We start from the raw sequence: 57,671 nt of genomic DNA on the forward strand, positions 1-57,671 counted from the left end.
GAAGGGTGCTCTTAAGACGTTAGCGAACGAAGAAGGCTATGAATCATTTGTTGTTCCAGATGATGTAGGTGGTCGTTATTCCATTCTAACAGCGGTTGGATTACTTCCAATTGCCGTAAGTGGGCTTGATATTGAGAAAATGATGCAAGGTGCTGCTGATGCAAGTGCAGACTTCAATAATCCGAGCCTTGCTGAAAACGAATCCTATCAATATGCAGCTGTTCGAAATGTCCTATATAATAAAGGGAAAACGATTGAGTTAATGGTGAATTATGAGCCATCCCTACACTTTGTTTCAGAATGGTGGAAGCAATTGTACGGTGAAAGTGAAGGGAAAGATGGAAAAGGGATCTTCCCAGCTGCTGTTGATTTCTCAACAGATCTTCATTCAATGGGACAATACGTACAAGATGGTCGTCGTGATTTATTTGAAACGGTCATTTCGGTTGAAAAGTCTCGAGAAGAAGTTGTTATTGAGAAAGCAGATAGTGACTTAGATGGGTTAAATTACTTAGCAGGTCAAACGATGGACTTTGTTAATAAAAAAGCGTTTGAAGGGACGTTACTTGCTCATACAGATGGAGGAGTTCCCAACCTGATTGTCAACGTTCCTGAATTAAATGAATATTATTTCGGATATCTTGTGTACTTCTTTGAAAAAGCATGCGGAATTAGTGGCTATTTACTTGGTGTTAATCCGTTCGATCAGCCAGGTGTAGAAGCGTATAAAAAGAACATGTTTGCACTACTTGGCAAGCCAGGGTTTGAAAAGGAAAAAGCTGAGCTAGAAGCACGTTTGAAATAAGGAAGGAAAGCTGTTAGGGACAAGCCCTAACAGCTTTTTTGTGAATCCTCCTTCACCATACAAGTTATTTTTTAACTGGAACTCTTTTGACCCAGCCTCTTTCGTGTATTCTTACATCTTTATTGGACAGACTATTGTTAACGACGTGTTGAAGGGATGATCGAGATGCTTGCGATTGAATCGCCAGTTGAAGGAACACAAATAAAATTAAAGGTGTTAGAAGATAAACTAAAACCATTAGGCTACTCAATCGGTGGTGGCTGGGAGTATGATCATGGCTATTTAGATTATAAGATTGATGAAGAGGGAGGATATACTTTTCTAAGAATACCTTTTACTGCGGTTGATGGGGACCTTGATCAACGTGGTGTTTCAGTTGAACTTGGTACACCATACCTTCTTAATCATCGCTATCAACAAGGTCTTGATGATAACCCAGATGTCTTTAATGGTCTTGTGACGATCAATTTGAATAGTGCGATCAATCAGTTTAGCGAGCCCGTTGAAAAAGATGGTGACATTGATCCAAAATACTTTCCTGTAGCAAAAAGCTTAATTGATGAACTAGAGATGACAATTTTGACCTAATGAAAAGAAGGATCCACACAGAATTTGTGTGGATCACTTCTTCCATAAAGTTGATAAAAATCATAAGCCATGATCTTCAAATCTCTTCAGGTCATTTTTGTGTCCGATTAAGATCAGGACATCATTGATTAAAATCACGTCATGTGGATAAGGAGATACGTTAATATCCTCTCCACGTTTAATGGCTAATATCGTACAGCCGTATTTCGCCCGAATGTCAAGGTCAATGATCGAACGGTCTGCAATTTTGTCTGTAGCGAAAAACTCGACAATGCTGTATTCGTCCGAAAGTTCAATGTAATCAATGACCTTTTCTGATGTCAAATGCTGTGCAATACGAATCCCCATATCATATTCAGGGTGAATAATTTGATCGGCACCAATTTTTTCTAAAACCTTATGGTGGTAGTTATTTTGAGCTTTCACCCAAACTTGTGGGACGTCGAATTCCTTCAATAATAATGTGCATAAAATACTTGATTGAATATTATCACCAATGGCTACGACAACATGCTCAAAGTTGCGCACGCCGAGATTCTTTAACACTTTTTCATCGGTCGCATCTGCAATAACGGCATGAGTTGAAAAGCTTGTAAATTCATTCACTTTATCCTCATTTGTATCAATGGCCAATACCTCATGTCCCATACGGTATAGCTCCTTACAAACGGAGCTACCAAAACGTCCAAGCCCAATGACGGCAAATTGTTTTTTCATTACATTCTCCTTTTACCAGATCAAATTGTCATTAACTATGAATTAATGTACTCCTTTATCTGACGTCCGTCAACGGTTAGCTGATGATTTTTCGATAGGTCGTTTCGTCGCAAATAATGTACAGCTTAGCATCGACAGGAATAGGGTCTTGAAGACGACGAACAATACTGAAATCTTCATGATCGGCAATTAACGTAGCCCCTAGTTTTTTTAATGCACAGAAGGCATCGTCGTACACACACCAATCTAGCTTTTTAGGAATTTCCCAAATATCATCACCCTGCTTACGGTGAAGAAGCTGCATAAATAATTTCGTTGAACCGTTGTAAATCGCTGATTGAGCCATTAGGTCAGAAAAGACTTCATTTGATAAAATATATTCATCAATGTTGGCATGTTTAAAGTTTGGAATATGCTTTTCATTTAAGATTTCGGCAATGGTGTAAATTGGATGATTGCGTTCTTTTGCAAAATGTTCAATGGCAGTAGCGATCAATAATGTCTTGCCATCAGCTTCGACACTGTTATGAATCGGATCAGAGGCAAAAATGCAAACAGATGTCGCATATAATATATTGGCACGTTCTAGTGTTTCACGAGAGGTAGGATCACCTTGAATATAACTGATACGAGCGTGGCTACAAGGTGCTTGTTGTTTTGTATCAATGATGACAATATTGCTTTTATTGATAAGTAATAATTCTTCAATAGTCTTGAATGTTTTACTGGACCAACCGACGATAACAAAGTGTTTCTTCCCTTTGTAATCCAATTTACCCTCCTCCTTCATCGTTTGATAAGTACTAAATGCTTCGACGATCTTCCCAATCATGACACCAATTAAAGCAATTCCAGTTACATAGAGAAAAATCCCAAATGTTTGCCCTGCAACGGTTTTAGGAACATAATCACCGAATCCAACTGTAGTGATTGTTGTCATTACCCACCAAAATCCAATAAAGGGATTTGGGAATGTTTCAGGTTCAAGAGTATAAATAATAAAGGCACTAATAACACAAAAGCCCCCGGTAGCGGCGAAAATAATTGATTGCCGAATTCGAATGACTTTCTTCATAAGCTCAAACATCGCGCTATCCTCCTCTGTATTCCTTTGTCAGTATAGCCATCTTAGTAGCGGATCAATCATCTTTTTGATAAGATAGATGGCGTGAGGGGGAGATGCGTTTGACAGCAATCATTTTTGCGTTAGCGGTTTTTTGTGGTTGGTTTATTTTTGATTTTGTGAAGCATAAAAAAGTGACGATGGAAATGGTTATGAGCTCACTCGTCATTAGTGTGATTGCGGGTGTAGCCTGGTGGTTACTGGACTTCTTCTTTTAAAGGGAAAGTGTTTGCATGTTGTGTTGTATCCATATATAATTAATCATGTCCAATATCATGTGGGGCATTAGCTCAGCTGGGAGAGCGCTTCGCTGGCAGCGAAGAGGTCATCGGTTCGAGCCCGATATGCTCCACCAAAATGATTGATGCAGCGGCCGACTAGGCTGCTTTTTTGTACTTAGCGAACCGTTGTATGATTTATCAGACAACGTTGCTGGTGAAGAACGACCTGAGGATCTCACTCACTTCATGAGTAAGAAGCGTCGGGTCGTTTTTAGTTGAAAAAGAGTCGGAAAGTAGTATTTCATTACGAGCTTCTTATGTCTAAGGAGGCAAAAGAGAAAATACAGCTATCCGACTCATTTCCATTAAAGCACCTTATTGTCGCGAACTTTTCAAATCGCTTGGAAGAAAAATCGATATTTGAGCAAGATCGCTCGAACTTTTCGTGACAAGTATTACTCGCATAAAAAGGAGGATTCTAATATTCCTTCCTGAACGGTAGGGGGCGCAACAATACCATTGCATCATGGGGAGTTGTAGGACTTTGCACATTGTTGATATCGTGTATGTGTGTTGAGTATCTTAATCACACTTACTTTCATCTTATTATCAGCGCGGCTTGCTTTAAAATGTCATTTTCCATTTCTAATTGCTTATTTTGCTTTCTTAATTCCGCTAATTCTCTTTGTTCGTTTGTTAAGTTGTCCTTTTCCTTGAAAGAACCGGAAGTCTGACTCTCCCATTTATCTAAAGGTGAAGGAGTAAGATCATATTCACGAATAATCTCTTTCCTTAGTTAACCACTGTTATAAAGCTGCACAATCTGTTGTTTAAATTCTTCAGTAAATGTTTGACGTTCTCTTTTAGTCATCGTAGATTCTCCTCGACTTATGTTATCTGTAGTCTACTTGACTTAATTTTTCTGTCCAATTCAGTATAGTCTAATCATGTTCTATTCTATATCTTTTAAGAAGTTGAGTTAGGAAATACGCTAGGACTCCGATTATAATATCGCTCAGAAAAAGGTACAATTGCCTCATTCCGCCTCTTAGTTCAAGGAATTCCATCCTTATTTCTATACTTGCAAAGCCGAATGCAAAGACAGCAGATAAGAGTAATAAATAAAGAAAGAAATTCTTCTGATGATTTGTGCAGTATTGGTATAATAATAAAAAACTCACCGGAAGTACGGAGACTGTCATATTTAAACTAGCGGGAAGTGATGGTACTGAATAATAGTGATAAGCAAAATAACCGAGGTTGGTTAGAGCCAGTGCGGCATACGTCCATAACACATGCACCACAAATCCAAAAAACAACACTTCAAAAATCCTCTTTCTATCTACAGCGAAGAAAAGGATAACTAAAGGAATAATTAAAAATGAAGAAACCACCCAAAATTGCCACGTACCCATGTGGGAGTATTGACTCCAATAGGATTGTACTATCGTATTTAACTCCTCATGCTTATCGAAAATTTTATCTATATATTGATTTCGATTCATACTATTTCAACTCCTGTAATTGTTTATAACAAAAGTTTTTGGTTATATAGGTTTAAATATTCATCTATGTAGGTATCGTTACCAATTTTTCCATTAATGGTGGTGAGCGCTGTTTGTTGCACTAAGGGATGCTAATCGGAAGAAGGTAAACGAAAGAGAACAACAGATTATTTGCTACTCAGTACAACGATGCCGTTGAAAATATTCGGAGACAATTAAGTTTATTATGTAATCGTCTTTTTTCGTAGTTGACACATACTACGCGGAAGGAATTAACCAATTACGCAAAATTTTTTGTTATGCTTTATTTATAGAAATCATTAGATAGTGGAGGATCTCACTTAAACGAAACGAACAATTAATTAATAAGGAAGTGTTTTGTTTGCGTTTTAAAGAAAATTATAAGAAAGGCGTTAAATTTAATTAATTGATTATAGAGGGGGATGGTATTGAATAAATTAGGACTTTTTCCTTTATTGATGGCTATTGCAAGTATTATTTCACTTTTAATTTTAAGAGGACCTAATGCAAATTAAACGGTCATCATGTTGCACAAATCGAAATCGAATCGCTTAGACAACGTTTGGGCTGGCATTCTTTTAGATTATAACAAGCGAAATCTCAGCAGCTTTTTGGAATAAAAAAGGTTTTATTAGAATTAGCACATCCACTGATAACCAAATTGATATTTATGAAAAACATTAACTGTGAAAAAATGTACTTAAACAAACGAGCGCTTTACTTATTAAGAGAAAGGGTGATTAGGTGATAAAAACAACGTTCTTGTCTAGCTTAATTGGGATTACAATTTTAATGCTAATAGCACTAATTATTCCTAGATATGAACAAATGCTTGGTTTTTTCAATATTAAATGGATTTTAATTTATTCAATTTTATTAAGTGTTTTGTATTTCTTATTTGGTATTTTAATTGAGACTAAAAGGCTAATTAAAATTAATTTTAAGAAAATAAGGGTTAAGTGGCTACTGTTTAGTTTTGTAATTTTGTTAATTTTATTAGTTTTCGTTCCTGGACCCTATTGGTTCATGCTTCTTCCTAATAATTTTTTCTTTATATTCACAATTGAAGTTCAAGTTATTTTGAACGTTCTCGCAGGAATTTTACTTGTACGCTCATTTGATGTAGAGTGTTAACCTTTTTGTTAAGTTTCCAGTAAGCTTTAATAAAAAAGATATGAGCATAGTAGTTGTACTTTAGAGAAGTGATTCTGGGAGGTGGAGCATAATGTGGTGGGATTTAGCCCCAATTATAATCGCTATTTGTTCAATTATAATTAGCATTAATGTTTTTAAGGTGAAGAAGAATAAAAAGTATTTTTGGAGTTCTCTAACATTATCGGGTATTAACCTTTTAGGAGGTTGGATTCTGGTGATTTATATTAACTTTATAGCAGGTTTAATTTTATTGACTATTCCACTTTTTATTCTATTGAATGGATTTTTTTACTATAAGAAAGCGAATTAAACATAGTTTGTGAAAAGATATACTCAAAGTAACGGAGTGAGATCGTGAAAGAAGAACAGTCTCTTTTCACTAAAGGTGTAGAAAAGTTTTTAAAGCACCCCAGTCGAGACTGTACACGGTTTTGAATTAACAATTGTTGAAAGGTAGGAGAAAAATATGGATATATTTGTCCGAAACGCTAACGGAACTGCTGGTACACCCCCAAAAGAAATGGTTATGGAATATATGATTGGACGTTTTAAAAAGGGAACGGATGAATAAAACTTCACTTTAATTCGTAATGACTTTCTACAAAACATGAGGAACATATATGACCAATAAAATGATGAGTCTATCAAACAATCGGCTTTAGAATTGATTGCAACTGTTAATGACAAAAAGTACAAAAAAATATATGAATACATTATCAAGTGGTTTATAATAACGAATTAACGTGAGGTGCTTTTATGTGTGAATTGGAACATATTTTAGGTCTAGGTCCAAGTGATAAAATTAGGAAGGTACCTGGTACAACATGTACTGAAGAAAGAGAATATAGATATGTCAAATGCAGTCATAACGCAAATACAGCAACTTTATTTAAAAAGCTTATACGTAAGGTGGATCCACCATTAGCTACCAGTGGTGGTGCAATAAATGAAGGATGCATAATTACTTTGCCATCAGATGAGTGTTATTTTGCTATTTCCTATAAGGGAGATATTGAGGGGTGGCGTCAACAAATTGAGAAAGGCGCAGCCAATCTTGGATTATCTGTCGCAAGAGTCTCTGAAAATAGCCTCGTCCTTGCAGAAGGTGATGAAGTACTTCTGTCTGAATGCGCGTTTAAATTTTATTAGACTGAAATTTATAGAGTATGATTATGAACATGTATGGTAGTAGAACCATTTGCTGCGCAGCAAATAATTAAACTAACTGGACTAAACTTACGGGAAAATACACCAGGACTTCACAAAGGAAGCACAACCATTACAAAACGAGGGAGAAAGAAACTCAGAGCTCTCCTTTTTCGAGTTGTAAAGCCTTTGGTCGCTAAGGATTAAGCCTTTAAAGCCATGCATGAGTATTATACTACTCGTCCTGATAATCCATTGCATTGGGGGGAGCAGGAACCTTTATTCATCACATGGACATTGCAAACAGAACTACTAGTACGTACATACTTAATAGCAATATACTAAATGCCACAACAGTAAATATAAAAATTTGGAAAATTGGGCTATAACCTTTTTTCAAACTAAACAAATAAGTAAATATCCCATATAACCCCACGAAAACTAAAAAGACCTCTTTATTAATATTGTGGTATTCATAGAAAACATATAGCAAGATAAAGATGATATGGAACATAACTGCGGAAATAGGTAATAAATAAGCAGATTTTTTTGGAGTTCTTTTATTTTGAGCTTTTGCATTCTCGATATAGACAGTATATTGAATTGATCCCACTACAATCAATACGAAGATAACTACAATGAAAAATGATAATGAAAACACTTATTGTTTAACCCCTTCATCTAAAGATACTTTGTTATACGTTGTTATTACCTTATTCAAAATCTACCATCCATTAAAATAGTCAAATTTCCAGTCATACCATGATACCATATCATCAAAATCTCCTAATTCTTTACAGCTTAATATATACTCGAGTGCTTTTTGTGAATAATCATCATTCTTTTCGGATAAATACGCTATTGTATTTTCTAGTCCTGCTCCTATAATAAGCTGAATATCAAACGCACAATAGGTATCATAATCTATTTTTTTGCTGCCCAAAGTAAATCCACATCGTTTATATCTTTCATTCTATATACTAAAAACGCACACCAGTATAAATTCTCATAAAAACCACCTATTGTTTCATTTTATTTGAGCTTTACAGGGTATATTCCTCTAATTTCGCATTTTCCTCCTTCGTTGATAATAATTCCTTTGGAAAATAGAAGGGGCTGACCTAAGGGTGGGACAAAGTTCTTGATGTCCCACCTTGACAGAATAGTCTAACGTGAGTAAAATATGAGTATGCTCATAAATGAGTTTACTCATTTAAAGGAGGGGTTTGACATTTCTGGTCTTAGAGAAAAAAAGAAAATGTTGACTAGGAAAAAAATTCTCGATGTGTCCAAGACATTATTTGAAAAAAAGGGTTTTAAAAGCGTACGAACATCGGAAATTGCTGAACTTGCTGAGATAGGTGAAGGTACTTTATTCAACTATTTCAAATCGAAAAGTGAACTGTTCATTGCTGCTTTATTTGATGATTTGTCATTTGTACAATATGAAATGGATGTCGACGGACTAGAATCAGAAGAACAAATCGTCAATGAAATTGTCCGAATCATTGAGTATTATGTGAAAAATGCAAAACAGATTAATAAAAAACTATTAAGAGAATATTTTTCTATTATGTATGATGCGATAGACACTGATTCGCAAACAACTAGACAAAGCCAAATTGACGCAGATCAAATTATATCGAACAATCTAGAAGCTTTAATTGTTTCTCTAGTAAAATCAAAAAAGGTAAGTGCTCACTTTGATGTTCAAACGGCTGTGAAGTGTATATACGGCTGCTCAATTACAATTTTTAATGATTTTGTATATAGTGACTTAATGACATACGAATCGATGATGGAGGAAATCAGGAACCAAGTTGAATTTATTTTAGATGGGAAAGTAATATGCGGAAAAATCGGTCGATCTCGAATAAATGAAAGTCCTGGCACAGAGTAGATTGTTTAGAAAAGGAGAGTGAAAATGAAGGATAAAGTTATTATTAGTCAATGAAGGGAGGAATTTATATGTCACTAATCAATTTTATATATAGTTTCTTAATGTTCTTAAACGTATTAATGCTAGCTGTTTTGGTTCCAGGAGGCCCTATAGAAAATAGAGACTTTTCAAAAATGAGAGGAGCTTCGTTTTGGGGATTCAATATTTTTCTAATTTCTTTAGGCGTATCATCATTTATTGCTAGTTACTTGTTATTGGTGGGCAGTGCTATCGGAGTCTACATTGGTATTATACTGGGTGTACTGTACTTAGTTGTATATGCTATTGATTTAGCTGGGTTTTATCCAAAGTCGCCTACAAAAATGTCCAATCAGCTGATGTTTTTCGAAATACTAAATGCATGCTTAGCTATTTACACCGTTATCGTGTTTGTATCTATTCTTTAGTTGCAGGAAGCTTTAGAGGTGTTGAAATTATAACAACTATTGACCATATTAGGTCTTGAATTTTTTTCAGCAAATTGTTATATTACTTTTAAAATATGGAATCAATGAAGTGACTAAGTAAATAAGGATTGTGAAACAGAAAATATAGCCTTGGCTGAAAGCTATATCACCTCTTCTTATTGAACCCTACCACGGAGATGTTAGTAAAAAACTAACCGAGTCGTTTCGTTACAAACGCTTAGAGGGCTTAATATTTTATATTATGTCGAACTAAGGTGGTACCACGTCTATTAGCGTAAAGACGTCCTTAAATGAGGACTCTTTATGCTTTTTTATTTTTAAGAAGTATTTTATTTTCTCAAGGGGGAAAAGACGATGTCACAAATAACAAACGATTTTTCAAAATGGTATATTGATACTATTCAAAAAGCTGATTTAATGGATTACACACCCGTTCGTGGTTGTATTGCATTTAAGCCAGATGGGTATGAATTATGGGAACACATTCAAGAAGAAATGGATAAACGGTTTAAAGAAACAGGCCATCGCAATGCATACTTCCCCATGTTAATTCCAGAATCCTTCTTCCAAAAGGAAGAGGATCACATTGAAGGGTTCTCACCAGAGCTTCCTTGGATAACAGAAGCCGCAGGAGAGAAATTAGAAGAACGTTTAGCACTCCGTCCAACCTCAGAAACCATGATTGGACACTTGTATTCAAACTGGATTAAAAGCTATAGAGACCTCCCAGTGTTAATTAACCAATGGGCAAATGTATTTCGGTGGGAAAAGAAAACTCTTCCGTTCATCAGGACCTCTGAATTTTTGTGGCAAGAAGGTCATACTGCTCATGTGGATGAAGAAGATGCACGTAACGAAACAATGCAAATGTTAACTATTTATAAAGAAGTCGTAGAAGGATTACTTGCGATTCCAGTTTATGATGGACAAAAGACACCATTAGAACAATTTGCTGGTGCGATTGATACATTCTCTATTGAAGCAATGATGAAAGATGGAAAAGCCGTACAAGCAGGAACCTCACACTATTTAGGTACAAAATTTGCGGAAGCATTCGATATTAAATACTTAAATAAAGAAAACAAACATGAGTATGTGCATACAACTTCTTGGGGGACATCTACACGTTTAATCGGTTCCGTTATTATGGTTCATGGGGATGATCAAGGACTTGTTTTACCACCGAAAATTGCACCAACACAAGTTGTTTTAATTCCTGTTGGCCCTTGGAAGAAAAATCCATCAATTATCGCGAGGTTAGATGAAATTTTCGACGCACTGAAATCAGAAGGCATTCGTGTTCGTCTTGATAATTCTGACCAATCACCTGGATTTAAATTCAACGAGTGGGAATTAAAAGGTGTGCCAGTGCGTATTGAATTGGGACCTCGTGATTTAAACAATAACCAAGTTTTAATGAAAGCTCGGGACGAAGCTGATAAAGTATCCGTATCTTTAGAAGCTGTAGTAGAAAGCATTAAACAAGAGTTAGAAACAATGCAAACTCGATTATTTGAAAAAGCAAAGGCTTTCTATGAAGAACATTCACATACACATATTGATACGATGGAACAATTAGAGCAACATCTACAAGACTCTCATCAAAACGGAACTATCCCAGGTTGGGTTTTAGCTGGTTGGTGTGGAGAAAATTCTTGTGAAGAAAGTGTAAAAGAAAAAACAAAATTCTCAGCACGGAATATCCCATTTAACCGACCAGCTCCAAAGCAAACATGCCTTCATTGTGGTAAAAAAGCAAAATATACAGTTTGGTTTGCTCGTGCTTATTAATCTACATTTGTAAAATATTTCACTTATACGATCGGTTGGTTGAATAAGGTCTGCCACTTCACTTACTTCACTAAGAAGCAGTAGAGTTGGATAAAGAAGATGTATTTTCTAATGAAAGTAAAACATACTTTAATTAAAGGGAGTGTGTTTTATGGAAAATCCAACATGGAACGAAATATATAAATTACGTTTGGAATTAAAGGAAACAAACTTTGATTATTGGCTTAATGAAAATTTGTTTACTTTTCCATGGTGGTTTCTTTTAATAACAATGATTTTATTTTTTATTTTATGGTGGCTCCTATTAGACAAGTCTCGAATGATGGAGATACTATTGTATGGATTTGTCATAACAACAATAGTGATATTGCTTGATGTGGTTGGAGTTTCATTTATTTTATGGGGATATCCAAATAAGGTAACTCCTTTAGTTCATCCTATTGTTGCTATCGATATAGGACATTTGCCCATCATTTATATGATCATTTACCAGTATTTTTCTACATGGAAATCATTTTTTATTGTAATGACGATAACGGCTGCTATTTTTGCATATGTTTTTGAACCAATGACGATATGGCTAGGTATTTATGAATTAAACAATTGGAGACATATATTCTCATTTCTCATTTATATTTGGATAGGTGTTTTTTGTAAATGGTTCATCTCCAAAATAAAACAGATTGAAAATAAAGAACAAAAAATGTAACAGAATCGCTATATGCTTCAGAAATAACGCATGTGGTCCTAGATTGGATAAGCGCTCAAAGTCGTCATAAGTATCAGGACACCCATTTCTTCTGCAACCATAAGCGCTTTTTTAACCTTGACTACGTGCACTCTCTTCTGGATGGTACTTAGTTGAGTAAACGGTTTGAAAATTACTCCAAAAACGCCTCCACTAAACGGAAAAAGCTGTGTTGCAGCAATAGTGAATGTAAGTGCGGAGAAGACGATTAACTAGTTCCCTACATCCGAGCGTGCTTATAGCCCATTACCCCAATTGTAAAAATTGTTTCAGATGGTTGTCTATCATAAGAGAATCCTGTTCGTTTTGGCCGATCCCGAAACAGTGTCCCCACTTAGATTCAATAGGCTGGAAAATAGCATTCGGCATATGTTCTATTTCATACGCATTATCCTCAGGAGTAAAAAAAAGATCGGTTGAGCCTGGCATGACAAGTGCATGCGCTGTGATCCGGTTTAATGCCTGTTCAAAATTACCGTTGTCTGTAGGATTATTGCTAATATCCCCGTAGACCCCTGTACGGAGCATGGCAATCAGGTCGTTCGCATCGAAGGAAAAAAACACTTGATCCCAATAGTCCTTCAGATAAGATTCCAACGTCGAATATCCTTCTGCTTGGTAGAGCTTCTCCAAATAATAGGCCTGAGAAAACCCCCAAGGAGCATAAGCGCGTCCCATCGCGGAGAGTCCTGCTATAGGCTGGCTAGTATAAAAGCCTTTTTTCCAATTAGAGTCTGCTTGTAATGTCGCGATAAGCCCTTCAAAAACAACCTGAGCATGTGGCCTGGTCTTTGCTGTTCCTCCGAACGGAGCAATTCGCTCGACCATCTCGGGGTAGCTTGCTCCCCATTGAAAGGTTTGCAGTGCTCCGAGCGACCAGCCGACGACTAAAGCAAGCTTAGTAATGCCAAATTTCTCGGTTACGATTCGATGTTGAAGCCGGACATTATCATAAATCGTAATGAGCGGGAACTTGCTTCTATCCAAAGGGGCTGGTGTATTGCTAGGTGAGGAAGATAGCCCATTTCCCAACATGTTCGGTACAATAATAAAATACTTGTCGGGATCGAGAGCTTTGTCTGGTCCAATCAACCATTCATTATCGGTATGATGGCCAGCGAACCAAGTTGGATAGACAATTGCATTGCTCTTGGTAGCATTCAAAGTTCCGTAAGTTTTATAGGCAAGAAAAGCTTGAGGCAGCGTTTGCCCCGATTGCAGCACGACATCTCCAAGTGAATAAATTTCATAATCTTTCATGATCCAATTCTCCTCGCTATTATGTTTTTATTGTGAACCTTGATTTTTAGACTATGATACTGTTAGCATCAAATCAACAAAACGTTTTTGAAAGTTAAGTTCATTTTTTTTGAATAGAGAGGTGCTGACCCGATGGAAATCCGCCAGTTAAAAACATTTTGGACGCTTGCTTCCACCCGCAGTTTTAGTCGCACTGCCGAATCATTGAACTATGTTACGTCAACTGTAACCATGCAAATCAAAGCCTTGGAGGATGAATTGGGGGTTAAGCTTTTGGATCGCTTGGGCAAGAGTGTTGTGTTGACAGACGCAGGTCGCCAGTTCTTACCCTATGCTATGAAAATCTTAAATAACGTAGAAGAGGCTCGGCATATTTCAAATCAGAGTGAGGAGTTGACTGGCACTGTTATAATTGGTGCAGACGAAGTTCTCTGTACGTACCGTTTGCCCGCATTGATCCGGCTTTTTCGTGAACGCTATCCGCACGTTCGCCTTTTATTCCGGCCCCTGTCGAGCCATATTTTGAAACAGAGCCTGAGAGAAGGTAATGCGGATGTGGTCTTTATGCTAGATGAACTTGCCGTATCTGCGGATCTTCATACGGAGGTTTTACTGAACGAACCCTTTCTAATGGTAGTTTCTCCCGACCATTCGTTAGCTTCACGGGCATCATTACGCATAGAGGATTTTCATAGAGAACATATTCTATTAAGCGAAAAGGGCTGCTCTTATCGGACATACTTCTATCGCACATTGTTGAGAAGAGGGGCTGACAGCCTAACCGAACTAGAGTTTAATAGTGCAGAGGCTATTAAACAATGCGCAATGATGGGGCTAGGTATTGCCTTGCTGCCTGAGATGGCGACTAAAAGAGAGGTGGAACGGGGAGAACTGATTATCTTGCCTTGGGATTTATCTGAAATAAAATTTGCAACGCAAATGCTATGGCATCAAGAGAAGTGGATTTCACCATCAATCAGGGTCTTTATCGAATTGGCTCGAAATGTATTAAAGCGAAGCTCATGAGATGTAACAACCAGCTACATCCTTACTTATGTCTGCCACTACTACTCAAGCCATGTGGAGTGTGTGAACCACGAAAAAGATAACATTTTTCTGATGCAATCTAATAATGATTAAACGATCACATGCTAACCATTTGTTTGTTGTATTGAACTATATTAACTCTACTGTGTGTGATTGAGCCGTTTGAACCGTATTTATTAAGGTGCTTATATCTGGCAACGGTTCGGTACGCTATGCTCCATTCATGTGAAAAACGCAACCAGTTCAGGCTGCGTTTTTTGTTATGTTTTTGAAAACCCTTGGCTTCGTAAGCGTCAAAAACGCACACATTTTAGTTCAGTCGCAAAACCTGAGGCAAGAGAGCGCATCGCCGCTTTTGAAGCACCGTAAACACTCATTCTAGGGGTGCCGCCTTCATCTGCCACGGATGACGTAAATACGATTGATCCGCCATCTCGAATGAGCGGAGCAAGTTTATAGATAATCAAGAGAATTTGTTGATTGTTTTATGACAGAAGAGGGACAAGAAATATTTACTAAACATGTAAATGAACCGTAGCTTTTAGCTGTAAAGGATGTAGAACGTGACACTTCTGATTTTACTGAATTGGAAAAAAGTGTTTTGGAAGAAGTTGATAGTCTGATGGGTAGTCATCCTTTTAGGTTGTATTAGTAGCCAATTTAGGGGATTTTGGTCAAGTTGTTCAGGAGATGTTGAATGGAATTGTGTCTTAATCCTTTGCTTTGAACAGAAAATAAAGATTGAGAGAAAAATTGCAGTATCTGAGCCCTAATGTTACTCTATTTTTCTCATACACTATCGTCTGTAAAAACATTTTCACAGACGTTTTGACCTGGCATATTTCCTATTTGAAAAAGGGTATTACCAACCCTGTATGGTATGATCATACAAAAATAATGTACACTAGCAATAAAGATCAATGTTTAAGATTTAGGAAAGTGCTTGTTATGTTACTTAAGGATGTGGGATATAAATGGATAATGAAAATATGCAAGGTTCTTGCTGTGCTGGAAGTAGAGTTGATTTTGAGAGTACAGTGAAAACAGAAAAACAAACTGAGAAAATAAAACAAGGTCAACAGATTAAATATAAGGAAAAGATGATTTACCTGCCTGAAGGAGAATTTTTAATGGGTACCGAAGACAATGAAGGATTTCCTGCAGATGGAGAAGGACCAATAATACGTCCTGATGGACAGTTGGTTTACGCACGCTCCGCTGATTCAAGCCGTGCGGGATCGCGGTTTGGATGTGATCGGCATGGTGAAAGCGGATAAGAAACGTTACCTTCATGGGGGCGGCGGCTCCAATGTCATCAAGCTAAGGAACCAATAAATTACAAATGGTACCATACCATTTGATTAGAAAAAATAAATTCAATTTAATTAGGAAAAAAGGCAATAGGATGCCCGGGGCTTGTATGACATTTTTTTACAAGTCCGTGTTTTCTTCCTCTAATTTCCGTATAATAGTGTAATCGGGACCTTGATACTAAAACAAACTAGCTTACAGACATCTCTTCTTATTAAGGGAATATTTATTTGCCTTCAATACCATATTACGTTTAAAACTTCTTCCAGGTCGGATCGGTATCTTGTGTCGTGATATCTCTTGCATGATGCGATGGAATAGGGCGATACGCTTTGCTAGTTGATCTTCAAGTAACATAAGAATGAACGTTGTAAATCCGCATTTTCCTGACGGTACCCCAGGTATAATGAGGAAGCCACTTCACCTCGACTAAAAAAATCCCCTATAGGGTTTCGTCGAAATAAGCTTAGCTCATTCGATATCTACAGGGGACACTTTGCTTTACACAAAATATGGAACGGATGCAGTTATATATGGTTTATTGATTAACGTTTTCTCTCTCCATTTTCAAGGTGTCTATCAACCACTTGCCTAGCCATTGTTTTCAGACGCGCAGCAGGGCCATCAAAGCCGAAAACCGGAACGGAAGACAGTGCACCATTGATTACCAGCAGAAGCTGATCTGTCAAACTTTCGTCGTCAACAGCTAACTGCTGGCTCAGACGAGAAAGTCGTAATCGTAGTGCACGATTGTACTCTAACGCCAAACGGTGAGCAGGATGGTTTTCTTCAGAAAACTCAGCAAGGGCATTCAAAAAAGTACAACCGCGATGGTATTCAGGGTCCAATAATTCAGCAGCAGTGGCGTCAATCAGGGCCAACAACTGTGCTTTTGGTGAGCCTTCATGTTCAGCAATCGCCTCATCAAAGTGTTGCCAATGGATACGATCCTGTTCTTCAAGATAAGCAACAATTAAATCATTTTTGGTTGGGAAATGACGATAGAGAGTGGTCTTAGCCACCCCGGCTTGCTCAGCAATTGTATCTACACCAACGGCACGAATGCCTTCACGATAAAACAAACCGGAAGCCACTTCTAGAACGCGTTGACGTGCGGGTGAGCGTGATGCTGTCATATTTTTCACCTAACAATCTCAAAGTATATAGTAATTTGCTCTGGTTAAGCGGCATTTCCACAAAACTTATCACACCTAACCGCTTTGTTTTAAAGTGTATCACGAGCGTTCACCTTCAGCAAGGGAAGAGCTATGCTTATCTGGTTCGATATGAGCCTCTCCGCTAGGTCGTACATGCCGGAGCAGAACCACGGCGAAAAGCGCGGCCACAATCCCAATAACTGCACTGATGCTGACAGAAGTGTTAAACCCTATCGTAAATGCCTCACGAGCGGTCTCAAGCAACTCCATGCTGAGCCCGGAAGGTAACTGCTCGGCTACAGCAATAGCGCTGCCCAGATTATCACGGATGGCTTCAGCCGCCTCAACTGGGACACCGGCAGGTATGCTATCGCTCATTTGATTACGATACACAGCAGTACCAACACTACCTAAGACCGCGATACCTAGCGCCATACCGAATTCCATGCAAGTCTGAGATATCGCCGACGCAGAGCCAGCCTTCTTAGGAGGAACTGATCCGATAACCAGGTCAGTGCCCAACACCATCGTCGGGCTAACGCCGAAGAAGGCAATGACAAAGCCAATAATCAGCAGGGACACCCCGGAAGTTTGGTCAACCTGTGTGAGTAGCAGGAAACCGCCTGCTGAAATCATCAAGCCCAGCCCGACGATGTATCCCGGGGGTATCCGCCGTGCGATAAGCGGAGACAAGAGAGAACCAATGATCATCGCAGCAGCCGAAGGCACCATCCACAGTCCAGCCAACCACGATGATAGTCCTTCAACCATTTGCAAATACTGTGCGAAAAACATCGTATTGCCGCCCACAGTGATTAGGACGAACAGCATGGTCCCGAGAGCGATACTAAAGGAACGATAAGCGAATAAACGCAGATCAAGCAATGGGTTGGTCAATCTACGCTGTCTGAGTCCAAACAGAAGGCTAAAGACTAGACCAGCCACCATAGACAGGACGGGGAGTATCTCAAGGCCGTCCTTGGCCAGTTCCTTAATACCGTAGATGATCGGAAGGATGGCGACCAACGATAAAGCAACACTTGCCAGGTCCAGCCGTCCTGCCTTGGGGTCTCGGTATTCGGGAAGTAATATGGGTCCGGTCACAAGCAGTAATAGCATCACCGGCACACCCAATAGAAACACCGAGCCCCACCAGAAGTACTCTAATAACACTCCACCGACCACTGGGCCGATAGCTACACCGCTCAAAAAGCATGTCATCCACACGCTTACAGCAACCGCGCGCTGTTGAGGATTCCGGAACATATTGCTAATCAGGGCCAACGTGGAGGGCATTAAAGTCGCTCCGGCAATTCCGAGCAGTGCACGGGTCACGATCAACATCTCTGGGTTAATGGAGTATGCGGCTGCTACAGAGGCAATACTGAACACACCTGCACCGATCAGCAACAGCTTCCTGCGGCCAATCCGATCTCCCAGTGTACCCATTGTGATCAGAAAACCAGCGATCATGAATCCGTAGATGTCCATAATCCACAACAATTGAGCGGCAGTAGGTTGCAGGTCTGCCGCCAAGTGAGGAGCAGCCAGGAAAAGGACACTTAAATCGAGGGAGAGCAACAGTGTAGGCAAAGCAAGCACGGCAAGCCCTATCCATTCCCGCTTCCCAGCTCGAAGAGGCACGTCGGTTGCAATAGCAGAGTTCTTTTCAGTATTACTTTGATTATTTCCTGAGTTGTTCATTATCTCATCCTTTCGATGTTCTATTAACAAAGCTTGCTCCCTAACAGGAAACAATACAAAACAGTTTTGTATCGATACACCTAAAACAATACAATACAGTACTGTATTGAGTTAAGAATTACTTTTTTATTCCAATAGTTCTCACATCCTTTCGATGTTCTATTAACAAAGCTTGCTCCCTAACAGGAAACAATACAAAACAGTTTTGTATCGATACACCTGAACAATACAATACAGTATTGTATTTTGTCAAGAATTACTTTTTTATTCCAATAGTTCTCACATCGAAGTTAAGACAAACAAGGAATGTTGGCTATACCCCTGGTATTGCTCAATCTCAATAATATCTCCTAATTTTAAAACTCACATTCCGCACCCCTATGACTCTGAAAATGGCGAATTATGGTGTATGATAGAGTCATAGAAACGAGTTGGGAGCGGATGAAGGGATGAAATCGAACACGTGCATGAAATGGGCTACTTGCCGTTGGTCAGTGGAATCATGAATCAACTGGGGTTGCGTAGGAAAATCGATCAACTCGTCCCGGTTGACTCGCAATGTCAGACCACAGTGGGAGACGCAGTCCAGTTGCTGGTACTGGACATCCTGAGTGGACGCAATGCTTTAGTCCATGTCGACAAATGGGCGGAGCATCTGGATATGGAGACCCTCGTTCGTCATGGACTGCAAGCGGCCTGGTTTAACGATGATGCGCTGGGACGCCATCTGGATCGGTTGCACGCAACCGACATTCATGCGGTGTATTCAGCGTTCCAACTGCATGTGTATCAACATGAAGGGATTCCGATGGGTGTGTTCCACGGCGATACAACAAGCATGTCGGTCTACGGCGCCTACATGAAACCGAGCGAATCGCTGCAAATCGTTGAAGGGTACAGTCGCGATCGGCCCGGCGCAGAGGCGGATATCGCCGTTAATAATCATTCCTATTCTTATTTCGAGCGTTTTCAGAAAATTTTTGAACACTCTTTGAGGTGCGTGATCTATGTCACGGATTTGCTCTTACAAGATCTCAAGGAATCCTATCCGCATTTATTTGATAATCTTTTGGCTGCTCAGCATACTCGCAATAAGAATTTAGAGATTTTCTTTAAAGAAGGTATGAAGGAAGGTTATTTTAACAAGATTAATCCAGCACTTTTTATGATTCAAGATGATGCAGTACTGAGACGGATTATCGATCCGATGTTTTCAATTCAGTATGATCTTACTTTGAAACAAGCACTATTGGATTTTTATAAATTGAAAAAGTTCCAAGTGATTAAGCCAGAATATATAGATCTTATCGATGATCATGTCGCAGAAGACGAAATCGTGCGAATTCTACAAACTATTTCATGATGAGAATATGTTACCGTGAACGTCTGCGTTTTTGTAGAAGGTAAATGTATACTCATGGCGTATGTTGGTGTTTGGTATTGGATTTTATAATTTTGCTTGGTTTTTTCAGGTGCATATTTGGCTCACACAGGGAGAGCGGTTCGAGCCCCTTTGCTCCATAAATATATAGAACTTATGACGGCGCAGTTTCTATTTAAGTGAGTAGCTGAGTCGTTTTTTACTTTGGTCATATTTATTCACTAAGTCTCGTAAGGATAAACGAAATTCTAGGTATCTTATAATGGTGATGAATCACTAGTGTTGCATTAATTAATTTGATTATTATAAATACTCTAAATGTTCAATGATTTCATATTTGCAAAGAAAAAGTCCTTTTATAGTGGATTTGGACGGGTTACCACTTGACTAATCCATGCACTTCATAATGTATCGGTTGCGGAGCATCTGATGAATAAATAGCAGCTAACTTTTTGAAGTAAAAAGAGTTTCTTTTTTCGGCAATAATGTTACTGATGAAAACATTGAAATAAAGGCAATCCCAATCGTAAGCCTATTGTTAATAATTACATTGAGTTATATGGAAATGGTATAAACGAAAAATCAATTTTAGGCGAGTTATACATTGACATCCAGTCGATAAAGATGTATTATTTGACTTAGTCAACTATATGATGAAATTTGGTGATCAGATAATGAATGTTCAAAATCAATCAAAAGAGCTTACTGAGCTTCTATACTCAATTAGTGATCGGTTCCATACACGTGAGCAAGAACAGCTATGTTGTTATGATATTTCAGCTTCCGAATGCCGGACACTAAGTTATCTTAAACGCGATTCTGAACGTACAATAACGATGAACGAACTTGCAAAACAATTAAACATAACTCGTGGCGGAGCAACACGTGTAATCGATAAACTGATTGATAAAGGATACGTGTTACGTAAAACACATCCCGGAGATGGACGCGCATGTTGTATTGTGTTATCGCCACAGGGGTCAGAATTGATTGATCGTATAGAAGTAGAGGTAGCGCTAAGGAATGAAAATATTCTAAAGAAACTTGATCCTGCAATGTGCCAGGTCGTGATTGCTTCATTACAGGCATTAAATAGTGCAATGCAGCAGGTTCAACTCGAGGAAGGAGGGGATGAATGATTAGCATATCTTAAAATTTTTTTATGTATATAGTTGACTTGATCAATTATTATTCGAGGGGGGTTTGACATGAATGGACAAAACAAGATTGAATGTGGATGTTCCACATCTTCAACAACAGCTTCTAGTATTGATAAACGTAGAATTACTGTAGACTTTTTAGAGCTCGATATGACGCGTGTTGGAGCATCGAGCTGCAGTACTTGCACAAGCGTAGAAGAGCAGGTGAGTCAAGTTCTCGAAGAGGTGAAACCGATTTTGGAAAAGGTGGATACGATAATCGAGTTTAAGAAAACACTCGTTCAAAGTTTAGAACAGGCTAAGGCATTACACTTTAAAGCATCGCCTACTATAAGGATTGCTGAAACGGAAATAATCCCAACAAAGGGTGATGTCCTTGGCTTAGAAGATAGATATTGGGAGTGGCAAGGAAATGATCATCCAACTCCACCATCTGGTTTAATTATCGATGCGTTATTACGAGCCTATGTGGGGGATAAGAACGTTCCAGAATTGGCAACTGAAGTTTTTCAGGTGTCTAACTCCCTAAAAGCATATTTTGCTAAACAATCTACCGATGAATTGTCTACTGAAAAAGCTAATGATTGTGGTTGCCCATAAGAGTGAAACTTTTATATAGGAGATCATGTACGTGGCAGATTCAGATGCTTTGGACAACAGAATAGTTTCATACAATTAAACATGATCGTCATGGTTGGTTGAAAGTGTCTTACTTTCAACCGACCTTAAAATCATTGTAGGCGCTTCAGTAAAAAAATACTAATGATAGTGTCTATAAAGGAGGAAACAATTTATCTCTTCTAAAGTTTAGTACGCTAATTTTCTTTGACTACTTATTTGCAAACAGTTATTCAACATGTCTTCAATCTCATCATTGTTCAATTCAGAACCGATGAATAAGAATTCAGTTAAGATGTCATCTGATTTGTCAGGATCAACGTCTATCGTGTCCACTAGGATCGAGGTTCCGACTTGAGAAATGGTATGTTGTTCGTGTGTAGATGGATTATAGCATTTTCCTTTCATGCGAAACACCTCATTAGGCAGTAATTTGAAAAAGTTCTCTAATCGTGTAAAGTCAATAGGGAAAACGCTCTGATAAACAAATGTGTCAATCCCATGTTGTCCAATCATGTCTAAGTTTCTCCTCGATAAAAAGAGTTTAATTTGATCACTATACAACTGATCAGTTGTTTTAATAGGAATGAGAGACTCTAGATTCATGTCCCAGTTCGTGATCTCGTTAAACCTCCTTATAGCGACATTCGGTTGCAAGTTTTGTATGAACGAAGTTAATTCAGCCAAGCGCTCAGCTGAAATTTGGTCTGCGTTCGTTAAATAAATGGTTCCTGCATGCTCAAGCTGCTGAATAAGTGTCTCGCCAAACGTATATTCCAGAGAAAGTGCAGCGTCCATTTCATTCGGTTGAATGCTGTATTCTGAAAAAAATGTATTCCAAAATTCCCTAGTGTTTAATACATGAATATGGGAATGATGAATGTGCCTTAAAGATGCTAGGCTTCCGATAAGAACATCAAGATTTGCAATTGGATACAAATCTAAAATGATTTCTTCGACATGTTCTCTAAAAAGCTCCTCTTCTAGTACAGGAATTAGATTGGCTGTCTTATTTACTTCTATATGGTGTATAGCTTCAGTCATAAAAAGTGAAAGAGAAAAGGGGTCTTCATCTGAATGGCAAACGAGCTCAACATCCGTAGGACGATAGAGAACCACTTTAATAGTTGATTCTTTTCCTAGCATTTTTTTTATGAACTCGCTTTTATCTCTTAAAGAAAAGCCTGTTATGACGGTGAGAGTTTTTTGTTTTTCCAAACTGCACACATCCCTATCCTGTTCTCAAGCATTTTACCAGCTCGATTTCTTTACTCCTGGAATTTGCCCTTTGTGAGCAAGTTCTCTAAAAGCAATCCTTGATAGTCTAAATTTACGAAGAACGCTTCGAGGTCTACCTGTCATCTCACATCTTCTAGTCAAACGGCTAGGTGCTGAATCTCGCGGGAGCTTACTAAGTGCTATATAATCCCCTTTCTCTTTTAGTTCTTTCCTTTTTTCTGCATAACGAGCAACAAGTTCTTCTCTTTTCTTTTCCTTTGCAATTTTCGATTTTTTTGCCATAATGTAGCCACTCTCCTATGATAATCAAAATCATTACGATTTATATGATAAATGATTACAAGTGTAAAGTAAAGTTTTAATAATAAGAAAGTTAAAAATTCCATTATTCACTAAAAGAAACTAATAATGATAAAATAAGGATAATTATCGTTTGAGGACAGTATATTTGAATATTTAGATTATCCATTGATTGAAAATCTACATGTTTATAAAGCGAAGGATCTCACAAAAGATATTAAAATTTAACACTTTCTAAATCAGACTTCTGTATTACCTGATAATTTCCGTCCATTTCTCGAGAAGTTCTTAGTGGTTCAAATTATAGCTTAACGCCAGAGGAGGCTATCTTGGGCGAAAAAACAAGAAAAATCGCACTTCCCACCAAGTGAGCGATGAGATATGGTGTTGGAATTGATTATGGTTACGGATTTTTAAAGATGGAAAGGTTATGCAAATTACTTAAGGAGCATAACTAGCCTCTTTCATTTATTGATCAGGAAATGAATCTCCAATGAAAAATTATCAAATAGTGTCTCCCCTTAGCAGCAAAAGCTAGATTTTGTCCGGTTATAGACAAATAATTGAGCAGGTTGTTCCACATTTTTTCCAGTGGTAAGCTTTAATTGAAAATGCAAACGAAGAGAGTTCTGCTGAATTTTGACAAGTTTTATGAGCTAATTGCCCCCGAAACCTACCATTGAGTCCAAGCGCATCTTGTTAACTACGCTAATGATTATCCTTTATTACTATTCTCTTAACAAGTCAAGTCAGAAATAGAGCTATGGAAACCCGCTACAATAAGATGAAAACGGTTTAATAGACAACTTTCTCTGTCATGAAGATCATTGGCAATTATTGAAGTATGTTTACTATCACGTGATTGCTAAAAATTGAACGAAAAAGAATTTCATTACGTGCGATCAGGAATTGACAATAAATATTATATAATAAGGGAGATGGTTTTTATGAAGGAAGTAGGAAGAGTGCTTAAATTGTTGCTAGTCGTCATGTTCGTGATACCGGTTTTGCTGAGTGGTCATTCGGCAGAGGCATGGACAGGGATGCCGATGGACAAGCTTCAGGTAAGTGGCAATCAGCTTGTGAACAGTAGTGGACAAACAGTTTTGCTGAATGGATGGCATCAACCATCTGGCTCTTATTGGACATATCAAGGTAGTGACTACTATTTGAATCGGAATGGTGGTAATCGACATGCGGCAAATTTGGAGTATTTGAAGGATATTAGTGATACTTTTACTGATACTTCACCAAAGTATGGAAACGATCATGGCTGGTATATGAATCAGATCCGCTTATTCATTGATCGCGAAGATATGGGGGATGTCGCTGCTGGGACATACAATTTTGCCGGCTTGCAGGAAGTAACTCAAAATGTCATCATTCCTTATGTTGAATATGCGAAAACTAAAGGTCTGTATGTTACGCTCGGATTGGATTTCACTTTATTTAATGATCAAGCGACGACGCAATCGAATCTAGACAAGTTCAATGAAATTTGGGGTTACCTAGCATCTAGACCTGAATTAAGAAGTGCGGATCATGTTATGTTTGAAATTGTGAATGAACCAGTTCTATCTTATGCGAATGGGAAGTGGGGCGGACATCCATCTGACCCTGATTTTGTCGATCATTGGAATGCACTAAGAGATTTCCAGAATTCGATTATCGCGACGATTCGGAATCAAGGAGCGGATAACGTCATCTGGGCTGCTGGACTTGGTTGGGATCAATATTATCAATTGTGTGCTTCGCATCCGTTGACTGATCCATTGAATAATACAGGATATGCTGTTCATTGGTATCCTGGATATGGTGCTAATGATGATTACGCTACCTTACAGCAACAATGGGATACGAACATTAAGCCTTGTGCTGATCATTACCCAATTAATATAACGGAAACGACTTGGTATAAATGGCAACCAGGCGATCCGGAGTATTGGCACTTGTTCGATGGGACGAATGAAGGCTTCGGAAAAAATACGAAGGGTATTTTTACTGACGCAGGAAATGTCAGCATCGCTGTTCATATGAATGGTTTCTTAATAGAGCCTGGTTTACGTAGTACGTTTGCCGATCCGACTGCTGATTTGAAGTACGACGGTGATCCTGCACGGGACGCGATGGCACGGTTTATTTTTGAGTGGTATTATGAACGCGCACAGCTCTATCCGTGGAATGGTGTTTGGAATGGTATCCACAATGGTGCGACCTATAAGTTGCAAAATCGTGCTTCTGGAAAGATGATTGATGTACCAGGTGGTCAAAATAACAATGGACTTCAGCTTCAGCAGTGGACAGACAACAATGCGACAGCACAGCAATGGGTCGTAGATGATATGGGGTCATATAATAATATTTACAGGTTGGCAAGTGTAAGCTCATCAGACAACAAGGTGATGGATGTTCGAAATGGGTCGAGCCAAAATGGTGAGGCTATTCAATTGATGAGTAATTTTGGAAATAGTGCGCAACAGTTCAGGTTAATTAGGCGGAGTAATGGTTATTGGAGTATTCTTAATGTAAACAGTAACAAAGCAGTCGAGGTTGCTGGCTCATCATCGGCCGATGGTGCTCAATTGCAGCAAAATATGTACCGTGGAGACTTACATCAACAATGGGATTTAATTAGAATCAATTAATGAAGAGTTAAAAGATAAAAGGGTTCCTATGAGGGAAGAAATAACCTTATAGGAACTTTTTTTATATTTTACATGTTACTAAAAGAATTAATGGTGTCCTGAGCATTTGCTGAAGATGATGTCAATATAACGAACAAGCTTTGCTAGTTGGAATCTCCGCCTATGACTGTTAAGCAATAGTAGAAAGCCAAAAATAAAAAATTCTATAAAAACCTAAAATTAACATAAAATTAAAAGAAACTAAATTTTAGTATAACAATTGAGGAGTAATATTGAGGTTGTACAAAAAATAACAATCTGTTTTCAATTAGTTGTATGTTAAGGAGGGAGATAAATGATCAAAGAACTGTCTGAAAAACAAATGAAAATCTATGAAGTCATTTCAAAAGTGACTGGTTATCAAATAGATGACTTAGAAGAAGATTTTTATCTAGAGGGTGATTTAGGGTTAGATTCGATTAAAATGATCACGCTTGTAAATGAGCTTATGAAGCTAATCCCCGCATCTCAGTATGAAATGTTTGTTAAAAAGTACCCATTTGAAGTAATTATGCGGTTAGAAACCCTTGCTGAGCTTAGTGATTTATTCAATGTATCTTTAGTGGAAGAGAACAATACCCCTAAGATGAATCCTCAACATTCCTCAAATACAACTTACGTATATCAAATGATCTCAGACATTACAGGCTATACGATTCAAGATATGGAAAAAGGCTTATATTTAGAAGCAGATTTAGGTTTAGATTCAATAAAAATGATTACGCTTATGAACGAGCTAATGAAAAAAATACCTCCAGAAAAAATGGCGGAGTTTCAAGAGCAATTCCCTATGGAACGACTGATGACCTTTGAAACGGTTGAAGATATTTGCTTATTATTGGATCAAGTTGATGGCTTTGAAAATGGTCAAACAGGTTTAGCGAATACAAATCGAATTCAGGGCACAAATAGTGGGGGATTTTCAAATGGAACGTTAGAGATGGCTGATGCTCAATATACATTTTTAATTTCTTATCAGGCCGTTTCTACTCTTTCAATTACTACCGGAGTTAGACTTACAGGATATATAAATGAAGATCACCTTTGGAAAGCGTGGAACAAATTAATTGAATATCACCCTATTCTTCGAGCTGTTTTTAGTAAACCACAACATGCTAATAGCTTTAAAGATTTTCAACTTCGTCTACTAGACCATGTGAAACCTCCAAAAATCATACAAGAAGATCTCACACATATGACTCCAAATGCACAACAACAATTTATGAATGAATGTTTTAAGGAATCATTAAATAAAAAATGTAATATATTTGAGTGGCCACTTCATCGGGTACGATTATTTCGGTTAGCTGAAACTACTTTTCAAATTATCATTGAAAACGTTCATTTAATATCGGATGGATTAGGAAATCAAATATTTATCCGAGATTTACTAACTTTTTATGATTCTATAGTATCAGGAAAAACGATAGAAAGACCACCTCTTACTACAATAGAATATAACGACATCATATCCAAATTAAATCAATGGTCAGATGAAAGTGAACAGCGTCATTTAAAGAAGTATCTACGAGAACAAGGTCGACAAAAGTATCTATTTCAATTACCTGAATATAAGAAGGAGCATTCAGAAGACAACGAAGCATTTATAACAACAGCGATACAAAAAAGAGTTCTTAATGCATCAACAGTCAATCGTCTTATGGAAGTGGCAAAACAGCAACGAGTTTCTTTATTTGTATTATTACTAACAGCTTACTTAGAAGTGATAAAAGCTTACGATGAAAAAAGCGAGCAGGTTATACTGAATATTCCAACATCTGGAAAGGTTTATCCTCATGTGGATGCCTCACCTCTTTTGGGAACCTTTGCTCAAAACCTAGCCTTAACTTTTAAATTAAGAGGTAAGGACGAGAGTTTAGAGGATATGGTTCAACGTATTCAACGAGAAATGATTGGTCATCTTGCTTCAGGTATGGATCGAGCGCAAAATCATCAAGCGGCACTTATGGCGAAGGATCAAATTCAATTAATAAATGGTGAGATGTCAACGACAACAAAAGGGTTTGTTCAATCTTCATTAAAATCAAACCTTTATTTATCGTATGTAGGAGAGGTTCAATTAGATAAACAGTACGGTGAATGCCACGTATATGATTATGAATCATATACGTGTACAAACCCTGGAACTATTGATTTACTCGTGGAATGCTTCCATGGGCAAATGATTTTCACCGCAAACTATGACCAATATTCTTTTGATGCAGATTTCATTACGAAGCATCTTAATAAACTAGAGGAAATGGTAGAGACAGTTACATATTTAGAGCAGCTTGAAGAAGTGAAAGAGCTCTCATCCATTGAATATGTACCTAATATTAGAGAAAAAGTAGCTAACGTGATGAAGGAAGTCTGCGGTATCCATGTTAATGATGGCATGGTTAATAAAGATTTAGATGCAGAGCTAGGCTTAGATTCTTTAGAACGTATTCGGCTTGTAGCTAAGCTAGAAAAGCTATTTAGTAATGTGGACAGACAATCGTTATTTGAGTGTAGAACGGTATCAGAATTTATCGGGCAAATAAATAAGATGAACAAAGACATTTCAGTAGCAGGTGAAATGTTGATTCATGAACAAATAAAAAAGCAAAGCGAAAGGACACCAAATGCTATAGCAATATCACATAGAACAGAACAAGTAACATACAAAGAGTTGCATGAACGATCGAATCAATTAGCACATTATTTACGGTCGTTAGGTGTGCGAAAAGGTTCACATATTGGTGTCTTTGTTTATCCCGGAACAGCGATGATAGTTGGCATGCTTGCCGTTATGAAAGCAGGAGCCACTTATATTCCTATTGATCCAACGTATCCCGATAAGCGAATAGAGTATATTGTAACCCATTCGGAAGTTCAGACGATTATTTGTGATCAAGAAACTCTTCTTCAAGCAAATAATATATATGTAAACTGTGGAACGGTTCAAACTATTTTGTCATTAGATGACATTGAAATGGATATGAAAAGAGAACATTCTCTCATTTCAAAAGCAGATTGGATAACAGAGGAGAAATCAGACTTAGAGTTATCATACTCAGCTGATGATGTCATGGTTATTTTATATACATCTGGATCTACAGGTAATCCTAAGGGGGTTATGCTTTCACAGCGTGGGTTTATGAATCGACTGAGCTGGCATCAAAAGCAATTTCAATTACAAGAGGGAGACCGAGTTGCTCAGAAAACATCATGTTGTTTTGATATCTCAGTTTGGGAGTTGTTTTGGCCACTTATGTATGGTGGAACCGTATGTCCAGTTGAAAATAGTATTGTTAAAAATCCTTGGGCGTTAGCAAAATGGATTGAAGTGAATCGAATAAACTATTTACATTTTGTTCCCTCGTTATTTGGTGAATTTTTATACGCATTGGAAAATGAACCTTATCAATTTAGCCATTTAAAATGGCTATTATTCAGTGGCGAAGCTTTGACAATGGCGTTAATACGAAAGTGGATGTATCAGCATGGGACGAAAGTGAATTTAGCAAATCTTTATGGGCCTACTGAAGCATCGATTGATGTTACTTGTTATGTAATCAATCGCCTTTCTGAAGAAAGTGACGAAAATATTGTTCCAATTGGTCATGCAATTGATAATGTTTCTATTAAGCTATTAGATGAGCAAATGAGAGAGGTCAAAAAAGGAGAGACCGGTCACCTGTGGATAGGTGGGTCCCAACTGGCAAAAGGATACTATAAGGATAGAAAAAAAACAGAGGAATCCTTTTACAAAAATCCATTTCCTGACGTGAATAGTGAGTATATATATAAAACAGGCGATTTGGCAAGAGAGAGGGAGGACGGATGCTTAGAATTTCATGGCAGAATTGATTCACAAATAAAACTTCGTGGTTTTAGAATTGAATTGGGAGAAATAGAAGCTGTTTTAGTGAAGCAAGAAGGTGTCGTTGAAGCAGCAGTCGTTGTTCAAGATACGAATATTCAGCCTAAATTAGTTGCGTGTATAGTCGGTAACAGAGATCATCAAGAACTTCTAAAAAATCTAAGGAATCAATTGCCAAGCTATATGATTCCTCATCGAATTGAGACATTTATACGCTTGCCCAAAAACTTAAATGGAAAGATAGATCGAAAGGTATTACTTGATCAATTAGCAAGTGATACCAAGGGGAAGATAACTTATACGTATCCACTTGCTCCAGCTCAAAAGTGGCTTACAACTTATTATGAGTATCCTTATAGCTGGACAGGCTATACGCAATTCATTTATAAACAGCCATTACAGCTAGAAATGTTTAATCAGTCTTTAACGATTATTGCAAATCGATATGAGGTTTTGCGTTGCTTTTTACAACTAGAAGGAAATGTTTGGAGGCAACATATAATCCCTTCAGTCGAAAAAATAGAAGCTGAATGGTATGATACGAGATTTATACAAGATGATGAACGTGCGCACTTTCAGCAGAAGCTAATTGATCAAACGATTGAGCGTTTAAATGCTGAACAGTGGCCTTTATGGAAAGTCTTGGTATTGAAAATAGACGAGGATAGATATTCCATTGCAGTAGTCGGTCATCACCTTATCTCTGATGTGGTGACAAATCATCTACTGTTTAAGGAGATATGGAGTGTCTATAGGCTTCTTTTGGAGGAAAAAGAGGTTAAACTACAGCCAAATCATAGTTATACACAATTTATTCAGGATATTGAGGAAAAGAAAAATCGATATAAATCTAATTATGTTTCCTATTGGAATGGACAGTTAATGGATTTTAATCGATTAAAAATGCCTTTGGACTTCCAAAAAGGAGAAAATATCGAAGAGTCAGCTCAATTGGAGAGCTTTATATTATCGAAGCAGCAAACGTCTATTCTTCGAAATAATGTTAAAAAAGACTTTCAAACAAACCTTTATCCAATTGTACTTGCGCCTTTATATAAGCTCATTCGTTATGAAACAAATCAAGACAATATTATGATTAGTCATCGTGTTCATGGAAGAGATCTAGGAGATAACAAGCGATATATAGAGGTTCCTGGTAATTTTTCAGTGAACTACCCTTTAGGTATTCTGATGAATGAGAAGGAGGGTTGGCTCGAGCTCGTTCGACGTATTCAACATAAAATGGATGAAGTGCCTCTTAAAGGGGTAAGTTATGACTTAATTTCTGACCAAATACCTAATCACTTGTATCCTGATAACAAACTAACTGATATAAGAGTCAATTATTTAGGAAACAGAGATTTGCCACAGCTTGATTTGTTTGAGTTTTCTAAAGAGCATGTTGACCGCCGTTATTCAAATGGAGGTCAAAAACGTGCAGCGGTGTTTGAGTTTTTCCTGTCGGTCGTTGATGGACAATTCACCCTGGACATAGAGTATTCTAATAACCTTTTTCAACGTTCAACAGTTAAGCGTTTAGGAAATCAATATATGCGTTACTTAGAGGAATTAATTCATTCGGCTTCAATTAACAAACAACCGAGTGAAAAGCAATCGTTACCATATGTAAAAAGAACCGCTAGTCATAAAGTAGCTCTAATTACAGGTGGGAGTCGTGGAATCGGTAGAGCAATTGGATTAACGATGGCACGTGAAGGTATTGATGTAGCATTAATGTCTAGGTCTGTCGCAACATTAGGAGAAGCAACCGAAGAATTTAGAAGTGTAGGAGTTGAACCATTAATTTTATCGGCGGATATTAGCCAGATGTCTAATGTGGAAGAGGCTGTGAATTTTGTTCTGGAACGTTATGGGCAGATTGATATTTTGGTAAATAATGCTGGAATCACAAAAGTAGGTGCTATTCATGAAATGACACCTGATGAGTGGAGAAGAATTATTGAGGTAAATCTTATTGGAACATACAATGTGTGCTATCAGGTGATCCCACATTTTCTAGAAAAGAGTGAAGGCAAGATTATTAATATTGGCTCAGACTCTTCTCTTATCGGATACCCTTTGATGAGTGCTTATGCGGCATCAAAGCATGCCATTCTCGGGCTGACACGATCGCTATCGGAGGAGCTAAAGGTTCATAACATTCAAGTTAATGCTGTTTGCCCAGCGTTTGTAGATACTGAGATGACACCGTCTTCTTTTAGAAAAGCAGCAATACCAACTGATCAGATAGCTGATGTAGTAGCCTTTTTAGCATCAGATAAAGCAGATTGTATAACGGGAGAGGAAATAAAAGTATATGGACAGCAAGACATGTATTGGTTTGGCTCAAAGCAAGTGCCAGTGCTAAAAGGAGTATTGAATTCATCAAATATGCCTTAATAAGGGGAGCGGAATAATGAATCAATTTACAAAGCTTTTTGGAGACCGTAAATGGGTGATCTATCATATTGCGCTTCTAGTTGGATTTGCGATGGGGACGATTGTCCCTATCGCAACGACATATATGACCCAGCTTCAGACGAGTAGTGTTTGGATTGGGGTCATTTCCTCTTCCTTCTTCCTTACAATGGCGCTAGGCTCGATTTATTTAGTTCGAACGATAAATGGGAAAGATGTTTCAATTATTATTATTTTGGGTCTTGTTACGACTGCTATATGTTCAATGATTTTTCCTTTTGTTCAATCAACTATAACTTGGCTTGTTTTAATGTCTTTAATGGGAATGGGTATCAGCTTTAATTTAGTTGGTGTACAAACAGCAATGCATTCACTTACGCAATCTGATTCAAAGGCTTTAGTTAGTGGTGTTTATTCGTTATTTTTTGCTTGTGGATTTGTTATTAGTGCGATCAGCGGGCCGATTATTTATGATTGGAATAATTGGATGCCATTTTTTATCGCATCTTTCGCTCTGTTTGTCACTTCATGGTTTATATATTTAAAGCTTAAGGGAGCCATAATTGTTCCTCATAATCAAAAGCGAAATGTGTTTACGCGTGTTAAATTACCTTTATATGGCGCATTTGTGTATGGCTTTATTGAAACGACCGTCATCGCACTTTATCCGATGTATTTACTCATGCGCGGTATTGAAATCACGATGATTGGTTTTGCATTTGGAATTTTTGTGTTCGGTGGAGTTATTGGAACAATACCGGTTACGTATTTGGCGGATCGAATAGGACGTGAAAAGTGCTATGGGCTAACAGTTGCTATTTCTGTTTTATCCATAATCGGTATTATGACGTTCACAAGCTTTACTGGTATCCTTATTTTTTCCTTTATTACAGGCTTTGCAGTTGGACCTTTGTATGCTCTTTCCTTAGCTTTAACCGTTCAAGATTTAAAGAATGATGAGCTTTCATCGGGTACAGCCCTGTTTACATTTACGTATGGTATCGGCTCAGCAGCGGGGCCGATCTTATCTGCAATAGCCATTCAGTTATTTGGTGTTAATCATTTGTTTACGATAAGTCTACTATTTTTTCTATTACTATTTATTCAACTTACACTAACCCAATTAACCATAAAGAAGAAAACAGAGCAAATAACAGGGTGAAAAAGGAGAGTTTAATGATGGGTGAATCTATTTCAATTGGAAAGAAGATGACGAAAAAGTATACAAAGCTTCACAATCTTGCTGATATTTTAATACGTGCTGCTGAGGATTCAGAGAACGGTATCACGTATATTTTGAATGATGAATCGGAAGTATTTATTTCTTATAAAGAGCTACTTGAACGCGCACGTAGACGTTTAGGAGGACTTCAAAGTCAAGGAATTAAGCCTGGTGAGTATGTCCTAATTGTGCTTGAAGACAATCTTGAATTTGTGATTACATTTTGGGCTTGTGTATTAGGAGGAATAATCGCTGCGCCTTTAGCCTATCCAAGTTCATTAAAAGTGCAAAATACTTCATTGGAAAAGCTAGAAACGATATGGGGGCTTCTTAAGAAGCCAGCTGTTATTTCTGATAATAAATTAGTAGAAGGACAGCAAAATCAACTATTTAGTTATACTGATTTGAATATAATCAACTCACAAAACCTTGACGATGAACGAGAAGGAATTATTTCGTTAAGTCAAGCGGATTCCCCAGCATTTATTCAATTTAGTTCAGGTAGTACTAGTACCCCAAAAGGAGTCGTGCTGACTCACAACAATCTTCTTGCTAACATTGATTCTATTATAAGCTCAGCTAAGTTTACTATTGAAGATCGTTCCTTGAGCTGGATGCCTTACCATCATGACATGGGGTTAATTGGATTTCATTTTTCAATGATGGCTGTTCAAATTAATCAATTTAATATGACGCCGCTCAAATTTGTCAAGAAACCATTTTTATGGTTGGACCTCGTTACAAAACACAAAATTACATTAACCGGATCACCGAACTTTGGTTACCGTCTATTTCTAGATCGTGTAAAAGAAAAGCAGCTACAGCAACTTGATCTATCCTCATTACGTTTGATTTTTAATGGGGCAGAGCCGATTTCGGTTTCGATTCTTAATCACTTTGTAGAGAAGTTAGTACCATATGGATTGAATGAAAATGTTATGTACCCTGTCTATGGGATGGCAGAAGCGTGTGTGGCGGTTAGCTTTCCACCGTGTGGAACTGAACCAACGATTCGCTATGTTAATCGTGAAAAATTAGCAAATGAGCAAATAGTTGAAACAGTTAATAAAGCAAACAAGCAAGCGATGGCATTGGCTGATGAAGGCTTTCCGATTGATGGTATGAGTATCCGAATTGTTGATGATGAAGGTTATGTTGTTGATGAAGGCGTGATCGGAGAAATACAAATTGTAGGACCGAATGTTACTTCAGGATACATTAATAACGAAGAAGCGAATGCAAAAGCTTTTCAAGAAGGCTGGTTAAAGACCGGAGATACAGGATTTTTATTAAATGGTCGTTTAACAGTTGTTGGTCGTATTAAGGACATCATTTTCTTAAACGGCCAAAATTTCTATGCACATGACATAGAGGCGAAGGTTGAGGAAGTAAAAGGTGTAAAAGAAGGGAAAATGGCAGTATGTGGCTGGCATGATGAAAAAGAAGGTAAGGACCGAATCGCATTGTTTACTTCTCAGCGTGTGAAAGCAGAAAGAAGCAACGTTTTTTATTCAGCTATTTTACGTCATGTTAATGAAACAATTGGAATTCCAATTGATTATGTAGTGACAATTAAATCAATTCCTAAGACGACAAGTGGAAAAGTTAGACGATTTGAGCTTATAGAACGTTTTAAAAATGACGAATTCAAAAACGAAACAATTGCGGCAGAAGATGTTGTAGGAGTTGTCCAGGAAGTAACGAATAAACAAATGAATCATGTTTCAAGAGGAATGTACATTCCTCTAGTTCGTAAGGTGTGGGCTGAAATTCTTCAAGTTCCTAATCATTCCATACCTTTAGATCAATCTTTTCTCACATTAGGTGGAACGTCAATTAAAGCGATCCAAGTACTAGCAGCATTAGAGGAAGAATTACAAGTAACCTTGTCTCATGATCTGTTAATTCAATGTCGCACTGTTCAGGAAATGGATGATTACTTATTCAGGCATTTGCAGGAGAAGCGATTTCAAACGAAGAGAGTAGATGAAGATGCAAGGGTAACTTCGCAAAGTCATGAACTTCATCAAGATATTGCTGTTATCGCTATGTCGTGCCGTTTTCCTGATGCTGATACGCCTGAACAATTTTGGGAAAACCTCTTAAATAAAAAAATAAGTATACGAGATATACCAAGGGATCGTTTTAATATCGATGAACTTTATAGTGAATTGAAACAGCAGGGAAAATCCTATTGTAAAAAAGGAGCCTTTATACAAAATCCATACCATTTTGATGCTGAGCTTTTCTCTATTTCTGATGAGGAAGCTAAGGTAATGGATCCTCAGCAAAGAATAATGCTTGAGCTAGTTTTTGAACTATTGGAGCGTGGAGGCTATACGAAGCAAAAAGTAAGCGGTCAGAAAATAGGTTTGTTTATAGGTGCTGGTGTCAATACATATTATGAATATCATTTAAATAAGTTAAATTTACTGAAATTGAAACAGTTCTCAAGTTTTGCTTCATTAGATTCAAAACAACAGGAACAACTAGTAACAGAATGGAAGCAAATATTTGGTGAGACAAGTGATCATCCTAATCTATTAGTCGATAATATTTTAAATATGGTCGCTTCTCGGGTATCACAGGAGTTTAATTTTAAAGGACCAAGTATGGTTATTGATACAGCTTGCTCCTCTTCACTCATTTCACTGCATATGGCATGTGAGTCAATTAGAAAAGGGGAAAGTGAAGCAGCCATTGCAGGTGGAATTAATTTATTGTTAACACCGACTCCTTATCTATTATTCAGTCAAGCAGGAGCTTTGTCTGAAACAGGGGAAGTGAAGGTGTTTGATCGCGATGCAGATGGGTTTGTTCCAGGTGAAGGAGCAGGATTAGTCATGCTTAAGCCTCTCGAACAAGCAATGGCAGATGGTGATGAGATTGCTGGAGTTATTAAAGCAAGTGCTATTAATAATGATGGTCACTCTATAGGCGTTATGTCACCGAATCCAGATGGACAAAAACAAGTCGTTGAATCATTGTATGTTAAGCATCAAATTGACCCGAGTAGTATTCAATATATGGAGTCACATGGAACAGGTACTAAGATCGGTGATCCTAGTGAGGTAAGGGCGTTAGGCTCTGCTTTTAAAAGCTGGAATGTTCGCCAAAATTCGATCGCATTAGGATCTGTTAAGTCTAACATTGGACACCTACTAGCTGCTGCTGGCATAGCTAGCTTTATGAAAGTGCTATTGTCATTAAAGAATAAAACAATGGTTCAAAATGTGAATGTTCAAAGTGTAAATCCTTTGCTTAAGTTAGATGAAACCCCATTTACATTGTTAGAAAAAGAATCTGAATGGGAGGTGGAGAACGGAACCATTCGTAGAGCTGCTATTAATTCGTTTGGATTCGGTGGAACTAATTGTCATCTATTAGTAGAAGAAGCTCCAGAAAAGGTTCGAGAAGAAACTGAACACCACCAGTCTCCTGCATATGTCATCGGTTTAGCTGCCAATTCTGCTCCTTCGTTAACAAAAAAGAGTGAGAATTTAGCTCAGTCCCTTCACAGATTTAAAGAAGCTGATTTAAAGAATATTAGTTATACCGAAAATGTGACTAGAAATCCATTTCCATATCGTAAAAGCTTTGTCGTTTCTTCCTTAAATGAATTACAAGAAAAGCTGCTAGTAAAAGACGAAGTAAGAAAGGTAAAAAGACGTAAAATTGCGATCATGTTTACTGGACAAGGCTCTCAATATGTGAATATGGCTAAAAAGATATACAATCATATTCCAGCATTTAGAAGATATGTAGAAGAATGCACCAAACTGTTTTTGCCTTACTTAAATGAGGATATCTCACGTTTAATTTACGGGGAAGAAGCAAACGATGTATTACTTGCTAGAACGGATGTGACACAACCAGTCGTTTTTACGATTGACTACGCTATAGGGAAGCTATTACTTGATTTGGGAGTAGAGCCTGAATGTATGCTTGGACATAGTGTCGGTGAATGGGTTGCAGCATGTTTAGCTGATGCGGTATCACTTGAAGATGCGATACGTTTAGTAGCTATCCGTGGGAAGTTGATGAATGAACTTTCATTGCCTGGTGCTATGCTTGCGGTTTTCGCTAAGAGTGAACAAGTAGAAAGTTGGTTAGAGTCATTTTCAGGTGACGTATGGATTGCTGGCTACAATGTGACTCACCAAGCAGTTTCAGGAAAGAAAGAGGATATTGAAAAGTTTTCAAGCTATTTAAATGAAAAGGGAATTCCTCATAAAAGATTAAGCGTTTCACAAGCTTTTCACACGACATTAATGGAACCGATGTTAGAACAATTTAGAAAGGAGTTAGAAAAAACTACCTTTTCAACACCGAAATATTCGATCATTTCAAATGTAAGAGCAGAATTTATTGATAGACCATTAGATGCTGATTACTGGCTAGAGCATATATTAGCAGCCGTGAAGTTTGAACAAAGCATTCACTATGCCTTTGATCATGGAATGGATGTTTTTCTTGAAGCAGGTCCTGAAAAAGTACTAACAGGAATGGTAAAAGGGCTTCAAAAAACTCAAGAGAATCATGTATTTCCTACCTTAAGTCGTAAAGAAGATGAATGGATATTATTTCTAAATACGATCGGCAAATTATATGAATTAGGTGTAACCATTCATTGGGGTGCTTTATATGAAGAGAGTACTGTAAAAAAATTAGATCTTCCATTGTATCCATTTGAACGTAAAATCTATGCACCTGATTTTGGTACTAGTGGAAATGGTCATTTCGGATTTCATCGTGAGCATTATCACGAATGGAGTTGGAAAGTTACAGAACAACGGACCTTGAGACCATTACAACCTGGAGCCATTGTCATATTTGCAGATGATCTGAAGAATGCAAAGAGCTTAAGTGAAAAATTCGATCATGATGCCCATTCTCTCTATTTTGTAACAGGGAATTCTGAGTACAAAAATAATGAGAAGAATGTGTTTGTCATTGATCCTACAAACCAAAATGATTATCAAAATATCATGAAAGAAATTAATAAAGAAATTGTAGCTATTATTCATTATTGGAACTATGAACAAGGCGCTAAAAGAATAGATGATATGGAAATTCAAATAAGAGCTGACTCAAAATGTGCTACAAGTTTAGTGCGTTTAGCTAAAGAAATGCATGAAAACCGTCATGAAATTAAATATATGATCATTACGAATCAAGCCTTTGTTGTATTAGATCATGACCAGATCGAAAATCCAATTCAATCGATTTCAACGATGTTCGGTCAAGTATTGGCTCAAGAAAACCCTCATATTACGACGACCATTTTAGACGTAAAGGAAGCTGATGACATAACAGACCATCAATTGATGGAAATAATCGTAGAGGAACTAAATCATGAAGAACCGGAAGAGTCGATTGTTGCATTTCGTCAAGGAGAGCGTTATGTTCGTCAGTTGGTTCAAAGTGAACGAGATCATTTACAATCGATTAAGGTTGAAGATGGTGATACGTTCCTTATTACAGGAGGATTAGGAACGGTAGGGGTGGAAATTGCATCGTTATTGGCTGAACAAGCGAAAGTAAATCTCATATTAACTGGAAGAACAGAACTAAAAACGGTTAATGAGCAAAAGCAGCAGTGGATTAATCGTTTAAAGCAATTAGGAGCGAATGTCTCTTATTATGAAGTCGATGTCTCTCATATGGAGCAAATGAAGAAAGTGATACAGGATAGTAAACAGAATTATGGTGCTCTTCATGGAGTCATTCATGCTGCAGGAGTCATTGAAGGACATCAAGCTACTAATTTATTAGAAAAGGATATTGAAACTATTGAAAGAGTCTTAAGACCTAAAGTAGATGGTACGATCGTTTTAGACCAAATAACGAGAGAGGAGCCTTTAAAGTTTTTTGTTTTAATTTCGTCAGTGTCGGCTTCGAAAAAAAGATGGGCTGCCGGCTTAAGCGATTACGCAGCGGCTAACTACTTCCTCGATCAATATAGCTATTTTAGAAGGACACAGAATGCACCTGGACGGTCACTTTCGATTAATTACTCATTATGGGAAGAAAGTACGATGGCAGCTGCTTTTGGTTCGGTGGCTTCAACAGCTGTAGAGAAACAAGGAATAAAGGTCCTGTCAAAAGAAAATGGTCGAAATGCCTTTATGAATGCACTAGGCTCTTTCCAATCATCTGTGATCCATGTGTTTGAAGAACAATTGACCGCTAATAGGGTGGAAAGTCAGACACGGCTTTTACATCCAATGAATGAAGGAGAATTACGATCAATTATCTATCAGCTTATATCAACCATTAGCTCTCTTCCAGTTGAGCAAATTGATACGAGTGCGAATTTTGAAGAGTTAGGTATTGATTCGATTAATGCCGTTAAATTTGTCGAAACATTAAACAACAACTTACAGCTTGAACTAAATCCAACATTATTATTTGAATATCAAACTCCTCAACAGTTTATACAATATCTTCATCAATCGTTTGTGAAACGAAATGAACCTGTTAAGGAAAAGCTACTTGTCACGGAAAGAGAAAAGAATATTGAACAAGACAAAGATATCGCTATTATCGGTATAGGCTTAAGAGTTCCTGGAGCGAACAATCCTGATCAATATTGGGATCTACTTATTCATGGTCGAAATATGATTCGTCCAGTTCCAGAGGATCGTTGGAACATGAAAGAGCAGGGACATAACCGTCGAGACCTTCTGCATGGAAGCTATGCAAGTGAAGGAGGATTTATTGATCATCCATATGACTTTGATCCATTTTTCTTTGGGATGTCACCAAATGAAGCCGAAGTGACAGACCCTCAGCAAAGGATATTTTTAGAAATAGCTTGGGAAGCGCTCCAAAGCGCTGGATATGGTAATAGACATCGGACGAATAAAATAGGTGTTTTTGTTGGTTGTGAACAGAATACGTATATGGAACATTTTATTGGGTATCGATCTTACATGGTGTGGAAAGAAAAATTTCTTCAAAGTGAAGTTTATCATTCATTGAGTAGAAAAGAGAAAGAAGAACTTATTAAAATGATGATTGATGTATTAAAGCCAGGAGAACTGGTTCCAGATGCAGTAGCTGGTAACGGGTTAAATGAAGTTGCTTCTCGTGTAAGTCATTCCCTAAATTTAACGGGTCCTAGTATGGTTGTGAACACGGCTTGTTCATCATCATTAGTCGCCTTACATCATGCATGCGAAAGCTTGCGAACAGGGCAAGCTGAAATGGCCATTGCGGGAGGAATTAATTTGAATCTGTCGCCTACTCCTTTTGCGAGCTTAAGTAGGGTCACTGCCTTATCATCTACTGGTCAGTGTCGTCCATTTGATTCTGAAGCAGATGGAATGGTGCTTTCTGAGGGGGGGAGTGCAGTATTGTTAAAACCACTTAAAAAAGCGAAAGAGGATAATGATTATATTTATTGTGTTGTTAAAGGTTCTGCTTTAAATAATGATGGACGCTCGAAAGGGATAACTGCACCAAGGCCTCAAGGTCAGGCTGAAGCGATAAGAGATGCATATGAGAAAAGTGGAGTAAATCCTGAGACACTATCCTATGTTGAAGCTCATGGTACTGCTACACCGCTTGGTGATCCGATTGAAATTGAAGGGTTGACTCAGGCCTTTCGGACTTTTACAAATGAAACACAATTTTGTGGTATTGGATCGGTAAAGGGAGCAATTGGTCATATGCTAGCAGCTTCAGGTATGACGAGTTTAATCAAAGTTGCCTTATCACTTAAGCATAAAACGGTGCCACATACGATCAATTATGAGAAACCCAATCCGAATGTAGTATTTTCATCAACTCCTTTCTATGTCGTTGATAAAGAACCAATAAAATTAGTTAATAAGGGTGAGACCCTTCTGAGAGCTGGGGTTAATGCATTTGGATTTGGTGGAACGAATGCTCACGTGATACTAGAAGAGGCGAATAAATTGGAATCTAATGTCTATAAATTTGGTGAGCAAGAAGAAGTTGAGCATCAAAAGCAACTTTTACAGATAAGTGGTCGTAACGAACATGTTGTGAAGCGAATAGCTCAGGATCTTAAGACTGTTTTAAAAAAGAAGGAGAAGTACTCATTAGGAAATATTTGCTACTCGATGAATATGGGGCAGAAGGAAATGAATTATAAAGTAGCAATGGTAGTGAGTTCAAAGAATGACCTTTTTACTTTACTTACAAAACTTGAGTCTGGACAACGCTCTGATGCTATTTTACAAGGGAAATCAAGTCCTTATAAAGAAACATTCGTACACCTTTATTTAAATGACTCAATATGGATAGAGAAAAAAGATATTGAAACTATTTCGACTAGATTCTCTAAATTCGGAATGGCGTATCGATATTGTATGGATCGTATAATCGAATATACAGAAGAAGCTGAAGCTAAAGAGCTAAGGGGGAAATTAGAGCGATTTGCCATTCAATATGCTTATGGTGAAATGCTGAAAAGCTTTAGCTTAAACCCTAAATCGATTATTTGCGAAGGTACAGGAATTTGGGCAGGGGCAGTATTAGCAGGTTACGTATCGATCACAGATTTAATCGAGCAGCTAGTGGAGTCTAAAGAAATGAAACCATCGAAAACAAATACGAATCAAGACATTCCATGGGATTGTTTACTAGTTACTCCTTCAGGAATTAAGACTAAAGAAAATAATGATGAATGGATTCAAGGACTCACTCTAGAGCTAGAAACTCCATTGAAAAAGGAGTTTCTACATCAAATTCTTTCTGAGCGTGATTTACTACTCGAATGTGGGAATCTAAGAGTGCAAAGTAGTGAATCAATTTCAGCTTATTTTCAAGAAGTGGTGACATCGAATGGAAACACGAGTCCTATTGAGTCTATTTTACAAGTAATGGGGCAGCTTTTTGTAGCAGGAGTTTCTTATAATCCAGGACGAGTTTTTCAACACGATGAAAGGAAAGTACCACTTCCAACGTATCCGTTTGAGCGAAGAAAGTATAAAGTAACGTATAAGGAAAGGGATGAGTTTTTTAATCAACAAGAAGAAATGAAGCCTGTTAATGAAGCTAGTGATTTAGAAAGCTTGACTAAAGATTTAAACGTATTTCAGGGCTTTTACACAAGGAAAGAATAGATAGAGTACTGAAAGAAACAACAAAGGTTAAGGGGATAATCTTTTTCAAAACTAGTTACATGTGAGGAGAAGATTATGGAAAGAAATAGACTCCACTATTTAGATAATCTAAAAATACTGTTAGCTATTTCGATTGTTACAGTGCATGTTGCTCTTGCTTATGCTCCTGATATTTGGTGGTTTTTTAAGGATGAAACAGAAAATACAAGACTTTTCGTTTATTATCAGCTGATTAATCCAATTGCGATGACGTTGTTTTTTTTGTTATCAGCTTATTTCTTACCTTATTCATTTGATCGAAAAGGTATGTCTATGTTTCTAAAAGAACGATTTAAACGTATTGGATTGCCATTTCTACTAGGCGTGTTACTTATTATCATTCCTCTCCATTTTTTTTATCATTTACAGTTTAGAAATTGTGGATATGAGAACATTTGGGATTATACCGTAACCATTTTCTTGGGAATAGGAGGAGAACAAGGAGTTTGTCAAGATCGTTGGTTAACGGTATGGCCTGATTTGAAAGTAGCTCACTTTTGGTTTTTACAGCATTTACTTATCTATGCAGTATTTTATGCCTTTTTTCGTTATATTCAACAAAAATTTTCCTTTTCGCTCACACAAAAAAAGCTTGCTCTTAAATCGAATCACATATTATTACTTATTGGTTTACTGAGCGTACTAACCTTTATTCTTAGGATTTGGTATCCTCTTGATTATTGGGATGGCTTTTTAGGGGCAATTCAGATTGAATATGCAAATTGGCCAAAATATATCAGCTTTTTCTTAGTAGGACTGATTGCTTTTCGAATGAACTGGTTACAGGAATTCCCTACTAGGTCTGGATTTCAATGGCTTCTTTTCGGAGTGATTTTACTTGTCTGTTCATTTGTTTTTGAACATTACTTTACCTTTGTTTTAACGCCAGGTGGCTTTAATTTGGCTTCAATGGTTTGGTCGATATGGGATTGTACGATGACTACTTCACTTTGTATTGGACTCATTGTGTTGTTTAGGGAAACACTTAATGGAACGGGTAGACTGATAAGGTGGCTATCTGCTAATACATATGGTGTTTATATATTTCATGTTCCTGTTGTCGCGATCATTCAATTTCTGCTCATTCAGTTACCAGTACCAATACTCGTGAAAGTATCAATTGAAATGATACTAGGTATCCTTTTTAGTTTTGCGTTTAGCTTTGCTATCCGACAAAGTCGATGGGTACGAAAAGTGATATGAGTGATAAATGAAAACATTTTAGAAAAAGATTATCTTTTTTTTCGAGAAATGATAGGTTTTTCAGTTACTCTAACGTTAAAAGAGGAAAATGATAGGAAGGTGTGGAGATATGCGAAAAGGAATTGAACGTTATGCGAAAACAACATATCAATTTCGCTGGGGGATTGTCGGTATATGGATCGTGTTTGTTATCTTCTGTGCATTTTTTGCAATGCAAATCAATGATTTATTGACAGGGGGAGGTTGGGCTGACCCTGAAGCTGATTCTACTAAAGCCTATGAGTTAATGATTGAACATATTGATGGTCGAGATGCTACTTCTTTAACACTTGTTTTGACACATGATGAGCACGAGGCGGGTACTGAAGAATATACTGAAATGCTCCAATCGGTATCCAGTTTGTTAGAGGATGAAGAAACGATTAGTAGTGTCGACACTTGGAATGATGTATCTCCAGAGCTTCAAGAGCAATTTTTAGGTGAAGATGGACGTACTAGCATTGGGTTTATTGGTATGAACATAGATGAAGGATTTGCTCAGAAGGTATTACCAGATATACAAGAGAGATTAGTCGAATATGTCGAACCGTTTGGTTATGAAGCATTTATTTTAGGAGCTCCAGCATTTTGGGGTGAAACAACGAAATTGAGTCAGGAAGGCTTGGAGTTAGCTCATTTATATGCTCTTCCTATTATATTACTTGTCTTAATATTGGTATTCCGTTCTTTAGTATCTTCGGTTATGCCATTAGTATTAGCTGGTTTTTCGATTGTCTCAACATTAGGGTCATTGTACTTTCTTGCTGGACAAATTGAGCTATCTGTTTTTGTTTTAGATTCTGCTTTAATGTTAGGAATTGGTGTTGGAATTGATTTTGCTCTCATCTTTGTGAAACGATTTAAAGAAGAATTGGAAAAAGAGGGAGAAAACGTTATTCGTGCATTGTCCAATACATTTCAACATGCAGGACACTCCATTCTATTTTCTAGTATTACGATTATCGGTTCAATGGCAGCGATTCTTTTTACAGACATTTCAGCGGTTCGCTCAATTGCTTTAGGGGTCATGGCAGTTGTCTTCTTTTTAATGCTTACAACACTTACGCTATTACCTGCACTATTATCCATTTTAGGTCATAGAATAAATGCTCTAAGAGTGCCATTTTTCAAAAAGAAGGAGAGTCAAGTTCAGCATGGGCTCTGGTATCGTTTGTCACATAAAATTATGCGACGTCCTGTTATTTATTTAGTTAGTACGGTTTTGTTTTTATTAGTTATCGCGTTCCCTGCTTTAGAATTAGAAGTCTCCACACCGGATTCACGGATGCTTCCAGAATCAACACAAATTCGACAAGGTCTCAGTCATCTACAGAATGAGTTTGGTGTTGGGTTTGCTTCTCCTATTCATGTTGTGATTGAATCTGAAGAGGAGTCCCTTGTTTCAGTGGAGAACTTGGATTATATTGCTGAATTAGAGCTGATGATCGAATCAATTGAACATGTCGATGAAGTATCATCGTTTCTATCTTATTTCCCTGATGTGGATCAAGAAACCATTCATCTAATGTTATCAGAGCAAAGGGATGAATTTCCTGAGGATGTTTCACAAATGATGAGTCGCTCATTAAGTAAAGATGCAGGAATAGCTGTCATTGACGTCATTACAAATGATTATTCATCTAGCGATACGAATAGAGATATTGTAGAGGAAATCAGAGATATATTGAGTACATCGAATGAGTCGATTCAAATGTATGTTGGAGGCGAAACAGCTGAAGGGGTAGATACATCAGCCTCTTTAAATAGTGCACTAATACAAGTATTAGTGTTCACACTTATTTTAATTTTTATTATTTTGACGATCACATTCAGAAGTATTTTATTACCATTAAAAGCGATGTTAATGAATGTGCTATCATTAGGAGCGACTTACGGGATACTTGTGGCTTTCTTCCAATGGGGATGGGGGTCCAGTATTTTAGGATTTGGTGATTTCGGTTTCATTCAGAGCTTTATTCCGATATTATTATTAGGTTTATTATTTAGTCTGAGTACTGATTATGAGGTGTTTTTATTATCTCGTATACAGGAAGAATATGAGAATGGGAAATCAAATGAAGAGAGTGTGGCATTAGGTTTAGAGCAAACAGCCCCAATGATATCAGGTGCTGCACTAATTATGATCGTAGTATTTGCGTCTTTTGCCTTTGCTGGTGTTCTTCCGATGCAACAATTAGGTTTAGGGATGGCTGTGGCAATTGCTCTAGATGCTACCATTGTTCGACTCTTATTAGTACCAGCGACAATGAAGCTATTAGGCGACTGGAACTGGTGGTTCCCGGGTAGAAAAAGAAGATCCCAAACAGGATATTCCGAAAGAAAAGGGGAAGTATCTTAATGGTGATTAGCTCTTGGATATGACGAAAGTGTTTAGTCTTGAATGGACATTGTGCGAACCTAGCGGATGAAATATACGTAGACGGCGGGATGAAAAGCAAAGGTGAGACCCCACAGTGCCCTCGCGCGAGGCCATTGAAAAAGTTTGGTTTTAACTTTTTCAATGGCTTTGAAGTAATGTGCGTAGCCGTTGCCCGATTTTGAAAGCCTTGCAATGAGTGGGTTTCTCATAGCAAGGCGCGCAACGAGCGGAGCCATTACTCTTCCTTGAGTTAACTAGAAAGGACTTTTTCAGTGGTTTCCCCTCGCGCAGCACGAAAAGGCTCACTAGCTTCCCGCTGAAAGCGAAGTATATTTCAGGAGTTGTTTTTGTATGCACCTCAATGTGTTTGTGCGGGCTCTATTTGATTAAAACACTCTCTCAATGGGTTGAACAGCAAAGGAGGACACCTATGTCAATTCGCTTAAAATTATTAATCTCGTATATATGCATGATTCTCATACCCATTGTACTAGTTATTTTATTTTTACATTTACTGTTTCATTTATTTGTAGGCAATATTGAAGAAATGAGACATTACTATCATGTGGAAAAGACTTTTTTTGATGAAGTGCTTAATGACGATCTCCCAATCTATATAAATTTACAAAATTATACTAAGGAAGATCCAGAACTACTGAGAGATCCATATTTTTTAGAGCAATATGAAGAGCAATTAGATAAGAGAAGGACCGTGCTTGTCGTTAAAGAAGAGGAGGATGTGATCTATCAATCGGGAAGAGTAGAGGATGAACTTCTTGTTAGCTTGTCACACGAATCTGAAATTCTTAAAGCTTCTAACAATCAGCAAGGCTTTATAAATACAGACATAGGAACTTGGCTGTATACGACAACCAATTTTCATTTTACAGATGGGACTGAAGGCTCTTATTATCTAATTCTTGATATTGAACCAGTATATTCATTTGTCCGTACTGTTGTCCCTGCCTTAGTCATTATCTTTCTATTAGCATTTATGATCACAAATGGAGCTTTAACGTATGTTGTCTCGAAGCATATCATTGATCCATTGAAGGCTCTTCATCAGGCTACTAATCGAATCAAAAGTGGTGATTTGCAGCATTCTATCTTTGTAAAAAGGGATGATGAAATAGGGGAGTTAAGTCATGCATTTGAGGAAATGCGCATACGTTTAAAGGATTCTGTGGAAAAACAAGTGAAATATGAACATAATCGAAAAGAGTTAATTAACAACATTTCACATGATTTAAAAACACCTATTACTTCTATAAAGGGCTATGTAGAGGGGATTTTAGATGGGGTTGCTGACGATCACGATAAGCTTGAAAAATATTGCAAAACGATTCAGGCAAAAGCTATTCACATGGATCGCTTAATTGATGAATTATTACTTTTTTCCAAGCTGGATTTAAATAGTGTCGCTTTTCATTTTGAGAAAGTTGAGATAGTAGAGTTTATTAAAGTCTTACTCGAAGAAATGAAGTTGGATTTTGAAAAGCAGAATATTCATGTGAAGTTTGAGAGTTCATTAGACAAAGGTGAGTGTATTAGAGCGGATAGAGACAAACTAGAGCGGTCTCTTAGAAATATTTTATCTAATAGCTTGAAATTTCTAGATAAAGAACAAAAGGAAATTATGATTTCTTTAAAACGGACGGATCATAACATTAGCATTATGATTAAGGATAATGGGCAAGGAATTAAAGAGCAAGACTTGCCTAATGTATTTAAACGTTTTTACCGTGGGGACAGCTCAAGAAATACAGAACATGGCGGAAGTGGCATTGGATTAGCTATTGTGAAACAGATCATTCAGGCACATGGTGGGAAAGTATCGATTGAGAGTACTTATGGTGAAGGGACGTCCTTTTTTGTAACTTTGAACGTTTGTGAAGAAGGAGAGGACTTAAATGGGGAAGATATTAATTATTGAGGATGAGTTGAGTATTGCTGAACTACAAAAAGATTACCTTGAGTTAAATGGGTTTCAAGTCGATATTGAAAATGACGGAGAGTCTGGATTAAACCAAGCACTAAAGCACCATTATGATTTGATTGTACTTGATTTAATGCTACCAGGTATGAGTGGTTTTGATATTTGTAAGGAAATTCGTCAGTCTAAGGAGACGCCAGTTCTGATGGTTACAGCTAGAACGGAAGAAATTGATATTATCCGTGGACTCGGTTTAGGGGCGAATGATTATATGAAGAAGCCCTTTAGCACAAATGAATTTGTGGCACGGATTAAGGCTCAGCTAGACCGCTATCGCTGCTTAAAAGGAGAAAATAAAAAGGGGAAATCTGAAATTCGTATAAGAGATTTAGTCATTGATCAGTTATCGAGAAAGGTATATGTTAATGAAAATGATGTTTATTTCAGAGTGAAAGAATTTGAACTTCTGTTCTATATGGCATCTCACCCTGGTCGTATTTTTACAAAGGATGAGTTATTTGAACAAATTTGGGGCATGGATGCCATTAGTGACAATGCGACAGTAACGGTTCACATCGGTAAGATAAGAGATAAAATAGCTCAACAGTCTACTAGCTATGAATATATTGAAACGGTTTGGGGCGTAGGCTATCGTTTTAATGCGTAACTTATGTGGCTGCATGTTTAATAGATTTAAGCAAATGGCGCAAATTTTCGTCATCTTTGTGGGTGGGACTAAGAATGGGAAAGACTTGTTGAGAATCAATGTGTGGAAACATTCGTTTTAATGAATGTGCTATCACACCTCCTGGGCTTAAATCAATGAAATAATCTGAAGTAAGGTTTGTAGGACGAAATCCTTTTTCTAACTGAATGGGTTGACGAAGAACATTCCAAAAATGAAGCTGTGGATGATCAAAATGCTCATTTGACGAACTTGAAAGAAAAGGTATTTTTGGCGAATGGAACGATAGAGAGTGTAAATAAGGTACGAAATAATCCTTAATTCGATCCATTTCTTGAGTATGAAAGGCGTACTGAACAGGAAGCGATTGATAAGGAATTTTATTAGCTTTTAATTGCTTTTCCACAAAAAGTAGGTCGCTATGCTCGCCAGCGACGATGAAATGTGATCCGTCTCCTTCAGAGATAAGCGTACTATGATTGGATAAAGAGTATTTTTGATAAAGGTCAGGTTGAGCGATAATAATGAGCATTCCCCCTAGTGAACAATGCTTTTCAATTAATTGAGCCTGATAAATAACAGCTTCAAGTGCTTCATTTAGATTGAGCATTCCAGTAATAGCTGCTGCTACATATTCTCCTAAACTCATTCCAATGACTTTATTTGGTTGAATTCCGCTTTGAATTAACAATTGAGCTAGTGAATATTCGACCATAAAGATTGCCGTATGTGTGTGAAGTAATTTTAAAAAAGGTTGAGGCTTTATCGTATACAGTATATCGACAATTGAGATGCATAGTTTCTTTTGCACTAGTCGATCTAATTCTGTTAATGTCGCTCTGAAAGTAGGGTAATGCTCTATTAATTTCTTTCCCATTGAAGGGAAATGAGAGCCTTGACCAGCGCAAGTAAAAATAATGGAGGAAGACATAAAGTAACCTCTTTTCATATTGATTTACTTGTAGGATACACGTTCAGCAATAACTTTTCAATGTTTAAAAGGTTTATAATTTTAAGGGAAGTAACGAGGTGACAAGGTGACTGCAACAATAAAGAAAATAACGATGGTGGGCTTTATGATTTTTGGTATGGTTATGTTTCTTCTTTTGGTCATTGGTCTATATTTAGATATAAGTCGATTCGATGAAACGAGTGGAGGTTATGAGCCGCCGTATGAAAATTATTCTGGTAATCCAATTGACTTTAGTGCATTAGATGAGTCTAATGAAGGAATTGTAGGAAGAGGATATGTGATGAATTTTCATTTAAATTGTACGACTGGAATGATTGGATTTGAATTGTATGGACAGCAAATTGATTATCGGGTTGTATCTGAGAGAGCAATTGTTGTTCACCAGCCGAGGGAAGCGTGTATGGAGAGAGGTTTTTCACCAGAGTTTTAATGAATTTACCAATATGGAAGTGGTTAAATGGAAATTTATGCATTGAAATTAAATAACGCGCTTTCTGATTCGTTGTTTGCCCAGCTACTCACATTGACATCAAGTACTAAGCGAAATCGGATCAATCGTTTTGTAAATAAATCGCATGCAGAGGTTACATTAGTGGCAGATGTACTACTCAGGTTTTTGTTAGCTAGAAAGTTAAATATAGCGTTAGAAGATATACACTTTCAGTACAATCATTATGGGAAGCCGTTACTACGTGATAGAGAAAATATTCACTTTAATATATCGCATTCAGGAAATTGGATTGTTTGTGGCATTGATGACGTACCAATCGGGGTAGATATTGAGCAGGTCAGACAAATTGACGAAGGAATTGCGAAACGTTTCTTTTCAACTACTGAATACGTTTGGTTGCAATCCAAAGCAGAAGCAGATAGGGTACGTTATTTCTATTTAATTTGGACAATGAAAGAGAGTATATTAAAAAATATTGGTATCGGACTCTCAATGGCAACGGACTCCTTTTCTATCGAATTAAAAGAAGGTCAATATCATTCTACCCTCGATCAAAATCTACAATTTAAACAATTTAATATTGATCCCACGTATGTAACATCTGTATGTTCAAAAAATAAGATGTTTCCTCCGTATGCACAGATTGTTAAGCTAGATGAGTTATTACAAAAGGTGATTCGATAGCAATAAAGGGCAATAAAGGTATGTGGTCGTAATAAGGGAATTTAGCATATTACCTTAAAATCTGTAAGTTTAAGGTCAAGTTAGTCTTACTGGAAACAAAAAAAGCATTTGTATGAAATGAAAATTAAATCAACGAACATATTAAATAAAAATGCGAATTTATAAGTTCGCATTTTTTTAGCGTATGCATCTTAACAAATCAACTATCGTGTTTTATTTTATTATTATTATTATTTTTTGCTCCTTTCGGAAGGTGTGAGGCTTATCCATTCTTCACATTGTTTTGAAAAATAACAAAACCTTATAAAAAACAATAAATAAAAAAGATTTAAAGGAAACGTTGAAAAGACGTCGAATGGAAAGTCTTAATTAAGCTCCATGGTCATCATATTTGTCTTGAAAACTCATAATCTGATAGTAGGTTTGTCTTGAAACTCTTACCACTTATCGACCTTGCAGTCTGATTGAAGTGGAGATTCCTAAGAAAATCCGTGTAACCACCGATTATTTATTAGGTATCCCCGTAGTTCCTACGGTTATCGTATTGCTTCATTACGAAGATTGATACTTGCGTTAAAATCTCAATTATGATGGGTGTTGCATTCTGGGCAATCCCACTCACGCAATGCAAGGTTCTTAACGTCTTTGTTTTGGTAGCCACAGCAAGAGCAAGCTGATTGGAAGGAATACAAAGCAAAATGGTATGGAAAGCAAGTTGTAACGGTTGCGAAGAATTTTTCACCGCCCACTCATAACAGGAGCGTATGTTCCTGTTATGCCATGATCATCATTTTTTGGGGGAACTATTTCAAAAATTGAAATGGTCGGGTAATTGAGATGGCAAATACCATCCCTTGTCCGAGGCGATTCATATCCACCCTACTGCGTTTGAGGATGGAGTCTTCTCGCCTAAAACGATAAAAAAGAAGGTGATGAGATGCTGACTAAGCTGAAGTCTTATTACGCTAACCTTAGGATCAAGTATAAGATGTTGTTCCTAATTTCAGGTGTGACACTTGCCTTTAGTACAGGTGGACTTTTTATTTTGCAGTATGCATTTAATACTTATAATGAGGAAATTTACCGACAATCTGCTCAGACGTTAGCAGTTTCGCTAGGATCAATTGAAAATGAGTTAATAAAAATGGAGAGACTTTCTTTTCAGATGTCCACTGACTTACAAATTCAAGACTCGTTACGCATTTTAAACAGCGATCGATCTGATTATGAAAAATTTATGTCAAGTACCGATTTAAGAAAGCGCTTACTTGATGTAGGTGCATTAAATCAATATGTGCTCTCTCTACAAGTTTATGATCTTGACAATCGTGAAATGGCATCTGGAAATCAAACGGTTGCGGTTTCTGAGGACCGCTTATACAGGTTGAAGACGGAAGCAACGAATGAACATGGTGGGCTCAAATGGGTTTTACCTAATGAAGAGGATCCGTCATTGATTATTGCGCGTGAAATTCGTTCTTATTCCCCGCTAAGTCTTTCCCTTCATTCGTTAGGTATGGCAATGGTTCGTTTAGATATTGAAGCGCTTGTTTCTCATTTTTCTCATAGTGTAAGTGGTGATGGAGCTAATTTGATGATTCTTGATGAACATGGGGATTTTATTTATCCTCTTCATTCGCCTTTTTCTGCTCATTTCCTTAACGGACAAATACACGGAGACAACGGTTATCATTTAATGAAGGCTGAGGGAGAACGTTATTTTGTGACGTATCATCAATCGAATCGCACAAATTGGATGTATATGATTGTTACACCGTATAGCAATTTGTTTGAGGCCATTACAGCAGTTAGAAATGCAGTGATCGTCACATATAGCCTCCTTTTTATCGTTGTGCTCTTTATAGGAACACGATTTGTTAGAAGTATTACGAATCCAATTGAACATTTAAATCGCAAAATGAAATGGATTCAAACGGGTGATTATAACATGTTAGAGACTGATTATTTGAAGTTTCCTCAAGATGAAACAGGGCAAATGCATGAGAATTTTAAACAAATGATGAAACAAATTGAGTTTCTCATTTCTGAAAATTATAAAAAGATATCGATCATCAAAGATACAGAATATAAAGTGTTACAAGCACAGGTTAATCCTCATTTTCTGTACAATACGTTGGATTCAATTAATTGGGAAGCGAAAGTGAAAGGGCAGCTTCATATTTCAAAAATGGCAGAGTCATTAGGCTTTATATTGCGATCCTCTATTAATGTTAAAGAAGCACTTATTCCACTTGAACAAGAGTTGAAGATCGTTGAAAGTTATACAACGATTCAAGCTTATCGATTTGAAGAACGTTTACATTTCGAAATGAATGTTGCTTCTGAATTGTATTCGTGTAAGGTTCCTAAATTTATCTTACAACCACTCGTAGATAATTCGATTAGGTATGGGCTTCAACAAATGATTGGAACTTGTATCATCACTGTTTCAGCGAAGTCAAAAGGCGAGTGTATCTTATTTACAGTAGAGGACAACGGAATGGGCATGGATGGCCAGCTTTTAAACAAAATCAAAACCTGGGATTATGAATCGCAAGGAAATGGAATCGGATTGAGGAATTTACAAGAGAGGATAGTGGCATTATTCGGAGATGAGTATGGAGTATCGATCGATAGTGAAGTTGGTAAAGGAACAAGAGTAGAGGTTGTATTACCAATGAATGGGGGAGATCGACATGTACAAAGTATTGTTAGTCGATGATGAACGGATGATTTTGGAAGGGATTTCATCTATTGTAGATTGGAAAAGTCAAGGTGTGACGTTAATTGGAGCAGTTAAAAATGGAATGAAAGCACTTGAATTTATTAAGAGGGAAGAGCCACATATTGTTATTACCGACATTACCATGCCTGGTTTAGATGGATTACAGTTAGTTGAGAGAGGCTCAACTCTATATCCGAACATTAAGTGGATTTTATTGTCAGGCTTTAATGAATTTCAATATGCGCAAAAGGCGATGCGATTTGGTGTGAAGCACTATTTATTGAAGCCATGTAATGAGGAGATCATTTCAAAGGCGATTAGAGAAACTGTTAAAGAAATCGAAGTGTCTACACAGGAAGCAAACCTTTCTAGAATTAAGGAGTTTTATAACGGAATAAATGATATCACTTTAAACGAAGTAACGGCACCATTTAGTGAAGATGATAGTGAATTATATCGTTATGATGAACAAAAGCTAGTTCGTTTGTTAAAGTCTAAAAATATCAGTCAAGCTGTTGATGAAATTGTAAATATGGTGGATCGAATAAAAAGCATACAGCTACACCCTAGTTTAGTGAAATCATACTTTACACATCTTTATTTATCTCTTGTTAAAAAAAGTGTCTCTTTTTCAAGTAAAGAACGAATTCGAGCAATCGTCAAAATGGAGGAACTTGAAACGATAGATGAGTTTGTTCTTTTTTTTCAGGATTTCTTCACGCGTTTCCAAACGTTAAATAATCAAGTGAAAAAAGAGTATCCTTCCGAAGTTATACAGAACATGCTCATGATTGTTGATGAAAAATTAGGAAACCCTCAATTGACCTTGCAGTGGGTGGCTACGAACGAGCTGTACATGAATGCGGATTATTTAGGGAAGCTCTTTAAAAAAGAAATGAAGGTAAAATTTTCTTCCTATGTAACGAATAAACGGATAGAAAGAGCGGTTGAAATGATTGAGTCAGAAGGAGGGATTCGAGTATGCGAATTAGCTGAAAGACTAGGTTTTGGTGAGAACCCGCAATATTTTAGTCAACTTTTCAAAAAAATTACAGGGTTCACTCCTTCAGATATTATGAAATATTCGTAATGATTAGGATGTTCTTCTAAGCGTTTGCTTTTAAGGACATCTTTTTTTTGTATTAGAAATTTATGAAGGAGTGTATAGGTGAAGACACTGCCTCTTTTTTTAAAAAGATCAGAATGTATAAAATTTGATAAAGAAAATGTGAGAAGAACCGAAGAAGAGAGCGGGACCATTCAATGAAGAGCGTTGGCTTCGCTCGTTACGCGTTTTTCTGACAGAACCTCACTTTCATATAAAATAAACCCGTTGTAACGGCTCCACACAACGCTAATAAGAAAAGGTATATAATGAAAACCGTTTCTCATCATGTCTAGTTTTTGAACAAAGATGTCTGTTTTTTATCTAATGCTTTCGGAAAAGTCAATGTTATAGTTGATTTGTAATCGCTTTCAATTATAAAAAAGGAGGGTTTATTCAATGAAGAAATGGTTTGTTTTATTGATTGGATTCATGTTGATGGTAATGCTTGTTGCTTGTGGAGACAGTAATGATGATGCAGCAGTTGAAGCAGATGTTGATGAGGACAATGGAGCTGTCGCAGAGACTGACGATGATGATACAGCGGTAGAAGAACAAGAGGATATTACATTAAGAATTGCATGGTGGGGTGACCAACCGAGGCATGAATTAACAAATGAAGTCATTGAAATGTTCCAGGAGCAAAATCCTCACATTAAGATTGAGCCTGAGTATGCGGGCTGGGATGACTATTGGCAACGACTAGCACCACAAGCGGCAGCTAATGAACTGCCGGATATTATTCAAATGGATTTATCTCGTATTACACAATATGCAGATAATAATCAATTAGCGGATTTAACACCGTATATTGGCGAGCAGATTGATGTGTCAAATATTGCAGATACAATTGTTTCAGGTGGAGAAGTGAATGATGGAATTTATGGGTTTAACCTTGGAGTTAATGCAGTTGGTTTTCATTATAATCCAGCTCTTTTAGAAGAGCTAGGGGTAGATGAAATCCCTGAAGATTGGACGTGGGATGATTATAGTGAAATTTCGGAAAAAGCAGCTGATGCAGGCGTTTATTTTGATACAGGTATGAAAGCAGATGTGTTCTTCCACTACTACTTACGTACACATGGACACTCTTTATATGGAGCAGACGGTGGATTGGGATATGACGATGATCAATTATTTATTGATTTCTTTACTATGGTGACAGATCAAGTTGAAAAAGGTCTTACACCGACACCAGATTATTTAGCACAATTAAGTGGTTTTGAAGATGACCCTGTTGTAAAAGGAGAAGGGGTAGGGATTTGGCAATGGTCCAATCAGTTTGTTGGACTTCAGCAAGTCGCAGGTGTGCCGTTTAACATGCATCCAATGCCAGGGCCTGGGGCATCTGATGGTTTGTTCTTGAAGCCTAGTATGTATTTCTCCATTGCAGAAAACTCAGAGCATAAAGAAGCAGCAGCTCAATTTATTGATTTTTGGGTAAATGATATTGAAGCAAACAAAATCATTTTAGGAGATCGTGGAGTTCCGGGCTCTTCTGCAGTGAAAGATGCATTAGCGAGCGAGGTATCTGAAGCGCAAGCAGCCATCTTTGAATATATTGAGTGGGCTGAACAGAACAGCTCGGATATGGGACCACCAGATCCGGCAGAGGCAGGACAAATCATTGACTTGCTTGATAATTTAGCAGAAGAAATGGCGTATGGTCAAGCAACGCCAGAAGATGCTGCTGATCGCTTTAGACAGCAAGCAGAAGGTATTTTGAATTAATGATGTGAAAGAGTTGTCATTAAAGACGACTAAATAGAAGGCACTGAAGGAGTAAACAGCTTACTCCTTCAGTGCCATTATTAACAGTTGATTTACTCAATTTTTATACAGAGAAAGGAGATGAGTACATGAATACTCGGCTAAAAGAAAACATCGATGTACCGCCGCAAAAGAACTTAAATCTACGGCTAAAAGAGAACTTGTGGGGGTATTTCTTTATCTCTCCATTTATTATTGGATTTTTAGCCTTTACGATCATTCCAATGAGCTCATCACTTTATTTTTCATTTACTCAATACAATTTGTTTGCACCTCCTGAGTGGATAGGGTTTGAAAACTTCACAAAAATGTTTACAGACGATGCAAGATACATCCAGTCATTAACGATTACATTTATTTATGTATTTGGTGGAGTTCCGTTGAGGCTAGCGTTTGCTCTTCTCATTGCGATGTTATTAAATGCCGGTTCGCGTGCAGTCGGTCTTTATCGGACGATGTATTATTTACCATCTCTAATTGGAGGAAGCGTAGCCGTAGGGATTATGTGGAGAAATATTTTCGGAGATGACGGGATCGTAAACTTAGGGCTTCGTTTCTTTGGACTAGATGGTATTGCATGGTTTGGGAATCCAACAGCAGCCTTATGGATGCTCATCTTTCTATCGGTATGGCAATTTGGATCCTCCATGTTAATTTTTCTAGCAGGGCTAAAATCAATTCCAATCAGCTATTATGAAGCTGCGAGCGTTGATGGTGCCAGCTTTCTTCAGAAGTTTAGATCGATTACATTACCGATGTTAAGCCCGGTGATTCTATTTAATTTGATCATGCAAACAATCGCAGCCTTTATGACGTTTGTTCCTGCTTATATTATTTCAAAAGGAACCGGCGGACCGTTAGATGGAACATTGCTTTACTCACTGTATCTCTTTAAGCAAGGGTTTGAATACTTCAACATGGGGTACGCATCAGCGATGGCATGGGTGATGCTAGTGATTATTGGTATTTTAACAGGTTTAATCTTCTATACTTCTAAATATTGGGTGCATTATGAATCAGAAGGAGGGAAGTAGCA

Annotated in this window: 37 protein-coding genes, 1 tRNA gene, 4 pseudogenes and 1 other annotated feature (1 of these 43 only partly in view); of the genes and pseudogenes, 30 read left to right on the plus strand and 12 right to left on the minus strand. The window is 37.4% G+C overall.

The window, feature by feature from the left end; genetic code table 11:
* Positions 1–805: the 3' portion of a glucose-6-phosphate isomerase gene (locus ACERJO_RS08085; protein WP_373647156.1), read on the plus strand. It extends 545 nt beyond the left edge of the window; 805 of the gene's 1,350 nt are visible here — the last part of the coding sequence; its start codon lies beyond the left edge, outside the window; it ends in the stop codon at positions 803–805.
* A gap of 165 nt (positions 806–970) precedes the next feature.
* Positions 971–1,393 (plus strand): YugN-like family protein, encoded by a 423-nt coding sequence (locus ACERJO_RS08090; protein WP_247106186.1) that lies wholly within the window; start codon positions 971–973, stop codon positions 1,391–1,393.
* Between the two features lie 60 nt (positions 1,394–1,453).
* On the opposite strand, the gene ACERJO_RS08095 is transcribed toward ACERJO_RS08090, so the two are convergent.
* Both ACERJO_RS08095 and ACERJO_RS08100 read right to left on the minus strand, forming a co-directional pair.
* On the minus strand, positions 1,454–2,110 hold the full coding sequence (locus tag ACERJO_RS08095) for a potassium channel family protein (RefSeq protein ID WP_247106185.1): 657 nt from the start codon (positions 2,108–2,110) through the stop codon (positions 1,454–1,456).
* A gap of 76 nt (positions 2,111–2,186) precedes the next feature.
* Complete coding sequence (locus ACERJO_RS08100) at positions 2,187–3,197, minus strand: ion channel (protein ID WP_373647157.1); 1,011 nt, start codon at positions 3,195–3,197, stop codon at positions 2,187–2,189.
* 98 nt (positions 3,198–3,295) lie between these two features.
* On the opposite strand from ACERJO_RS08100, the gene ACERJO_RS08105 reads away from it, so the two are divergent.
* Together ACERJO_RS08105 and ACERJO_RS08110 are read left to right on the plus strand one after the other, a co-directional pair.
* Positions 3,296–3,451: a hypothetical protein gene (locus tag ACERJO_RS08105; protein ID WP_247106312.1), complete on the plus strand. Its 156-nt coding sequence runs from the start codon at positions 3,296–3,298 to the stop codon at positions 3,449–3,451.
* Between the two features lie 61 nt (positions 3,452–3,512).
* Positions 3,513–3,588, plus strand: a tRNA-Ala gene (locus ACERJO_RS08110).
* Between the two features lie 379 nt (positions 3,589–3,967).
* Here ACERJO_RS08110 and ACERJO_RS08115 read toward each other — a convergent pair.
* Both ACERJO_RS08115 and ACERJO_RS08120 read right to left on the minus strand, forming a co-directional pair.
* Positions 3,968–4,325, minus strand: a pseudogene (locus ACERJO_RS08115) (transposase); the annotation flags it as partial.
* 70 nt (positions 4,326–4,395) lie between these two features.
* Positions 4,396–4,959, minus strand: a complete 564-nt coding sequence (locus ACERJO_RS08120) for a CBO0543 family protein (RefSeq protein ID WP_247106183.1) — start codon at positions 4,957–4,959, stop codon at positions 4,396–4,398.
* Between the two features lie 1,932 nt (positions 4,960–6,891).
* On the opposite strand from ACERJO_RS08120, the gene ACERJO_RS08125 reads away from it, so the two are divergent.
* Positions 6,892–7,284, plus strand: coding sequence for a hypothetical protein (locus ACERJO_RS08125; RefSeq protein WP_247104520.1), 393 nt, complete (start codon positions 6,892–6,894; stop codon positions 7,282–7,284).
* Between the two features lie 57 nt (positions 7,285–7,341).
* A pseudogene (locus ACERJO_RS08130) lies at positions 7,342–7,485 on the plus strand (transposase); the annotation flags it as partial.
* 520 nt (positions 7,486–8,005) lie between these two features.
* Here the strand turns inward: ACERJO_RS08130 and ACERJO_RS08135 are convergent.
* The gene (locus ACERJO_RS08135; protein ID WP_373647158.1) at positions 8,006–8,224 is read right to left on the minus strand and encodes a hypothetical protein; all 219 of its coding nucleotides are present in this window, start codon (positions 8,222–8,224) and stop codon (positions 8,006–8,008) included.
* A gap of 240 nt (positions 8,225–8,464) precedes the next feature.
* Here ACERJO_RS08135 and ACERJO_RS08140 point away from each other — a divergent pair, with 240 nt between their 5' ends.
* The 4 genes from ACERJO_RS08140 (at position 8,465) to ACERJO_RS08155 (ending at position 12,148) form a co-directional block, all read left to right on the plus strand.
* Positions 8,465–9,181 (plus strand): TetR/AcrR family transcriptional regulator, encoded by a 717-nt coding sequence (locus tag ACERJO_RS08140; protein ID WP_373647159.1) that lies wholly within the window; start codon positions 8,465–8,467, stop codon positions 9,179–9,181.
* Between the two features lie 68 nt (positions 9,182–9,249).
* Positions 9,250–9,627 (plus strand): DUF8051 family protein, encoded by a 378-nt coding sequence (locus ACERJO_RS08145; RefSeq protein WP_247104526.1) that lies wholly within the window; start codon positions 9,250–9,252, stop codon positions 9,625–9,627.
* A 95-nt stretch (positions 9,628–9,722) separates the two neighbouring features.
* Positions 9,723–9,939 (plus strand) — a binding site (T-box leader).
* A gap of 63 nt (positions 9,940–10,002) precedes the next feature.
* Positions 10,003–11,439, plus strand: a complete 1,437-nt coding sequence (gene proS / locus ACERJO_RS08150; RefSeq protein ID WP_373647160.1) for a proline--tRNA ligase — start codon at positions 10,003–10,005, stop codon at positions 11,437–11,439.
* 151 nt (positions 11,440–11,590) lie between these two features.
* The gene (locus tag ACERJO_RS08155; RefSeq protein ID WP_247104528.1) at positions 11,591–12,148 is read left to right on the plus strand and encodes a CBO0543 family protein; all 558 of its coding nucleotides are present in this window, start codon (positions 11,591–11,593) and stop codon (positions 12,146–12,148) included.
* A 285-nt stretch (positions 12,149–12,433) separates the two neighbouring features.
* On the opposite strand, the gene ACERJO_RS08160 is transcribed toward ACERJO_RS08155, so the two are convergent.
* Positions 12,434–13,447, minus strand: coding sequence for an alpha/beta fold hydrolase (locus ACERJO_RS08160; RefSeq protein ID WP_247104529.1), 1,014 nt, complete (start codon positions 13,445–13,447; stop codon positions 12,434–12,436).
* Positions 13,448–13,579: 132 nt separating this feature from the next.
* Between ACERJO_RS08160 and ACERJO_RS08165 the strand changes: the two genes are divergently transcribed.
* Positions 13,580–14,473 (plus strand): LysR family transcriptional regulator, encoded by an 894-nt coding sequence (locus ACERJO_RS08165; protein ID WP_247104530.1) that lies wholly within the window; start codon positions 13,580–13,582, stop codon positions 14,471–14,473.
* A gap of 314 nt (positions 14,474–14,787) precedes the next feature.
* Here ACERJO_RS08165 and ACERJO_RS08170 read toward each other — a convergent pair whose 3' ends face one another.
* Positions 14,788–14,961 (minus strand): SDR family NAD(P)-dependent oxidoreductase, encoded by a 174-nt coding sequence (locus ACERJO_RS08170; RefSeq protein ID WP_373647161.1) that lies wholly within the window; start codon positions 14,959–14,961, stop codon positions 14,788–14,790.
* A 507-nt stretch (positions 14,962–15,468) separates the two neighbouring features.
* Between ACERJO_RS08170 and ACERJO_RS08175 the strand changes: the two genes are divergently transcribed.
* Positions 15,469–15,771, plus strand: coding sequence for a hypothetical protein (locus tag ACERJO_RS08175; RefSeq protein WP_274169696.1), 303 nt, complete (start codon positions 15,469–15,471; stop codon positions 15,769–15,771).
* Between the two features lie 579 nt (positions 15,772–16,350).
* Here the strand turns inward: ACERJO_RS08175 and ACERJO_RS08180 are convergent.
* Together ACERJO_RS08180 and ACERJO_RS08185 are read right to left on the minus strand one after the other, a co-directional pair.
* Positions 16,351–16,941 carry a TetR/AcrR family transcriptional regulator gene (locus ACERJO_RS08180; RefSeq protein WP_247104532.1) on the minus strand — a complete coding sequence of 197 codons (591 nt, stop codon included), beginning with the start codon at positions 16,939–16,941 and terminating at the stop codon, positions 16,351–16,353.
* Positions 16,942–17,040: 99 nt separating this feature from the next.
* Complete coding sequence (locus ACERJO_RS08185; RefSeq protein WP_373647162.1) at positions 17,041–18,666, minus strand: MFS transporter; 1,626 nt, start codon at positions 18,664–18,666, stop codon at positions 17,041–17,043.
* A 472-nt stretch (positions 18,667–19,138) separates the two neighbouring features.
* On the opposite strand from ACERJO_RS08185, the pseudogene ACERJO_RS21070 reads away from it, so the two are divergent.
* The 4 genes and pseudogenes from ACERJO_RS21070 to ACERJO_RS08205 all read left to right on the plus strand — a co-directional run.
* Positions 19,139–19,588, plus strand: a pseudogene (locus tag ACERJO_RS21070) (DUF4277 domain-containing protein); the annotation flags it as partial.
* 30 nt (positions 19,589–19,618) lie between these two features.
* A pseudogene (locus ACERJO_RS08195) lies at positions 19,619–20,029 on the plus strand (TetR/AcrR family transcriptional regulator); the annotation flags it as partial.
* A 692-nt stretch (positions 20,030–20,721) separates the two neighbouring features.
* A complete protein-coding gene (locus tag ACERJO_RS08200; protein WP_247104538.1) occupies positions 20,722–21,186 on the plus strand; it encodes a MarR family winged helix-turn-helix transcriptional regulator in 465 nt (154 codons plus the stop codon).
* Positions 21,187–21,255: 69 nt separating this feature from the next.
* Positions 21,256–21,807 carry a DUF2703 domain-containing protein gene (locus ACERJO_RS08205; protein ID WP_247104540.1) on the plus strand — a complete coding sequence of 184 codons (552 nt, stop codon included), beginning with the start codon at positions 21,256–21,258 and terminating at the stop codon, positions 21,805–21,807.
* Between the two features lie 207 nt (positions 21,808–22,014).
* Here the strand turns inward: ACERJO_RS08205 and ACERJO_RS08210 are convergent, their stop codons facing one another.
* Positions 22,015–23,043, minus strand: a complete 1,029-nt coding sequence (locus tag ACERJO_RS08210) for a GTP-binding protein (RefSeq protein ID WP_373647163.1) — start codon at positions 23,041–23,043, stop codon at positions 22,015–22,017.
* Between the two features lie 33 nt (positions 23,044–23,076).
* On the minus strand, positions 23,077–23,346 hold the full coding sequence (rpsN, locus tag ACERJO_RS08215; protein ID WP_247104544.1) for a 30S ribosomal protein S14: 270 nt from the start codon (positions 23,344–23,346) through the stop codon (positions 23,077–23,079).
* A 965-nt stretch (positions 23,347–24,311) separates the two neighbouring features.
* Between rpsN and ACERJO_RS08220 the strand changes: the two genes are divergently transcribed.
* The 8 genes from ACERJO_RS08220 (at position 24,312) to ACERJO_RS08255 (ending at position 48,909) form a co-directional block, all read left to right on the plus strand.
* Positions 24,312–26,009, plus strand: coding sequence for an RICIN domain-containing protein (locus ACERJO_RS08220; protein WP_373647164.1), 1,698 nt, complete (start codon positions 24,312–24,314; stop codon positions 26,007–26,009).
* Positions 26,010–26,343: 334 nt separating this feature from the next.
* The gene (locus tag ACERJO_RS08225) at positions 26,344–32,313 is read left to right on the plus strand and encodes an amino acid adenylation domain-containing protein (RefSeq protein WP_373647165.1); all 5,970 of its coding nucleotides are present in this window, start codon (positions 26,344–26,346) and stop codon (positions 32,311–32,313) included.
* Positions 32,314–32,329: 16 nt separating this feature from the next.
* Complete coding sequence (locus ACERJO_RS08230; RefSeq protein WP_373647166.1) at positions 32,330–33,493, plus strand: MFS transporter; 1,164 nt, start codon at positions 32,330–32,332, stop codon at positions 33,491–33,493.
* A 17-nt stretch (positions 33,494–33,510) separates the two neighbouring features.
* Positions 33,511–42,648 carry an SDR family NAD(P)-dependent oxidoreductase gene (locus ACERJO_RS08235; RefSeq protein WP_373647167.1) on the plus strand — a complete coding sequence of 3,046 codons (9,138 nt, stop codon included), beginning with the start codon at positions 33,511–33,513 and terminating at the stop codon, positions 42,646–42,648.
* A 75-nt stretch (positions 42,649–42,723) separates the two neighbouring features.
* A complete protein-coding gene (locus tag ACERJO_RS08240) occupies positions 42,724–43,890 on the plus strand; it encodes an acyltransferase family protein (protein WP_373647168.1) in 1,167 nt (388 codons plus the stop codon).
* 109 nt (positions 43,891–43,999) lie between these two features.
* Positions 44,000–46,288, plus strand: a complete 2,289-nt coding sequence (locus ACERJO_RS08245; protein ID WP_373647169.1) for an MMPL family transporter — start codon at positions 44,000–44,002, stop codon at positions 46,286–46,288.
* Between the two features lie 451 nt (positions 46,289–46,739).
* Positions 46,740–48,242: a sensor histidine kinase gene (locus ACERJO_RS08250; protein WP_373647170.1), complete on the plus strand. Its 1,503-nt coding sequence runs from the start codon at positions 46,740–46,742 to the stop codon at positions 48,240–48,242.
* Positions 48,220–48,909, plus strand: a complete 690-nt coding sequence (locus tag ACERJO_RS08255; protein ID WP_247104558.1) for a response regulator transcription factor — start codon at positions 48,220–48,222, stop codon at positions 48,907–48,909. Before ACERJO_RS08250 ends, ACERJO_RS08255 begins: the two co-directional genes overlap by 23 nt.
* A 1-nt stretch (position 48,910) precedes the next feature.
* On the opposite strand, the gene ACERJO_RS08260 is transcribed toward ACERJO_RS08255, so the two are convergent.
* On the minus strand, positions 48,911–49,858 hold the full coding sequence (locus ACERJO_RS08260) for an acyltransferase domain-containing protein (protein ID WP_247104559.1): 948 nt from the start codon (positions 49,856–49,858) through the stop codon (positions 48,911–48,913).
* A 106-nt stretch (positions 49,859–49,964) separates the two neighbouring features.
* Between ACERJO_RS08260 and ACERJO_RS08265 the strand changes: the two genes are divergently transcribed.
* From ACERJO_RS08265 to ACERJO_RS08290, 6 genes are all read left to right on the plus strand, one after another.
* On the plus strand, positions 49,965–50,330 hold the full coding sequence (locus ACERJO_RS08265; protein WP_247104560.1) for a hypothetical protein: 366 nt from the start codon (positions 49,965–49,967) through the stop codon (positions 50,328–50,330).
* Between the two features lie 27 nt (positions 50,331–50,357).
* A complete protein-coding gene (locus ACERJO_RS08270; RefSeq protein WP_373647171.1) occupies positions 50,358–51,035 on the plus strand; it encodes a 4'-phosphopantetheinyl transferase family protein in 678 nt (225 codons plus the stop codon).
* Between the two features lie 988 nt (positions 51,036–52,023).
* Positions 52,024–53,757, plus strand: coding sequence for a cache domain-containing sensor histidine kinase (locus ACERJO_RS08275; protein ID WP_373647172.1), 1,734 nt, complete (start codon positions 52,024–52,026; stop codon positions 53,755–53,757).
* The gene (locus tag ACERJO_RS08280; RefSeq protein ID WP_373647173.1) at positions 53,732–54,850 is read left to right on the plus strand and encodes a response regulator transcription factor; all 1,119 of its coding nucleotides are present in this window, start codon (positions 53,732–53,734) and stop codon (positions 54,848–54,850) included. Before ACERJO_RS08275 ends, ACERJO_RS08280 begins: the two co-directional genes overlap by 26 nt.
* Positions 54,851–55,264: 414 nt before the next feature.
* Positions 55,265–56,596 (plus strand): ABC transporter substrate-binding protein, encoded by a 1,332-nt coding sequence (locus ACERJO_RS08285; protein ID WP_373647174.1) that lies wholly within the window; start codon positions 55,265–55,267, stop codon positions 56,594–56,596.
* 128 nt (positions 56,597–56,724) lie between these two features.
* Positions 56,725–57,669 (plus strand): carbohydrate ABC transporter permease, encoded by a 945-nt coding sequence (locus tag ACERJO_RS08290; RefSeq protein WP_052016188.1) that lies wholly within the window; start codon positions 56,725–56,727, stop codon positions 57,667–57,669.
* Positions 57,670–57,671 lie beyond the last annotated feature (2 nt).

It is taken from the genome of Halalkalibacter sp. AB-rgal2, from assembly GCF_041821005.1.
Classification (GTDB): domain Bacteria; phylum Bacillota; class Bacilli; order Bacillales; family Bacillaceae_D; genus Halalkalibacter.

Bases quoted from the DNA above. Each gene is read 5' to 3' on its own strand.
- ACERJO_RS08160 (WP_247104529.1), bottom strand. From the start codon at position 13,447: ATGAAAGATTATGAAATTTATTCACTTGGAGATGTCGTGCTGCAATCG.
- ACERJO_RS08200 (WP_247104538.1), top strand. From the start codon at position 20,722: ATGAATGTTCAAAATCAATCAAAAGAGCTTACTGAGCTTCTATACTCA.
- ACERJO_RS08250 (WP_373647170.1), top strand. From the start codon at position 46,740: ATGTCAATTCGCTTAAAATTATTAATCTCGTATATATGCATGATTCTC.
- ACERJO_RS08165 (WP_247104530.1), top strand. From the start codon at position 13,580: ATGGAAATCCGCCAGTTAAAAACATTTTGGACGCTTGCTTCCACCCGC.
- ACERJO_RS08240 (WP_373647168.1), top strand. From the start codon at position 42,724: ATGGAAAGAAATAGACTCCACTATTTAGATAATCTAAAAATACTGTTA.
- ACERJO_RS08090 (WP_247106186.1), top strand. From the start codon at position 971: ATGCTTGCGATTGAATCGCCAGTTGAAGGAACACAAATAAAATTAAAG.
- ACERJO_RS08125 (WP_247104520.1), top strand. From the start codon at position 6,892: ATGTGTGAATTGGAACATATTTTAGGTCTAGGTCCAAGTGATAAAATT.
- ACERJO_RS08260 (WP_247104559.1), bottom strand. From the start codon at position 49,858: ATGTCTTCCTCCATTATTTTTACTTGCGCTGGTCAAGGCTCTCATTTC.
- ACERJO_RS08280 (WP_373647173.1), top strand. From the start codon at position 53,732: ATGTACAAAGTATTGTTAGTCGATGATGAACGGATGATTTTGGAAGGG.
- rpsN (WP_247104544.1), bottom strand. From the start codon at position 23,346: ATGGCAAAAAAATCGAAAATTGCAAAGGAAAAGAAAAGAGAAGAACTT.
- ACERJO_RS08120 (WP_247106183.1), bottom strand. From the start codon at position 4,959: ATGAATCGAAATCAATATATAGATAAAATTTTCGATAAGCATGAGGAG.
- proS (WP_373647160.1), top strand. From the start codon at position 10,003: ATGTCACAAATAACAAACGATTTTTCAAAATGGTATATTGATACTATT.
- ACERJO_RS08100 (WP_373647157.1), bottom strand. From the start codon at position 3,197: ATGTTTGAGCTTATGAAGAAAGTCATTCGAATTCGGCAATCAATTATT.
- ACERJO_RS08290 (WP_052016188.1), top strand. From the start codon at position 56,725: ATGAATACTCGGCTAAAAGAAAACATCGATGTACCGCCGCAAAAGAAC.
- ACERJO_RS08245 (WP_373647169.1), top strand. From the start codon at position 44,000: ATGCGAAAAGGAATTGAACGTTATGCGAAAACAACATATCAATTTCGC.
- ACERJO_RS08270 (WP_373647171.1), top strand. From the start codon at position 50,358: ATGGAAATTTATGCATTGAAATTAAATAACGCGCTTTCTGATTCGTTG.
- ACERJO_RS08155 (WP_247104528.1), top strand. From the start codon at position 11,591: ATGGAAAATCCAACATGGAACGAAATATATAAATTACGTTTGGAATTA.
- ACERJO_RS08205 (WP_247104540.1), top strand. From the start codon at position 21,256: ATGAATGGACAAAACAAGATTGAATGTGGATGTTCCACATCTTCAACA.
- ACERJO_RS08185 (WP_373647162.1), bottom strand. From the start codon at position 18,666: ATGAACAACTCAGGAAATAATCAAAGTAATACTGAAAAGAACTCTGCT.
- ACERJO_RS08095 (WP_247106185.1), bottom strand. From the start codon at position 2,110: ATGAAAAAACAATTTGCCGTCATTGGGCTTGGACGTTTTGGTAGCTCC.
- ACERJO_RS08225 (WP_373647165.1), top strand. From the start codon at position 26,344: ATGATCAAAGAACTGTCTGAAAAACAAATGAAAATCTATGAAGTCATT.
- ACERJO_RS08275 (WP_373647172.1), top strand. From the start codon at position 52,024: ATGTTGTTCCTAATTTCAGGTGTGACACTTGCCTTTAGTACAGGTGGA.
- ACERJO_RS08180 (WP_247104532.1), bottom strand. From the start codon at position 16,941: ATGACAGCATCACGCTCACCCGCACGTCAACGCGTTCTAGAAGTGGCT.
- ACERJO_RS08235 (WP_373647167.1), top strand. From the start codon at position 33,511: ATGGGTGAATCTATTTCAATTGGAAAGAAGATGACGAAAAAGTATACA.
- ACERJO_RS08140 (WP_373647159.1), top strand. From the start codon at position 8,465: ATGAGTATGCTCATAAATGAGTTTACTCATTTAAAGGAGGGGTTTGAC.
- ACERJO_RS08255 (WP_247104558.1), top strand. From the start codon at position 48,220: ATGGGGAAGATATTAATTATTGAGGATGAGTTGAGTATTGCTGAACTA.
- ACERJO_RS08230 (WP_373647166.1), top strand. From the start codon at position 32,330: ATGAATCAATTTACAAAGCTTTTTGGAGACCGTAAATGGGTGATCTAT.
- ACERJO_RS08220 (WP_373647164.1), top strand. From the start codon at position 24,312: ATGAAGGAAGTAGGAAGAGTGCTTAAATTGTTGCTAGTCGTCATGTTC.
- ACERJO_RS08175 (WP_274169696.1), top strand. From the start codon at position 15,469: ATGGATAATGAAAATATGCAAGGTTCTTGCTGTGCTGGAAGTAGAGTT.
- ACERJO_RS08285 (WP_373647174.1), top strand. From the start codon at position 55,265: ATGAAGAAATGGTTTGTTTTATTGATTGGATTCATGTTGATGGTAATG.
- ACERJO_RS08145 (WP_247104526.1), top strand. From the start codon at position 9,250: ATGTCACTAATCAATTTTATATATAGTTTCTTAATGTTCTTAAACGTA.